Origin of the sequence: Planktotalea sp. (assembly GCF_018607995.1) — a bacterium.
Taxonomy (GTDB): Bacteria; Pseudomonadota; Alphaproteobacteria; order Rhodobacterales; family Rhodobacteraceae; genus Planktotalea.
Genome location: NZ_JABBAL010000020.1, coordinates 1 through 46525 on the forward strand (window position 1 = coordinate 1; position 46525 = coordinate 46525).

Sequence of the window (46525 nt, forward strand, 5' to 3'; positions counted from 1 at the left end):
CTCGTCGGTTTTCAAGACCGGTGCATTCGACCACTCTGCCAAGCCTCCGACGAGCACTGCATACCCTTGCAAATGCGCATCGACAAGGGGCTAAGAGCACGAAAATTCAGACTAAGGCACACAAGTTGTTCGAATTTCCGCGCAAGCACTGTCGTCGGACTTTTAATGTGCACGAAACAAGGCTACATTTCGCCAAAGCAGGACAAAACGTCACGCGCAAATTAGGACCGAAACATCGGCCATTGTGCCTACATTCAAAAAGTCTAATAGTCCTGGCAAGCCATTTTGGCGTGTTCTTGTAGGTCCTGCGCAAACAAGCGCCTAGCGGAGCGCAATTTTGAAAAAGATTAAGACGTCGGACTTTGCGGATGCCTATGCTGTCAGCAACTAAAACACTAACGATAAGGAAGGCACGCTAATGCGCCACCTCATCACGAAGATTGCGGCGCTTGTTGTGCCTTTGATTATGGCGCTGCCTGCTGGCGCATTTGAGGCCCGCGCGACCTCTGCGTTTGTGATTGATCAAACGACAGGCACCGTCTTGCTGAACAAGAACGCCGATCAAATGCTACCGCCTGCATCGATGTCCAAACTGATGACCCTCTACATCACGTTCGAGGCCTTACGCGACGAACGTTTGGCGCTGGATGACAAACTTCCCGTGTCCCAACATGCGATGGCCTACGGTGGGTCCACTATGTTTCTCGACACTACCGATCGCATCAAGGTCGAAGATCTGATCCGCGGCATTATCGTGCTCTCCGGCAACGATGCCTGCGCAGTGATCGCAGAAGCGCTTAGCCCTGATGGCACCGAAGCAGGTTTTGCGCGCTTCATGACACAGCGTGCGCAGCAACTCGGGATGACCAACTCTACCTTCTCCAATTCCAATGGCTGGCCACAGGCAGGGCACCGCATGTCGATGCGCGATCTTGCTTTGCTCGCGAACCGTTTGATCACCGACTTTCCCAGCTTCTATCCCCTCTTTTCGGAACGCGAGTTCAAGTTTGATGGCCGCGCACCGCAAAACACCCGCAACCGCAATCCGCTTTTGTCGCTCGGGATCGGCGCGGATGGCCTGAAAACAGGCCACACCCAAGAAGCAGGCTACGGTCTTGCCGGATCCGCAAAACAGCGTGGCCGTCGCGTGATCTTTGTGATCTCAGGACTTCAAAGTGCACAAGCACGTGCAGAAGAAGCGGAATCGATTGTGAACTGGGCCTTTCGCCAATTCGCAGTGAAGCCAGTCGCGAAGGCCGGAACGTCCGTAGCCACAGCCGATGTCTGGATGGGGCGCGATCAGAAGGTACAGCTCGTGCCCATCGAAGACGTCTCCATTTTGATGCCCGTGACCACAGGCGCAAAAGTCGTCGCGGAGGTGATCTATAACGGGCCCATCACAGCACCAATAGCGAAGGATCAACAGATCGCAGAGTTGGTGATCACACCGCCCGGCTTGCCTGAGACGCGCATTCCTCTTGTCGCGGCTAATGATGTGCCTGCGAGCAGGTTCATGTCCCGTATAGGAACGGTTGCACAAATGTTGATCGCGCAGCTGAACGAACCTCCAGCCGCACCCGCAGATCAAGGATCCTAACGCCATGACTGTGCCCGCGGGGCGTTTCATCAGCTTTGAAGGCATTGATGGCTCTGGCAAATCCACCCAAGCCAAACGGCTTGCCGCAGCGCTAGAGGCCGAGGGGTTAGAAGTTGTTCTTACACGCGAGCCCGGTGGTTCTGCAGGTGCAGAAGAAATTCGCGCACTTGTGTTGCAGGGCGAGCCAGATCGCTGGTCCGCTGAAACGGAAATCCTGTTGTTCACAGCCGCGCGTCGCGATCATATGGAGCGCACGATCTTACCAGCCCTCGCCGCTGGCAAAGTCGTAATCTGTGATCGTTTCGCCGATAGCACACGCATGTATCAGGGCCTTTCTCGCGGCAATCTATGCGCGCTTGTGGATCAACTACACACGCTGATGATAGGGCGCGAACCTGATCTCACATTACTTTTTGATATGGACCCCGATGTCTCGCATGCGCGCGCGATTGAACGCGATAGCATCGACAGTCGCTTTGAAAACTTCGGAGCAGGTTTGCAAAAAGAAATGCGTTCAGGGTTTCTAGAACTGGCCGCTGCAGCGCCCAAGCGCTTTCGCATTATTAATGCCGCGCGTGACATTGATGCGATTGCCGCTGAAACCTTGAGCGTGATCAAGGCGCATCTGGGATGAGCGACGCGCTGCCTGAACCCGACTGCGTTCCAGGCGCGCCGCATCCGCGCGACACCAAACGTTTGATTGGTCAAGACGCGGCAGAAACTAGTTTTCTAGAGGCCTACAATACAGGCCGTCTGCATCATGGCTGGCTGATGATCGGGCCGCGCGGCACGGGCAAAGCCACCCTCGCTTACCGCATCACGCGTTTTTTGTTGAGCCAATCTATGGATGATAGCGGCATGTTTGGAGCGCCTGGAAAACCTACCTCGCTTGAGACGGATCCAGAGCATCCGGTTGCACGTCGCATTGCAGCTGGTGCTGATCCCTCGCTCTTTGTGTTGCGTCGCGGCGGAGCTGGGTCAACAGAGAGCGATCAGAAAAAGAGCCTTGAGGCGGGCAAATTCGCCAAAGACATTCGCGTCGATGATGTGCGTAAGTTGAATGGTTTTTTCAACTTTTCCTCTGCGGAAGGCGGCCGACGTGTCGTGATCGTTGACGCCGCGGATGAAATGAACATGCAAGCCGCCAACGCCTTGCTCAAGCGCCTTGAAGAGCCGCCCGAAAACGCAACACTTCTGCTGATCTCGCACCAACCTTCGCGCCTTTTACCAACCATTCGCTCGCGTTGTCGCGAATTGCGACTTTCCCCCTTAGGCGACAACGATATGGCGAATGCACTCAGCCAAGCCTTGCCCGACACCGATCTCGATCAAGGGGCGCTGACTGCGCTAACATCCGGCTCTGTTGGCGAAGCTATTCGCATGACAAACCTTTCCGGCCCTGCGATTTACGCAGAACTCGTCAGTCTGCTTGCTACGATGCCGCGCATGGATCGCGCCCGCGCGCTGCGTCTTGCCGATGCCGCCGCGCAAAGGGGGGCTGAGGATAAGCTGGATATGCTTGTCGATCTGATCGCGCTGATCTTGGCCCGCCTTGCGCGGGCGGGCACGCTTGGCGTCACCCCGACCCCCGAAGCGACCAAGGGCGAGGGCGACATGATCGCGCGGCTTTCCCCTAGCCCGCATCACGCACGTCGTTGGGCGCAAACCGCGCAAGATGTAGACGCGAAGCTGCGCCATGGGCGCGCTGTGAACCTTGACCCTGCCGCGCTCATCCTAGATACCCTGAGACATATTTCGCAGGCGGCGACCTGAGCCGCGCGGCAAGGACGCATGATGACCACACCGCCCCTGATTACTGACAGCCATTGTCATCTGGATTTCCCTGATTTTGAGGGTGAATTGCCCGATATTCTGGCACGCGCCGCGGAGGCCGGTGTTCACCGTATGGTCACGATTTGTACACGCTTGCGCAATGTACCCAGCGTGCGTGCGCTGGCAGAGGCGAACAGCCAAGTCTTCTACGCTGCAGGCACCCACCCGATGAGTGCGGCAGAAGAGCCGCTTGCGACTGTAGACCAGCTGATCGACCTGACCGCACACCCGAAAATGATTGGCATTGGCGAGACAGGTCTCGATTATCACTACACCGCCGATAGCATGGATATCCAAAAGCAGTCTTTGCGCGTGCATATCGAAGCGGCCCAGCGCACTGGCCTGCCATTAATAATCCACACGCGGGCCGCCGATAACGACATGGCCGATATTCTAAGCGCAGAGCACCGAAATGCGCCCTATTCCTGCGTGATGCATTGCTATTGCTCTGGCCCTGAACTGGCACAAATCTGTGTTGATCTGGGTTTCTATCTGTCTATGTCCGGCATCGCGACATTCCCGAAATCTCAAGAGGTGCGCGACATCTTCGCAGCCGCTCCGATTGAGCAAATCTTGGTGGAAACCGACAGCCCCTACCTCGCCCCTGTTCCACGACGTGGCAAACGCAATGAACCCGCTTATACGGCCTACACCGCAGATGTGGGCGCGGATGTGTTCGGCATGGATATCGCAGATTTTGCAGCGCAGACCGAATCGAATTTTGAGCGTCTCTTTAGCAAAATCACCACCTACAAGACCGCTGTCTGATGGCTGAATTGCGCTTTACCATACTTGGATGCGGCTCCTCTGGCGGGGTTCCACGGCTTGGCGGCAATTGGGGCGATTGCGACCCTGAGAACCCCAAGAACGCACGGCGTCGGTGCTCCCTCTTGATTGAACGCATCGCAGAAGGCGGTGTGACGCGCGTTTTGATCGACACCTCCCCCGATCTGCGCACTCAATTACTGGATGCGGGGATCGGCACACTCGATGCAGTCGCCTACACTCACAGCCATGCGGATCACGTGCATGGCATAGATGATTTGCGCATGATCGTATTCAACATGCGCGCGCGCCTGCCCGTATGGGCCGATGGGGCGACGCAGAACGATTTGCTCTCACGGTTTGGCTACGCATTCGTGCAGCCCAAAGGCTCAGCCTATCCGCCGATCTTGGATCTGTTCACGATTGAGGACGCGTTCACGATTGAGGGCGCGGGCGGTCCGATCACACTACACCCATTCGAAATCGAGCACGGCACGATTGACGCCCTCGGGTTTCGAGTTGGCCCACTGGCCTATCTGCCGGACGTCTCGGAGATGACGGAGGAGGCATGGTCCGCGCTTGAAGGTGCAGATTGCTGGATTTTGGATGCGCTGCGCCGCGCGCCGCATCCCAGCCATTCACATTTGGAAAACTCGCTGGACTGGATCGCCAAGTCGGCCGTGCCTCGCGCGGTGTTGACCAATATGCACATCGATTTGGACTATGAAACCGTCCTTAACGAGACACCCGATCATATCACGCCCGCGTTCGATGGCATGCAAATCAGCTATGATGTGTAGCGCCTGATGCAAGCGCTTATCGACGTTATCCTACCTGTCTTTTTGGTCATTGGGCTTGGCTATGCCTTGGTTTGGTGCAAATTTCTGAATGACAGCGCCATCGACGGGTTGATGAAGTTCGCACAAAACTTGGCCGTGCCGTGCCTGCTTTTCAAAGCCCTTGCAGAAATTGATCTGACAACCGGCTTCGATCCAAAATTGTTAATCAGTTTCTATGTCGGTGCGCTGACGTGTTTTTGCCTTGGCCTGTTCGGGGGGCGCCACGTATTCGGACGCACTTGGGAGGACAGTGTCGCCATCGGCTTTTGCGCATTGTTTTCGAACTCGTTGTTGCTTGGATTGGCAATAACGCAGCAGGCTTATGGCACAGGCGATGCGTTGGCAGGTAACTATGCGATCATCGCGTTACATTCACCTTTTTGCTATGGTGTCGGCATCACGGTAATGGAACTGGTGCGCGCAAGCGGTGCGAGAACCAGCCTTGCGCGCTTGCCGACGACCGTTCTGAAAGCGATGTTCAGCAACATTTTGATCATCGCAATTACCTTGGGGTTCTTATTCAATCTAGCGGACCTCAATCTGCCCGCGAGCTTTCAAAGCACGCTTGATATGATTGTGCGCACCGCTTTACCCGTCGCGCTTTTCGCGCTTGGTGGCATCTTGTATCGCTATCGCCCTGAGGGCGATCTGCGCGTGATCTTCTTTATCTGCGCTCTTGCCCTGATATTGCATCCCGCGATTACGTTTACCTTATCCACGTGGATCGGTGTGTCCGACGCAGGCATGAGGTCCGCCGTTGTGACTTCTGCGATGGCTCCAGGTGTAAACGCCTATATCTTTGCCAGCATGTATCAACGGGCGCAACGCGTCGCGGCCTCAGTTGTCTTAATTGCGACTGGATTAACTTTATTCACAGCGTGGTTCTGGTTGTCGGTCTTGCCTTAAGAAATACGCCGATACGCATGCGTGACGAGGCATGCCTCAAGCAGTCATGTTGGTGCCTCTGGTGGGGATATTATTAGATATGGGAAGCGAAGACTGTTCCGAGTGCCATGGCCACCGCAGCTTGGGTCGGATCAATCACTGGGACGCCTAGTTCAGCTTCTAGAAGGGCGCGGTGTTTTGCCATACCTGCGCAACCAAGAATGAGGCTCTCAGCGCCGTCGGAGATAAGAATGTTGCCAACTGTTATTAACCGTGCGAGTGTATCGGAGCCGCGTGCGGTTTCATCGACACTCATGTTCAGCGCACGGTCTCCTGCGAGGCGATGAAGCACACCCATGCGACGCATATATCTTCGGTGACGCGGGATAGACGCTTCGCCAATCGATATCACACCGAACATATCAGCGCGGCACATGGCTGTTGAGACCCCCGTTTCTTGAATGCCGAACACGGGAACAGGACTAGCCTCTCTGGCGGCTTCCAGACCGGGATCAGAGTAACAAGCGATCACGAAGGCCGATGCGTCTTGCCGCGATTTGATCACTTCGAGCATCGGAAGAATGACGCTGTCGCTGTCTGCCTGACTTTCGATCCCGAAGGGCCCAGACGTCAGCGTTATACACTCGGTCCTCTGGAAGGGTGCGAGCGCGTCGCGCAGGCCTTGCGTGACGGCCTCGTTCGAATTCGGGTTGATGACAATGATGCTCATGGGGCGATATCTGCATCATAGTTGTGCGTCGGATCCAACTCGGGCGCGAGATATCCTCTGCGTCCACCTGCGTCGAACTTGGCGCGCGGCAGGAATTTTCCATGGCACGCGCTCACATGCAAAGCGCCTTTATCAATGACCCTTTGACCCCTCGAGAACGTGGTGACTGGCAGACCTGTCACCTCCCATCCCTCAAACACAGAATAACCCGCGTTGTCCTGTTGGTTCGCAGCGGTAATCGTACCCCGTTTCTCAGGATCCCAGATCGTAATATCCGCATCAGCACCGACCGTGAGCGTACCCTTCTGCGGCAACAACCCGTAAAGCCGCGCCGCGTTTGTGGAGCTGAGCGCGACGAATTCGGGTAAGGTAATCCGCCCTTTTCTAACCCCTTCGCTAAACAGCATGGGCAGGCGCGCGCCGATGCCAGGCATGCCATTGGCGATCACCGTGAACGGCGCGTCCGGGCCATTGGCGAGCTTGCCGCTTTCATCCATGCGGTAAGGCGAATGATCAGAGCTGACCACATCAAACGTGCCTGCTTGAATATGCGCCCAGAGCGCGTCCTGTGTGGGTTTGTCACGCAAAGGCGGCGAGCACATGAAGGCCGCGCCTTGCATATCAGGCTTGTCCATATCTTCGCGGGTCAGGAAAAGGTATTGCGGGCAAGTTTCGCCATATATCTTTGCCCCCACTTGACGCGCATTTTGTACCAACGCCGCGCCCTCAGGCGTGCTAATGTGGACGATAAGCAAGGGTGCATCCACCAGTTTCGCCATGCAAATCGCGCGGTGGATCGCCTCTTCCTCGGCGAGGGCGGGATGAGACAGTGCGTGGTATTTCGGCCCCTTTAACCCTTTTGCTAAAAGACGATCCGTCATCCATTTGATCATGCCTGCGTTTTCCGCATGCACCATAGTCAATGCGCCATGCTCTTTCGCAACGCTCAAAACATCCAAGAATTGCGCGTCGTTTACCAGCATTTTGTCGTAGGTCATGAACAATTTGAAGCTAGTGATCCCGCGTTTGAAGGCGGCTGGCAACTCTTCTGTAAGCACTTTTTTCGTCGGATCAGAGACGATCAAGTGGTAGGAGTAATCTAGAACTGACGCCCCCGCCGCACGGCTATCATAAAGGTCGAGCGTTTCTGTCACACCCATGCCTCGATGCTGGGCTGCGAAAGGAATGATGCAGGTGTTTCCCCCATATGCGGCAGAGATCGATCCCGAGGTGTAGTCATCCGCCGTCATCCCACCCGTCGCAGAATTCTGCGCGATATGTGCGTGCGCCTCGATACCGCCAGGCATAACCAAATGGCCGCTTGCATCGACTACATCCGCACTTTGCAGATCCTCGCCCAAGGCTGCGATTTTGCCACCCGATATGCCGATGTCCGCGACAAATTGTTCGGACGTGGTGACGCATGTACCGTTTTTTATGACAGTGTCGAAGGTCATGTAAGCGCCGCGAGTTTGACCTCTAAACGCATGGTAAGGCGCGTGAGTTCTGCTTTATCAAGATCCGTAAGTGCAGGCCCCGGTGCACGCACCTTTGGGCTGTCGAGCACACCTCGGCGATGCAGCACCTCTTTACGGATCGCAAGGCCTAGACCCAACTGCTGCTCATAGCGAACCATCGGAAGATAGGCATCAAACAGATCTTCCGCCACGTCCACATCCCCTGCCAAATGTCGCGTCACGACCTGCACCATCATCTCTGGATAGGCAAAACCGGTCATCGCCCCATCCGCGCCACGCTGCATTTCTTGTGGCAGGAAGAGTGCGGAGTTGCCCGTCAAAATAGACAACCTGCGATCCCCCTCGCCCGTCGCTTCGCGAATGCACGAAAGTTTGGTCAGACCGGGCCAATCTTCATGCTTAAGCATTACAATTTGATCATGTGCTGCAAAAATATCGAGTAGGGTTTCAATCGAGAAGGTGACACCCGTCGTCTGAGGGTAATCCTGTAAACAAATCGGAACATCAGCGCCCAGCGTCTTGCACACTTGCGCATAGTACCCCTTTTGCTTCGTTTCAGTGTTCAAGCTGGGCATGGGTGCCACCATGACACCTGCGGCACCGGCCGACATCACCTCGTTCGTGAGACGTTTCATGTTATCAAGACCGGGGCCAGAAATACCTACAACGACAGGAACACGCCCGTTCACACGCGCCAAAACGTGGCGCGCGAACGTCAAAGATTCCTCTGAGGTGAGTTTCGGTGCTTCCCCCATGACCCCAAGGATCGTCATGCCCGAAACACCCATCTCAAGGTAAAAATCGACCATGCGATCCGTACTTGTCAGATCAAGCGCGCCATCCTTATCGAAAGGGGTCGCAGCAATAATGAAAACACCGTTGCTTTTGCGATGGATCATGCGAGGTCTCCCAGTTGGCAATCACTGAGAGAGAGGATGTGCGACGCACCCTTGAAGTGCAAGAGCGCGCATCGCTTTAGAAGATCAAGAGCTCTTCTTTTTCCGCGTCTTCCGCTTCCTTATTCGCGATCTCGAACGCTTGCTCGTCAAAGCGCGCAGCAACATCGGTACTGAACAAGGTAGCAACTACATCCGCAGCAGAATAGTCAATTGGCATTGGCTCATCGTCGGTGTCAGGATCCGGCCACGTAACGTTCAGCGCTTGCAGACCGTTCGTATCCAAATACTGAACCTCGACGTTGTGAGTACCTGACGTCAGAAAAATCGAGTTGGATTGCATGGCACCGTCATCATCAGCATCGGTGTTTACAACAGGAAGCCCTTTGATGTTAACCTGCGATTGCTCGTCAGAGGCCAGTCCGATCTCATAAAGACCAGATGTCTCTACGGAGATCTGCGCGGTGAACTGAACAGCGCCTTCGCTTGGACCACCGTCAAGCAACGCGTCTTCGTCAGAAGCAAGCGTTATACCATTGGTGATCTGCGATACGCCCGCGTGGGACGCAAAATCCCGATCATTCAGAGAAGTTGCATTCGTTTCAATAGCCGTTACGGCAAGGGCCATTTGTGGCTCTATTTCTGGTGTGTCCAGCTCAACAGACTCGATCGGAGCTTCAGGCTCAACGTGTGCGGGCGGTTCTACACCCTCTTCGGTGTCGGACGGAATGTCGCCTGCAAGCGCGTCCACAGCGCCACCAATGGACGGCCCCGCCCAGTCCAGACTGAGCGATTGTTCGCCATCTATCTCGATGTATTGCACCCAAATTTCATGCTCGCCTTCTTCGAGCTCGTACCAACGGCTGCTGAGATCTCCAGCGTCCGTATCACTCGTGTCGATGACGACCTCACCATCGATCAACCCCCGGCACCGCGTCATTGATGCCCTCGACATACTCGACGTACCAATCGTAATACTCGCCCGCATTGTAATCGTGAAACTGCTGCAATTGGCTGCCGGAAACGGGAAAACAGAAGTTACTGCCCAGATCGGCCCAGCCTTCGTAAATGTAGAACTGCACATTCGGCTGCTCTGCTATCGTGTCGCGCAAGACGTCAATTGATGCCTCGAGGGGAGAGCGCGATTCGCCCGGGTATGGTTCGTTTGGCGCGAGGCCTTGGGTAAAGTTGCCAGGGGTCAAAATGACGGAGTCAAAGGAGACCTCGTCAAAATCGGCAAAGTCGGAATCCCAAAGGCCCGTAACGCCCTCAAAGCCCCATTCATTGCTTGGCTCTTAACGGTCCGCAAATTGACGTAGAAATCCATAGCCGCCATTCGCCGCATAGGTATTATCCTCGGCTTGCGAGAATTGGTTCATCCAATACGGCACATTGCTTTGATCAGACCCGCCCGCAAAATTAACGAGCTGTTACCATAGATATACTGGTTAATCTCAACAGGCATTCTCAGTGACCCCCCACAGAAAGTGGAATGATTTTTCAAATAGCAAAGCGCGAGCACACAAGCAGGCGAAAAAGGTACCTCGATTGTTCAGGTGTGAAGAGGGCTACTTCTTTTAAGGACCTTATCAGCGAAAACTTGCCAATTTAGCGATATTTTTCCAAGACTTAGGCGAATACAGTTAAAATTTCATCAACGCGGTATTCATACACCTCCCCACCGGATCGGAAGCTCACTGTTTCCTGAGTTGAGGAGCCAAAAAGACACTGACAAGCAAGAGAATTACCCCGATTGTGTAAAATGAAATCGACAAGCCAAAGGATTTTGACAAGCCGCCCATCAAGGGTGGACCGATAAAAAATCCAATGTAGCCAATGACAGAAATGCGCGTGATTATCACTGCCCTTTGCTGATTGTTCACCCGCTTGCCCACTGCCGAATAGGCCATTGGTGCCATCACCGAGACACCCAAACCAAGGATCGCAAAACCGACATATGCTACACTTAAGGACAGTGCACTGGCCGCGATCATTAAGCCGAGCGCAGCAATCACCCCCGCAACCTGCAACACATAGGTCTCGCGTACATGCGTCGAGATAAACTGCCCAGATAACCGCCCAACACCCATCGTTAAACCCAAGATCGCAGGCCCAAGCGCACCCTGCGCCGCACTCCCACCAAGGCCACGCTCCAGATGCAAAGCAGACCACGCTTCCGTCGCTTGCTCCGACATGAACGCGATCAAAATGATCAATCCACCGAGCCAAATCAACGGCCTGCTCAAATGCGAAGACCCAACTGTAACGTCGTTTTCCAGCACAGCCGCATCTTGATACATGACCTTAAGCAACAGAATGTTCAGCATTGATATACAGGCAAAGACCGTAAGCGGCGCGAAACCTGCCTCGCGAAAGAAACCAGCGCTCATGGCGGCACCCGCATAGGCGAACGAAAATAGGGCATGGTTTAGGTTCATCAAAGAGCGTTTTGAGGTCGCCTCTAGCGCGCTCACACGTGTGTTCATGATCACATCGAGGGATCCTGACCCTGCCGACGCGAGCAACATAGCGACTGTAAATGCAATCGGACCCTTTGCTAGTCCAGGCAGTAAAAACGCGCATCCGACTGCAATTGCACAGCCCTGCAAAGCGCGCGCTCCAAGCTTTGCATCAACCCGCGGCGCTAGCCACATGGCGGCCAAAGCACCCAATGCCGCAAAGAACATCGTCGACCCAAATGTGCCGTCGCTTGCCCCAATCGCAGCTTTAAGATCAGGCACCAAACCCGCAAAGCTGCCCCAATACAAACCCACGACAATAAACCCCGCAGCAGGCGCGCGGGACGCGCGAAGATCAGACATAAATGTGTTCAAAAAGCTCATAGGATTCCAGTGAAGCGGGCCTTGAATATTTGCAAGGAAAAATAGGCTTCCCCTAAGTACGATTCCCGTCTATACGCGCGTCTTCACGCGGGGTGACAGCCTTGGAGGCACTTCGCTCTAACACTTGGAGAATATATTATGGCTGGAGAAGTTCCTGACTTCCACGCTGAGGTCCGTACGGGGACAGGCAAGGGCGCCGCTCGTCAAGCACGTCGTGCAGGCATGGTGCCTGGCATCATTTTTGGTGGCGACGCAGATCCTCTTCCTATCAACGTTCCTTTCAATGTTTTACTCAAAGCTCTTAAAGCAGGTCGCTTTAAGTCCACGCTTTTGAACATGAAGGTCGAAGGCCACGACGACGTTCGCGTCATCTGCCGCGATGTACAGCGTCACGTTGTGAAAGACTTGCCGACACATATCGACTTCATGCGCCTCAAGCGTACGACGAAGATCAACCTGTTTATTCCTGTTGAGTTCATCAACGAAGAAGCAGCACCGGGCATCAAGCGCGGTGGCGTTCTGACAACAGTTCGTCCAGAGGTCGAGTTGATTGTTACCGCGGGTGATATCCCTGAGAAGTTGACAGTTGATATGACTGGTTTGGACGTTGGCGACACCATCAACATCTCTGACATCACGCTTCCAGCGGGTGCCAAGCCTACGATTGATCGTGACTTCGTTGTTGCGAACCTCTCCGCGCCATCTGGCCTGAAATCTTCCGACAACGAAGACAATGGCGAAGAAGTGGATGCAGCAGACGTCCCAACAACAGAGCAAGGCGGCGACGACGAATAATCGCTCTTTCGTTCTAATAGCCTTAAACGGGGTCCCTTCAGGCCCCGTTTTTTTGTCAGATGTTGATGACTCCGACCCCAAGTCTTGAACTGTCGTGGCTTTGACTTCAAATCACGCCAACGCTTTTTCAACCGGTTCCTTCGGTGCAAGAAAACCCATAAATATTCATTTCAAAAGTTCCCAAGCCCTGTGAAAACGCTCCCTAGCTTTCACGGCAGACAAATTGCATCAGTGCCGACATCGCCTCATCGGGAATAGACGATGCGTCAAGATAGGTGCGGGGCCATTGCCAGCTAATCGTGGGTTGGCAAGAGACTCCCAAGTTACCGAGAAATTCGCCGAGCGGCCCTTCGCCACGAATATCAACGCCCCAGTTACCATTGTCATTATAAGACCCGTTTTCGACAGACCATGTTTGCCATGTGCCATCTTCGAGCGTTTGATCGTATGATCGTATGATCGGCTGTAAGTTGATGTGTCAATAAACGGATCCGATGAAGTCGCGGCTGCACTTGCTTGGTGAATGCCATCCCAACTCGGCGCAAAGGCGCGCATCGCGGCTTGTGATCCTTTGAGGGAGAAATCTCCGAGCGATTTGCCCTTAGTTGTTGTGACGTTCAGGGTCAGGTCACGACCGATGGCGTCCATAAGGGTTTGCGCTTCGCTACGGTCAAGCACGTCGAAAGAAATATTGTTGGTATAAGCTGGGCCTTCAGCGGCGCGTGAAAACGTCTCTGTCGAGATTGTAAACGCGACAGTGTCCTGACTGATATTCCATCGATTGTCCGCCACAACGACCTGCAATCAGTTCTCTTTATAGCCATAAAGGTTCAATGTTTGAAACGCATTGTTCGTTTCTGCCAAACAGGTATCCCCGGCGGGATCTTCAGGATAGGCAACTTTGTTCACACTCCAATCCCCTGTCGCGAGCAAATTGGTATCAATGCGGTCTTGTGCAAGAAGGTAGGTTGTAGAGGCTGCAAGAACAGCGAAAGCAATAAGAGGTATTTTAAACATCAGTTTTCCTATGTGACGTCGGCCAAAGTAGAGCATCTCCGCACAAGACGTCATGCGTGCCCAGACGAGAATTTTTGAAAAAAAGGCGAAAAACAGCAACTAAAAACTGAGCAGTCTAGAGCTCAAAACGAGCGGCTAGAAATAACGCGCCTCCAAAACATGAAGCGACAGACCTAACTTTTTCGTTTGCAGATACAATCTGCTTGAATAGCAAATCTAAGTCCAGGCAGGCGTTTATGGCCCACTATTCATGGCAACTTTTGATGAGCCAAGGTTGCATCAAAAACAAAACTTTTGTCCAGCCATTTTTACTGAACCAACGGGCGCGTTTTGGACACGCTAGAAAAGGCTGCCTCTCGACAAGCCTTTTAAAACCCGCCACATCACGTCAAACACACTTGATACGCGCCACGTGAGCAACGTCGATGCATATTATTTTTGGAGCGATAAGATGCAGCTTTTTGTAGGCTTGGGTAATCCGGGCGCGAAATACGCCAAGAACCGCCACAACATTGGCTTTATGGTTGTCGATGAAATCGCTGGCGATCATGGCTTCACCCCTTGGAAATCGCAGTTTCAAGGGCAGGTGTGTTCCGGCACGCTCGGCTCTGAGAAGGTGCTGCTGCTCAAGCCCGCGACCTTCATGAACCTCTCCGGTCAATCTGTTGGCGAAACCATGCGTTTTTACAAAATGACCCCAGACGATGTGACGGTCTTTCACGATGAACTCGACCTCGCCCCAAACAAAGTCCGCGTGAAGATGAGTGGCGGACACGCCGGCCACAACGGTCTTCGCTCGATCCACCAACACATCGGCGAGCACTACCAGCGCGTGCGCCTCGGCATCGGTCATCCTGGTCACAAAGATCGGGTTGCAGGCTATGTCCTAAGCGATTTCGCCAAGTCCGAAGCGGATTGGCTCGACGACGTAACGCGCGGCTGCTCCAATGGCGCGAAAGAGCTAGCCTCTGGCGACTCTGGCCGTTTCTTGAACGCAGTGTCTTTGCGCACCGCCCCCGCGCGATCCTCGAAGACTGTGAAGGCTGCGGCTGAGAAAAAGGAAAAGGCAGTACCTCCTGAGCCCGTCAAAGACACGCGCAGCGCGATGCAAAAGCTAGCGGATAAGTTTCGGGGATGAAACAATCGCACAGCCATATCGTTTCTCAGTTTGACGAAGTCGTCGGCACTTTATTGGAAGATATGGGATTTAGACGCGGTGTATTCTCAAGCTCACCAAATGGATCAGATGCGAATGGGCACTCTTGGTCTTTTGTGCGTTGCAATGTCGTCGGTGAGCTTTCTATTTTTCAGATAAAGTATCTAAATCAAAGCTATGAATTCCAGATCGAATGCAATCGCTTTCTTATCGAAGAAAAGCCGACTTCAAAGGATGACTTTTGGGGGCTAGGAGGCTCTATTCCTTTAGTTCCGCCATATAGCTTAACACGCATGCGCCTTCTTATCGAAAGAAGGTTTCTCGGCCTTTTTCTTTCAAAGCCTTTCGCCCTAAAGAAAAAAGACGCTCAGAACAAAGAAGCAATAAAGACTCTGATGATCTCCATCCATGATAGATTGGTAGGTTATCGTGGAATTGTAGATGCTTGGAAACGCAAAAATGAAATGCTCTCTAGATCGACTAAGGGACTAAGTTGGCATGACCCACATCGCAGCAAACCTCTACCTTCTCATCATCGCAGCAACGATCCTCTTCCAGCTTTGCTTGATCGCAGGTGCGCCGTGGGGGCGTTAAACGCAAGGCGGTCAGCATGAATCCAAACTCCCAACGCAGAACCGCATAAGCGCTGCCGTGTCGATCTCCATCGTTCTCGCGATGGCCGCCGCCGTCACCTCGGCCGCTGGGCTTTGGCCCCATTGGCCCCGTTGGACAGCATGGGCCGTGCTCGCCCTGCAAATGCTCTCAACGGGGATGAACTGGATCGCGCAAAGAGCGCTGGGTTTAGGGACCAATCACAACAGGGATGCTCGTGCTCGTCCTGATCGTCCTCTTCAACTAACCTAATTTGCCTCTCACCACGCAACGTGCTTGTGTAATCCAAAGGGAGCCACGGTCATGCGCCACATTTTCAAGTATTTCACACAAGCCATCTTGATCCTCGCCATCGTTGCCATCGCAATCGGCATCTGGAAACGGGAAGAGCTGAAACGCCTGATCGCCGTGCGCACGCTCTTCACGGAAGATAAGATCGTCACCAATTTCTCAGGCATGAACGCCGCCTTCCTGTCCGTCGATGTGCCGCGCGGCGACGGCCCTGTGACTGCAATAACTGTGGGCGACGCAATGGCCCTCGACAGCGAAATGAAGCAATGGATCAAGGATCGCACCGTTACCTCGCTCGTCGTGTTGAAAGACGGTGCGATGGTGCATGAAAGCTATTACCAAGGCACAGACCCTGACGATCTGCGCATCTCTTGGTCGATCGCTAAAAGCTATCTCTCTGCTCTGCTCGGCGTTCTGCTTGAGGAAGGCGCAATTGCTTCAATCGATGATCCCGTCACCCAATACGCGTCGTCCCTCAAGGGAGGGGCTTACGATGGGGCGAGCATCCGCAACGTGCTGAACATGGCGAGCGGCGTAACTTTTGATGAGGACTATCTCGATCAAAGCAGTGACATCAACAAAATGGGCCGCGTACTGGCGCTGGGAGGGTCTATGGATGGTTTCGCCGTTAATCTGAGCAAAACTTTCGCAGAGCCCGGCACCGACTGGCAGTATGTGTCTATCGACACGCATATCATCTCCATGGTCATTCGCGGCGCGACGGGTCGCGAGATTGCGCCGCTGCTTTCCGAGAAAATCATCAAACCGATGGGGCTGGAGGCCAGCCCTTACTACCTAACCGACGGCAATGGCGTGGCCTTTGTGCTGGGTGGCTTGAACCTGCGCACGCGCGATTACGCCCGTATGGGGCAGATGTTCTTGCAAAATGGCGCATACAACTTCCAGCAAATTGTCCCCGCAGATTGGGTTGCTGTTTCCACCGTCTCTTCCGCTCCAACAAGCGCGGGTGAATATGGATACGGCTATCAATGGTGGATGCCCAGCGATGGCCGCGAGGGAGAATTCCTCGCGCGTGGGGTCTACGGTCAATACATCTACATCAATCGCCCCTTGGGTGTTGTGATCGCAAGCAATGCAGCAGACCGCAAATTCCGCGAGGCAGGTGTGAGCGATTACAACGTCGAAATTTTCCGCAAGATCGCAGAAGGACTCTAATGCATGCAAAAAGACCCCAGCCTCAATGTCCTTGGTGAAGAGCTAAGCCTATGCAGCACCGATCCCCTTACAGGGTTCTTTCGCGACGGGTTCTGCAATACATGTGATGCGGATCAAGGGTCTCACACGGTCGCGGCCCTTCTCACGAAAGAGTTTCTGGCCTTTTCCAAATATGTGGGCAACGATCTAAGCACGCCGCGCCCAGAGTTCGGCTTTGCAGGTTTGAAAGACGGCGATCAATGGTGCCTCTGCGCAGGTCGTTTCTTGCAAGCGCATGACGAGGGCTGCGCGCCTTTGGTGAACCTGGCCGCGACCCATCAAAGTGCCACTGAAATCGTACCTTTGGAGGTGCTTAAGCTTTATGACCACACAGCCCAATCCTAATGCGGCCGCCCTCATGGGCGCGCTTGTCGCGGATGCTGCCACGCTTGGCACGCATTGGATCTACGATCCCGCTCGCATCGCAAGTATCTCCGGCAACAGCCCCGTTTTTGTGCCAATCAATGCGCAGAACTATGACGGCGTGCCCGCCTATTTCGCCCACGCCACGCGCAAGGATGGCGATCAAAGCCAATATGGCGAAGTGCTCGCCCTCGCGATCCGCTGCATAGGGACGAGCGACGGGTTTGATGTGACGGCCTATCAAGATGCGTTTGTGGCACATTTTGGTGCGGGTGGCGCATATCAAGGTTACATAGACCGCCCCACGCGCGGCGCGCTCGACAATATCGCAGCGGATCAACGTGCGCCGTCTGGCACAGACGATGACCAACACCCAGCCATCGCGACGCTGCCTGCGGTGGTTGCGTGCTATCGCGGTAGCGATGGTTTTGCAGATCGCATCACAGCGGCTGTGCACATTACCAACGTCAATGAAGCAGCAGATCATTATGCGGGCATTTTCGCTGATCTCCTCGCTGATGTCCTAAGCGGCACAGACCTGCAACACGCGCTAAAAACTGCGGCAAAGCGCGAACCGCTTTTGCAAGCCGCTCTCGATACCAGCGAGATCGACAGCATCGCTTACGGCGAAATCACGGGCCGACCCTGTCATCTCCACCAAGGCATGCCACTGGCGTTCCACATCCTCGCCAATACAGATTGCTACCAAACGGCGGTCGAGGCCAATATCCTCGCAGGTGGCGACAATTGCGGCCGCTCTTTGATGGTCGGCAGCCTTGCAGGTGCGGCCTAAGGCATTGCAGAAATCCCCCTAGACTGGATCCTTGCCACCAATTGTTCGCGCGACATTTGGCCTTTGGTGAAAAAAATCTAAATCATAGCGAAGAAAGTTGAAAGTTGACCAGTTATCCTATCACAACGCCCAAAATAGCGCGCTTCCAAGTCGCGCTGATCTCGGCTCAACAAAGGAATAAAAACATGTCTAAGGTCACAGTCTTCTCCTCCGCCCTCATTGCTGCCGGCGTGATGCTTGGCACCCCTGCCGCCCTGTTTGCTGCGGGCGATGAAACACCGCCTACGAAAACCAACACTACAAAGAAATGTAAAAAGGGCATGGTCTATGACAAGGACACCAAGAAATGCCTGAAGGTCGAAAGCCATAATTTCTCAGACGACCAACTCTACCTTGCAGCCCGCGAAATGGCTTATGAAGGTCAGTACCTGAACGCGCTAGCAGTGCTCGACGCCGCTGAAAACCAGAACGATCCGCGCATTCTGAACTACCGTGGCTTCACAAACCGTAAACTCGGCAATCACGCTGTCGCGATGGAGTTCTATGAGGCGGCGCTGAGCATCGATCCCAACTACATTCTCGCGCGCTCTTACATGGGTCAGGGCCTGCTGGCTTACGGCGACGAAGACGGTGCGCGTGTTCAGCTTGCAGAAATACGTGAACGCGGGGGCCGCAACACATGGTCTTATACAGCGCTACAAATGGCGCTGCGCGGCACGCCGTCGAAATACTAAAACGGTTGCCAGCTTGGGCACACACAGCCTAAGCTGGCATATGATCCAACGCAGGACCCTTTTGTGACTTCGCTGTCTGACGGCCTTGTGCCATTGCTGCCGCGCTTGCGGCGCTTTGCGTGGTCATTAACCCGTGATTGGCCCGATGCGGATGACCTGGTGCAAACTTCTTGCACGCGCGCCTTGTCGAAAGCAGATCAATAGCAAGCGGGTACGCGGCTCGATGCGTGGATGTATCGTCTGATGCGTAATATCTGGATCGATGAGACTCGCAAACGCAGTGTTCGCATCGGACAAGGTCAAGAAGATGCCGCAGAAAGCGGTGAATTACAAACCTCAAGCGATAGCGAAACATCCGCTTATGCCGGACAAGTTCTACAGCAGATTGCGCTTTTACCAGAAGGGTTAAGCACGGTTCTTTTACTCGTCGCAATTGAAGGGCACAGCTGCGCCGAAACCGCCAACATCTTAGAAAGATCTATCGGCACAGTCATGTCCCGTCTATCCTCCGCACGCGTCAAATTACGCACGGCATTGGCCGACCAGAAAGGAAGCCACAGATGAGCGATCACGCTCCCTTCAGTGAAGATCTGAAGATCATACTTGGTGCCTATGTGGACGGTGCCCTCACAGCTGACGAATGCCAAACGGTGGACGAGATGGCCGCGAATGACCCCAGCATCGCAGCGGAGCTTGAGAGCTTGTTCTTACTTAACATCGACCTTAATAGCGCGATGGACAGCCTGCTGGATATGCCCATCCCACCCGAAACGGCCCAGTTCGCCGCCCCTGCACCGACGCCTGCGAACACGAACGCCGCACCCTTGCGCGCGCTTGCCGCGTCTTTGGTGATTGGTGCGGCACTCGGCGCGGCTGGGATGTGGTTCTCGCAATCGGCAAGCGCACCAGCCAGCAAGTAGCAAGCGCGCGCAGTTGGCTGGCAGAGGTTGCGGAATACCATCAGGTCTACGCGAAACAGACGCGCCACTTGTTTGAGGTTCCCGCAAGCGAGCAAGCCCATATCGAGAGTTGGCTGAGCAAAGAGATTGGTGTGGATTTCAAAGTCCCCGATCTCGGCGATGCCGGTTGGACCTTCCAGGGCGCGCGGCTTTTGGTGGCCGCCGGAAAACCTGTGGCGCAAATGATGTACACAAACGCTGAGGGCGCAGTCATCGCACTGTTTGGTTTGCAAAACGGATCTGGCACCGCGGCAGAGCCTGCGCTACGCGCCTTCGGAGATGTGCACATGGCAACGTGGAAAAATCACGGCCGGAAGTTTTGCGATTGTGGGTGACGCCCCTGACACACTCGAAGCACTGGCAAAGACAGCCGCACCTTTGATCTAATCGCTTCCCTTAGAACCAAAAAGGCACCCAATAAAGGTGCCTCTCTATGTCTAAATGCAAGCGTGCTTATTCAAACACGCGTCCCTCAGGGCCGCTCATGTCAAAGCCAAGGTGCCTCGCAACTGAGAAGATGTCTTTGTCACCGCGACCACACATGTTCATCACCAACAAATGATCTGACGGTAAATCACCCGCAATCTTCGTCACATGCGCGAGCGCGTGCGATGGCTCTAGCGCGGGAATGATCCCCTCAAGCGAACAGGACAATTGGAACGCCTCAAGTGCTTCTTTGTCAGTGATCGAGACATATTTCGCGCGACCAATTTCGTGCAACCACGCGTGCTCTGGCCCGATGCCCGGATAATCAAGGCCAGCTGAGATCGAATAGCCCTCTAGGATTTGGCCATCGTCATCTTGCAGCAGGTAGGTGCGGTTGCCATGTAAAACACCGGGGCGACCGCCTGTGAGCGATGCACAGTGCTCCATCTTCATGTTGACGCCTTTGCCACCCGCCTCGACACCGATGATGTTCACAGATTTATCGTCAAGGAAGGGGAAAAACAGACCCATCGCGTTAGACCCGCCACCAATCGCGGCGATCACCGTGTCGGGCAAACGCCCTTCCGCCTCATGTAATTGCTCGCGGACTTCCTTGCCGATGATGCTTTGGAAATCGCGGACCATCGCAGGATACGGATGCGGACCAGCGACAGTGCCGATACAATAGAACGTATCACGCACGTTGGTCACCCAATCGCGCAGCGCGTCGTTCATCGCGTCTTTCAATGTGCCCCGACCAGAAGTAACAGGGATCACTTCCGCCCCTAAAAGGCGCATACGGAACACGTTCGGCGCTTGGCGTTCTACGTCATGCGCACCCATGTAAACGATGCATTTGAGCCCAAACTTCGCACAGACCGTAGCAGTCGCAACACCGTGCTGACCCGCGCCAGTTTCCGCGATGATCCGCGTTTTGCCCATGCGACGCGCCAAAATGATCTGGCCTAGCACATTGTTAATCTTATGCGCGCCTGTGTGGTTTAGCTCGTCACGTTTAAGATAAATTTTCGCGCCGCCAAGATGCTCAGTCAGACGCTCTGCGTAATACAGCGGTGACGGACGGCCCACATAATGCGTCCAAAGGTCGTGCATTTCAGCCCAGAAACTCTCGTCCTCTTTGGCCTTTTCATACTCTTCCTCAAGGGACAGGATCAGCGGCATCAAAGTCTCGGACACAAAGCGCCCACCGAAATCACCAAACCGTCCGTTTTCATCAGGACCGTTCATGAATGAATTGAAAAGATCGTCCGCCATAGTCTTATCTCCCTACGCTTGCCGCTTGGTATCGCCTGCGTTCACGCTCGTAAAGCGCTCTTAGCCATTCGGAGGCGACCAATGGGCGACACTATCGAAAAAGCGCCAAATTTCACCACTGGAATAGTATCGATCATCAAATCCTATGGGCCAATCATGACCAGCTTCAGAGAGCGCTGCCAGCTTGGCAACCAATTTGCCGTCCCAATCGAAATAGTGCATCAAATATCCATTGGAATAGGAATTCGCACTTTCATTTCGTACGACACCGTTCCAGTCAGCTCAACGACCTAACAAGGCAGGCATACTTGGAACCCCGGTCACGGGATCGCCTGTCATCCCGACCACATCATCGTCGTGCCGTGAATATTTAAAACTGGCACGCGATGCTCTGGATCACACGTTTGCCAATCCCGCACGCTTATATTTCCAGCGACCGCAACGATTGCCGCAAAAGCATCCGCGCGCGTACGCAAGCTGCTAAGCCCATGCTCCCCCCATTTGCATATCCGACAAGAAACACGCGTTTAGGATCAATGTTATGCGTTTCTGTGATGTCTACAATCGTGAACATCAGGGTGCCAAAATTATCCTGATCCGCCGTCCGCTTGCCCACAATTCACGCCGCTTTCCCAATAGTATCAGGCGACGTTTACGGGAACAAAACAGCCACACCCGCAAGATCCGCGCTCGCTTCAAGCTGCGTTGACTCGCGAAATTACGCGAATGTGTCATCATAGCCATGAAGCGCCACAACCAGGGCCGTCAGTCCCGCGGCCGGCTCGGGCAGCGCTAAGAAATAGTCGCACCGAACGCCCCCAAAGACAAAACGACCAGCCGTGTCAGCGTGAAGGCTATGCGGACTCAAGCTGCCAATAAGTGAAAGCAAAACAGTCGCGATCAAGCCGCACGTCAAATGCGCGCGCCTTTGACAAAGGCTGTGATCAACGCCGCATCTTTTTGACCGGGGGTTGCTTCTACACCTGAACTCACATCGACCTGCCGTGTCCCTGTCATGCGCACCGCCTCAGCGACATTGTCTGGATTCAAACCACCTGCAAGCATCCACGGCACGCCAATCTCACGCCCTGCTAGCAAACGCCAATCAAAAGCCAGCCCATTGCCCCCAGGCAGCGCCCCATTTTTCGGCGGCTTCGCATCAATCAATAGCTGATCCGCGACCGCCGCATACTGATCAATTGCAGGCAGATCACTGGCATCCGCAACACCGATAGCTTTCATCACAGGCAGGCCATAGCGCGCCTTCACCTCGGTGACACGTTCAGGCGTTTCGTGACCATGTAGCTGTAACATATCAAGCGGCACAGATGCGGTAATCGCATCCAGCGCCTCATCGCTGGCATCCACCACCAAGGCCACTTTGGCAATACCCATCGGAACCTCGATCGCAAGCGCTTGCGCGTCTTTTACATTCAGATTTCGTGGAGATTTCTCGAAGAAAACGAAGCCGACATAGTTCGCGCCAGCGTCACTCGCCGCTTTGACGTCGGTCAATGTAGTCAGGCCGCAAATTTTTACGGACGTATCGCTGCTCCGCTCAAAGCCATCACCCGGAGCCACTAAGACAGGCATCGGCGCTTAGCTCGTTTCGTCCAAAATCGCGAGGACGTCATCTTTGCCCTCGAGCTTGTCTGCCCTCAAACGCTTGATTTCGCGATTCATGCGATCCATTTCACGGCGCTGCGCTGCAGCTTCTGCGCGTTGTTTGTGCTCGCGGATCCACTCCCAGAGAAAGCCAACCATAAGTCCAACGCCCACACCACCAAAAATAATAACGAACAGCGGCAAGTTGATCGAATACTCCATACCCATCAGTCCTGCCAAATCCGCAGGCAACAATTCCAACATTACCATCTCGCGATTTGCGAGTGAAACACACACAAGCACCACCGCAATTGCAGCGAGCAAGAGGTACTTAAAATAACGCATGAATTACTTTCCGTTCAGCCGATCACGCAGCAATTTTCCAGTCTTGAAGAAAGGCACATGCTTTTCCTCAACAGGCACAGACTCACCTGTCCGCGGGTTACGACCGACGCGCGCATCACGCTTTTTAACAGAGAAAGCACCAAAGCCGCGCAGCTCTACCCGATCGCCGCGCACCATCGTTTCGGTGATTTCCTCAAAGACGGTATTTACGATACGCTCGACGTCGCGTTGATAAAGATGAGGATTTTCGTCAGCCAGTTTTTGGATCAACTCGGATCGTATCATTTAATAGTGCCCCCAGATTGCTGCGTCCCGCGTAGCAGCAAGAACGAATGTAACAATTATATGCACTTTCGCGATTTGGAAAAGGGCCAAGCGTGAGATGAGTACAATTTGCCCTTGAGAAAAGCTATTTTTGCAACCAACTTCCGTTTTCAATGGCATGTTTCTTGGATTTCAGCCGCACAATCCGCGAAAACCGATTCGCAAACGACAGCAAGCAGGCTCCTTAAACCTCGCTAAGATGGATCGGCGAGGCGTTCCACTTCCACAGCTTCGTTCAAAAAGAGCTGGGGCGCGCAGGCTTCATTCACATCAATCGAGGATTTGACATATTGGTTTTCCAAATCTGCTTCGGTTCCGATCCAAGTGAACCTTCCTTCACAGGTCTCGCCATTGATGCGCGCGATTGTGACCGCTGCTCCGACTTCGATGCCCGTCTCTACGCGCGAGACAAGCTGCGTCACATTAACAAACACTTCGACCGCTTTCTCATGCGGCGCATAGATCTGCGCAGCGGACGCGCCTGCACTCACGCAATCACCAACCTTGGGATCAAACCCAAGCAATACACCATCGTATGGTGCGCGCAGGGTCAGCGCATCCAAACTAACCTGCTGTGATTGCACATCCAGCTTGCCAATCTCCAAGGCAATTTGCGCCCGTTTCTTCGCAGAAACCGCATTGGCTTGCGTTTCGCTGGCCTGATCCGCTGCAAAAGTCGCATTCATCAAGCGGCTTTCCACAGCCTCCATCGCGGTTTCATTAAGCAATCCTCTGCGAAAGATCTTTTCATTGCGCGCGAATTCTTTACCCACCAGCTCTAGCTCTTGCGCACGCCGCTCAACGCTCGCTTGCGCCGCATCTATGGCCAGTTGACGTTCAAAAACCGCCGCTTCCAAATCTAGAACACGCGCCTCTGCAGTCTTCTGTTTAAGCCCCGCTTCGCTGGCATCCAATTCCACAAGAATTTGCCCAGCCTTGGCCACACCAGAGCGACGAACAGGTTCTGCAACAGCAACGATACAGCCCCCCTTCTCATAAGAAATCCCGGTGATCTCATCCGCAAAAACGGTGCCCGCTAAACGGATCGGATCAACAGCAGTGGTCTGTGCGGCCAGCGGCGTAGCACTCAATAGGCTGACAACCACTGCACGTTTGATCAGCACAACTCTAGCAACAAGACAATTCACCATGACTTCACCTCGCATCAGCTTCCGATATTTAATCGAATGATGAGCATGCTCGCTGCTTATAGCAAGAGCTTTAAGATCTTGGCGATCAACTCGGTCGGAAATGGATCTAGGCGACGTCATACGCTAGTGGGTAAAGCGCGCAAGTGCGTCGGCATTTTTGGGTGCCCCGAAAATAGTCACGCATGCCGCGACGCTCGTCTTTTGCTAGACTGTCCCAGTCGGACCAAACAAGCCTACACTTTAAAACCTCTGCAAACCGCTCCATCGCGCCGACGCTCGGGGTATCGACTAAGGTTTCGTTCTGATCCTCAATTATTCCAGTCGCGTTCAAGACATTGTCAGTGCTTTCACACATTATCTGGATCATCGGATTGGGTTTAGACATAAATTCACAGTCTATAATTATCACTTCAGGATTCAGCAGCTTAACCGGCGCGAGCAGCTCATAGTGATCCATGACGTGGTACAAAATCCCAAACAAAGCAACGACGTCAAACTGTGCGTTCTGCGCGATAAGCCTGTCGAGCTCTGCGTAAAGATCACCATGAGTGAACGTTGCGCGTTGTTTGAAATCAGTTTAAGGAGAATCGTCTTTTGCTCGATCAACGCGCTGCGCGCTTCGACAGCATGTACCTCCGCAGCACCGGCCCCTGCAAAAGCATAACTCCAACGATCATCATGCGACGCGATATCAAGCACTTTTGCATGCGCAATAAGGGGCGCAAACGGTTCAATAATAAAGCCATACCGCGCGTTCACCCGCGCCACGTCAGCTGCGCGGTAGCCATCCCATCCCTGCATAAAATCGAAAAGCCAACTAATCTTACTGCTCCACTGCTTTCATTCTTTCTGCGACTTACTCAGGTTTTCGACCCTCTAACCCGCTCTCTCACCGCCCGCTTTTGCGGCAATGCTAGCTTACTATTACGCAAAGAAGTTCGAACACAACTGAGGCTCCCAAAAAGGTTGTCTCACTACTCGGATCGAAGAGGGGCGACACTTCGACCAAGTCTGCGTCAATAATGTTCACTTTGTCCAAGGACGGAACGACCTGATTCGCCTGATAAGAATTCGGCCCGCCAATCTCAGGCGCAAAGGCTGGGTCAATAAAATCGATATCGCACAAAATATAAGTTTCTGTCGCTCCAACTATTACGCAGACCTCAGTTCATCAAATCATCCACATCACGGGCGTGAAATTCCTCTATTGGAATGATGTGGATCCCGACAGCATCAGCAAATCACGATCCTCGTTGTCGTAGGCGGTTCCGCGAATACCAATTTGAACGACGCTTTTGAGATCAAGTAATCACTCTTCAGCTGCACGTCGGAAAGGGGTGCCGTAGGTATATTTCGTACCACCAAAGTAGCTGTTAAAAAGGTCTGTGTGGCTGTCAAAATGGATCATCGATAAGGGTCGATTTTTGGCAAACGCCCGCAGAACAGGCAAAGACGTTAAGTGATCTCCGCCTGTAGTCAGCGGTCGAATACCTGCGTCCTTGACATCATCATAGAACACAGTAACCCACGCCATAGTGTCAATCAGGTCCGCAGGTTTTGGCGCGATATCGCCAAGATCTGCACAATTAGCAGCCTCAAACGGACGCACACCCGTCGCACCGCTTTGAGCACGCATCATGGTCGACATATCACGCAATTGGTGCAGCCCGTGACGTGGGCCAGATCGGTTGGTTGTGCCGCCATCCCAAGGCACGCCAATTAGGCCATGTCTACATCTTTGATTTTTAGATCCCTCAGCGCGATGTACGGCAAACGCATGAAGGTGGGAACACCTGCCGCGTTTTATTAAAATCACGAAAACAAAATACTGCACGAATCAATCGTGTCAGCGAGCTTTTACTGAATGAAATTAGTATTTCTCAAGCAGCTAACCCATCAAAACAACACATTGGCACTCTAAGGTTAGAAATGATCGCACAATCGCTCAGTGTTGATGCTCATCATCCAATGAGCCGTGGATCGCAAATTGCTCTATCCCTGCATCTTGCGGTTCAACAATACGGTAACTTTCTTTAACGCCTGCTTCTGTCAAATCACGCGATACCAAAAGCAATGTGTTGGGCGCTTGGCCGTCACAAATATCGACCATCTGCATCACTTCGTCATGGGCCACACCGCGCGCGGCGTCCAGCGAGGGTGCACCGTAAATATCCACGAAATGCTGGGCAAGCGCGTCAACCAATGCGTCTATTTCCGCAGGTTCGACTTGGGTGACTGCAACCACAGACACGCGACCGAAGGTCTCTCCACCCAACCAACCATTGGCAAACGCTTGTCTTGCTTTGCCGGTCAGATCGCCTTCACTCCAGTTGGAGAACTCAAAGCCGCCAGAGATGCACCACTCGCCAGTGCGAGCAGGTGAGTGAAAGATATTCATATCGCTCTCATCAAAATGGATCGCGCGTGCTAACATCATATCAATTGCCTTCAAGCAGGTGTGTGAGTGGGATCAAGTGGGTGGTTTCATCGTCGCGTAGCAACATGCCAAAGCGTTCATCAACACCGAGATATGTCCCTTTGAGGCCATTCAGCACCGCCTCTTCGCCAATGCCACACCCCAAGCCACGCCAGTCATTATGCAAAGGGCCAGCGCCGCTTTCGAGCCAGGTATTGATCCCAACAAGCGTGTGTTTCACCCAAGACTCCAGCAGATCAATCGCATTCACATCTGCGCAGCCTTCCGCATAAAGCGCGGTTTGATCTGGCGTATCGCCAGTCTCGTCATTTTCGGGCCAAAGCGGAATTTCTAAACCAACAACCAGCCAATCAGGTTGCGCTTTGGGATCGTCCGAAGACGCAGATACGCGCATCTGCCCGCAGGCCGCCCCATTCACCCTTATCCCGCCATTCCAATCAAGGTGAACAGCCACTTCGGGTGGAGCGAGTGCGCCGAGAGCATTCTGGAACCCAACACCACACAGGGGCAGCATCGCCATCGCGTCCTCAAGCACTACGTCAGGGGCAAAAATAAGCGCAGCCTTAAGGGTCGAGGCACCAAGATTATATACAACCAACCCAGCATCACAGCCGCGCGCAGCTTCTACACAGGCTTTGTCAAAGGGGTCAATTTGCCCTTCAACGCCAAGCCCACTGAAAAGCGGTGGAAAGCTGGGGGTGCTCATGCTTTGTTGTCCGCTATCAAGGCTTTCGCAACATCGCGAAAGGCTTTAGCCTGCGTGCTGTCAGGTTTTGAGACTACAATAGGTGCACCACCATCAGCAGCGACGCGAATGTCCAAATGCAGAGGGATTTCCGCAAGTAAAGGCACGCCAAGTTTCTCCGCCTCTGCTTTTACGCCACCATGGCCAAAGACATGCTCTTCATGCCCACAGCTTGAACAAATATGCGTGCTCATATTTTCGATCATCCCAATCACAGGCGTGCCCATTTGGTTGAACATATCAATGCCTTTGCGCGCATCGAGCAAAGCTACGTCTTGCGGGGTCGAAACAATTACAGCCCCATCCAGATGCGCCTTTTGGGCCAGAGTCATCTGAACATCACCTGTGCCCGGCGGAAGATCTACGATCAAAACATCAAGCGCGCCCCATTGCACTTGATTAAGCATCTGTTGCAAAGCGCCCATCAACATCGGACCGCGCCAAACCACAGCTTGATCCTCATTGGTCATCAAGCCAATCGACATCATCGTGACGCCATAATTTCGCAGCGGTAAAATGATTTTGCCATCGGGGCTTTGCGGGCGGCCAGATACGCCAAGCATGCGCGGTTGCGAGGGTCCGTAAACATCCGCATCCAAGATACCAACGCGTCGTCCTTCTGCGGCCAAAGCGCAAGCAAGGTTCGACGCAACGGTCGATTTTCCAACGCCGCCTTTGCCAGAGGCGACCGCGATAATGCGCTCGATCCCTGCGATTTTTTCAGGGCCTGTTGGCTCGGATGTACGGTTCGCTTTTAAGTCAGGCGGCGGCGCAGGTTGTTTGCTGTGTGCCGTCATCACGATGGAGACTGCGACGGCACCAAGCGCTTTCAACTTCGCTTCTGCCTCGTCCTTGGCCGCCATGAATGGATCAGGTTTGTCCACTTCCATAACGAAGCGGACTTTATCAGCCTCAACGGTTAAGGCACGGACCAAGCCAGCTTCGACCAAATCAACGCCGGAAGGGGCTTTGATTCCTTTCAAGCACGCCAAAGCGTCTTCGCGTGAAAGTGCCATTATGCGCCTTCAATCTTGCCTGTGACGACATGCTCAAGTTCGATACCGTCAATTGCTAACACCATCTTTGCTTCAAAACTTTTACCGGTTGTACCAACCGCTTCGCGCATCGCATTTTCGATGGCTTGCTGGGACGTCACGCCAACTTGTTTGAGAAATTTACGCATCGACATGTTAAACTCTTCGCTCATGTTCGCTTCCTTTGAAATTTGCAAATGTTGACGGATGCACCCTAGCGCCCCTAGGCTTGGCCGCAACCAAACTAATCTGGATGGACGCGGTGCAATGTTTCGAAACCTTGGTCTCATAGCTTTTTTGTTCGCCACACCACTCTCGGCGCAACAAAAAGCGTTTACTTTGCAAGCCCCTGAAATCTTGGTTGAAACGGACTTTTTGAAACACTTGCTGCCAAGGTTTTCGTTGAAGACAGGCGTGCGCATTACGCTGGGTGATGACACCGTGGATGCGGTTTTTGGCAGCACTGGTACGCCCGTCTTTGCGCACGGCGATACTGTCTGGTACCTGTCTAAAACCGATGGGCCGTACACTGACGCGTTTCAAAAGTGGCTGCTCTCGGACGTTGGCAAGCGCACTATCGAAGCCTTTGAGCCTGATGGCGAGGCGCTGTTCAGCGCGGATGTGACCAAAGCAGTCGTGGAAGAAAAATTCGTGCTGACAGGCGATGCCACACTGGGGGAAAAGGTTAGTCTGACGCAATGTGGTCGCTGTCATGTTGTGAACGACAGTAACCGTATGAACGCGATTGGCTCGACGCCGTCTTTCGCACTGATGCGCACCTTCCCGGATTGGCGAGAACGCTTTGAGACATTCTTCATGCTCCGCCCGCATCCAGCTTTCACCCAAGTTACCAACATAACAGAGCCTTTCGCGGCCCACTTGCCATCTCCGATTGCGCCAATTGAAGTCACTTGGGGCGAAATCGAAGCTATAACCGCTTACGTAGGCTCGATCACACCTGCTGATCTGGGCGCGCCTTTGCAAAGTCAATGATCCTTGCGCTTTGAAAAGTAGTCCTCAGACGTGCGTACCCGAGGCCGTTCGCCACCTTGAAATGGATTATCGGCCGAGTGATATTGCGCTTGAATTCGGCAGTTTTCGCACATCTGGATCATCTTTGCCGCGTCTGATGTGGCAAACATCGAATGCTTGCCCACCAGCTTTTCTGTGATCTTCGCAATCGTGGATTTGGACCCAAAGAGACTGCCGCACTCTATGCAGGCAAACGGCTCTTCCTCATTCAAAATGCGCTGATTAAAGGCTCCTTCTGTCAGATCCATTTGCGGCTTCAGCGTGATCGCCTTTTCAGGGCAGATGTTGCTACAAAGTCCGCATTGCAAGCAAGCATCTTCTTGAAAGCGCAATTGTGGGAGGTCCGAATTATCGCCCAACGCACCAGAGGGGCAAAGCGACACGCAAGACAGGCACAGAGTGCAAGCGTCTTCATCCACCACAACTGCACCGTAGGGTGCGTTTTGCGGAAGGTTGATCACTTCAGCGTCTGGTTGAAGGGTTTTTGCGGCAAGACGCGCCACTTGCCTACGCGATCCCATTGGCAGGATTGGTGCACAACTGATCGTGTTTTCGATATCTTGGTACAGCACATCACAGAGCGTGTCTGGATCCGCAGTGTGTAACAAACGTACCGCTTGCGTGCCTGCCATCGCAGACGCCAAATCGGCTTGAGCTTCGATCACATCCAACTCTGTCTTTGGCGACATGAGGAGGTCTACGTGTTCAAACCCGCAGGCAAGTGCCGCAAGCATTTCAGCGTGGCCGAAGCCGGACAAAGCATCCACCTCTAAAGGGATGACATTCGCTGGCAAACCTCGTCCAAAGCGTGCAGCGAGCGAGATCATTTCCAAACCATGTGTCGCGTCATGAACCAACAAACGCGCAGATGTGCCGCCTGCGCTGCGATAAGTCGATGAAAGCGCGTTTAAGCGCGAAAAAATCGCATCTATTGGTGGCGCATCATAGCTGATTGCGCCTGACGGGCACACAGCTGAACACGACCCACAGCCCGCGCAGACCATCGGATCAATTGCCACATGCTCGCCAGCCGATGTAATTGCACTGGTTGGGCAGACGCTTAGGCAATTTGAACATGCTATTTGTTCTGCACGACTGTGCGCGCACAGGCTTGGCTCTAGGCGCACGAAGAGCGGCTTTTCGAACGTGCCAATCAGTTGCGAAGCTTCAAAAACAGCCTTGGCGATGGCAGGCGCATGGCTTGGGTCAGCGCGCAAGTAGCCTTCGCGTTTCTCGGGGGCTGGGACCAGTGCCGTTGTCCCGCTGAGATCAAGGATAATATCGCAAGATGACGCGGCACCTTCGAGCGGGTCGCTGAGCGTAAACGCGCCGCGACCTCCCGGTGTAACCTGCTGCAATGAGTCGATTTTAACATTGAACCCACCTAAAGCTCCAGCGACATTGCGCACGTTGCCAACGACACAATCGAACCTGCGATCAAGCGGTACAAGATCGGCGTTGGGCACCACGGCTGTGACGGCCAAAGTTTCGCATAAATCCGTCGCTGCGGTGATCGCCGCTTCTGCGCCGATGATCAAACATGTACCCTCTGAAATCACATCGACGGATTTGCCAAGCGGCAACGCTAACGTCGCCTCCAAGGCCAATGCTGCCATCTTGGGTGCAGTTTTGCCTTCACCCCAGCCAGCACGGTCGCGCAGATCCACAAATCCGGGGGCATCCAAGCCTAGCTCGTCTGCGAGTTCCTCGAAGGTCTGGCGCTCCTGTTGGCATGCGATGATTACATCGCCTTTTGAGATCTCTTTCGCGGCCAAATCAATCTGACTTGTACAGAGGCTGCTATAGACCTTGGAGCAATCCAATCCGCATCCAGCTGCAATGGCATCTGCATCCAGCGTTTGCGAACCCAAGCAATCGCACAGTACTAGTGTCTTTGACATTCTCAGCCCCTGTAGCCGTCGCCGAAACAGCAACCCGCAGCGTAGGCTAGCCGCGATTCCCTGTCGTGGTAAACCTTATTTCTGAAGTTTCGGCACAAAAGAATAATTGCTGCATCTGCGAAGAAAATAAATTTGAAACCGACAAGTTCGAACAATTTTGCGCCATATCCCATCCCAGTTGAGCGCTACCAAATATAATTTTACGCTGCGTCGCAGCATTTTGAGAATATAAGGACGGCTTAGCTTAAATACTTCTTTAAAAAAGCGGGAAGTCTTGCAATCATAAACCACTAGTAGCCGACTTTGGGGACACTTTGCACGAAATTGACCAAAAATCCGTCTCTATGCCACTTGGCGTTGTCATCCGCAGGGTCCCTGGGGTGACACGTTGGGCGCGCCATGTTTGGAAAGCCGTTGCGGTTTTGCCCGGCGCCGGAAAGGCGTCATGGAAAGAACTGCGCCGCGACGCTGACGCGATTGAATATCACGCCGCAACCTTGCCGCTAGAGCTGTTTCGCACAGATACGGAAGCTTATCTTCATGGCCTATCTGCGAAGGTGCCAGCGATCTACGTCGTGATGCGCACGAGCGAGGATGAACACCCGCTTGAAGTCACGCTCGCAACCGCGTCACCCTATGAGGCGCAGGATTATGCGGACACAGGTGAAGAGCTGGTCGAAAAGGTGCCGATGCCAGAAGGTCTGATTGCTTGGATCAGGGATTTCATAGAGTTGCACCACGAGGATGAAGTTTTCGTCAAACGTCGTCGCAATAAGACCCGCGTTGATCTAAAAGAGGACGGCATTGGCGATGCGCGCATTCGTCAAGTTTCGGATGTGTACCGCGCTCCTGCGCCCAAGGAGACAGTCCATTGAATGGTGAACTAGATTTCTGGGCACGCCGGCGCGCAGGTGTCGCGGCCGAAGCCAAGGCAGAGCAAGACGTGCTCGAGGCTCAAGCACTGGCAGAAGAACACGCAGCACTTGAAGAGATGAGCGAGGCAGAGATGCTTGCTGAGCTTGACTTGCCCGATCCAGATACGATGACACAGGGCGACGATTTTTCTGTTTTCATGGCGAAAGCGGTCCCTGATCAAATTCGCCGCCGCGCACTGCGCACTTTATGGCGCTCTAATCCTGTGCTCGCAAATGTCGATATGCTGGTCGATTACGGCGAGGATTTTACCGATGCCAAGATGGCTGTGGAAAATATCCAGACGGCTTATCAAGTTGGCAAAGGCATGTTGAAGCATGTCGAGGAAATGGCGCGCCAAGCTGAAGAGCGTGAGAACCCGACGGTTGTGGAAGAACCTGAGTTGGAAGACCTCGAAGAAGACGAGGTTCTGAGCGCTAAGGCCGAAGAGACCGAGCAAGAACCTGATGAGGCACCAGAGCAGATCGTCGCTTTTGACGAGGAGGAGGCGTATAGTGCTCCTACGCCACGCCGCATGAAATTTAGAGTAGAGGAACCCGCGTGAACGCAGCTGAAGACATTTCAATCGCAACAGAAGATCGCCTGCGCGCTGATCTCTATAATTTTATGGGCCTGATGCTCTCAGGACCACCCGATCAGCTGTTGCTTGATCAATGCGCTGGATTGTCTGGAGATGAGAGTGAATTGGGCAAGGCGATTTCGGGCTTGGCACGCGTCGCCAAGGCGAGCAAACCGAGCAAGGTCGAGAGCGAGTTTAACGCGCTGTTCGTCGGGCTCGGACGCGGTGAATTGCTGCCCTATGCGAGCTATTATCTCACGGGTTTCCTAAACGAAAAGCCGCTGGCGACACTGCGCTCTGATATGGCGGTGCGCACAATGACACGTGCGCTTAATGTTTATGAGCCCGAAGACAACATTGCCTCGCTTATGGAAATGATGGCAGGCATGATCGTAGGTCGCTTTGGCACACCTGCGACGTTGGATGATCAAAAGACATTCTTTAACAAGCACATCGCGCCGTGGGCCGGACATTTTTATTCCGATTTGGAAGCGGCGAAAAACTCGATTCTTTACGCTTCTGTCGGAAATGTTGGTCGCGAGTTTATGGAGATCGAACGTGAAGCATTTCGAATGACCGCCACTTAGCGGTCCTGACATCACCGGCGAGGATGCTCGCCATAACGAGGGAAGGAGACATCCCAATGACCAAAAAAACAGACGGCACAAACCGCCGTGATTTTCTCAAACTGGCTGGCACCACTGCGCCGGCTGCTGCTGTGGCACTCGCCGTTGGCACAACGACGGCTGAAGCACAGCCAGTCGATTTCGCATCTGAGACGATGCAAGACACCGCGCACACGCGCGCTTATCTCGACAGCGTCCGGTTCTAAGACTTCGGACGCTTTTCTAACGAATACCTGACGACTGGTTGCGTGACGCCCGACTGTCAGGATTATGGGAGGAAGACACATGCTAAAGAAAAAGACCAACGGGGTTGCGCGACGCCCCCAGCGGACTGGCATACTATCTGATATCGCAGAGAAATCTGTTGATCGCCGCTCATTTTTGCGCGGTTCTGGTTTGGCCATTGGTGGCCTTGCTGCAATTTCCGCAACGGGCGGTACAGTCACCCAAGCATCGGCCCAAACAGCGGCCAATGGCGCTGTTAAAACCATCAAATCCGTTTGTACGCACTGCTCAGTCGGCTGCACAGTTGTGGCTGAGGTCAGCAATGGCGTTTGGACTGGGCAAGAGCCTGGCTGGGACAGCCCGTTCAATCTAGGTGCGCATTGCGCCAAAGGCGCTGCGGTGCGTGAACATGCCCACGGCGAGCGCCGGCTGAAGTACCCCATGAAAAAAGAGGGCGGTGAGTGGAAGCGCATCTCATGGGAGCAAGCGATCGACGAGATCGGCGATGGCATGATGAACATCCGCAAAGAAAGTGGACCGGATTCAGTCTATTGGCTCGGCTCAGCCAAGCATAACAACGAGCAGGCCTATCTGTTCCGCAAGTTTGCAGCCTATTGGGGCACAAACAACGTTGACCATCAGGCGCGTATTTGTCACTCAACTACTGTTGCAGGCGTAGCCAACACATGGGGCTATGGCGCCATGACCAACAGCTACAATGACATCCACAACTCCAAAGCGATCTTCATCATCGGTGGTAACCCTGCCGAAGCGCACCCTGTATCTTTGCTTCACTTGTTGAAAGCAAAAGAGCAGAACAACGCCCCTGTAATCGTTTGCGATCCGCGTTTCACACGCACGGCCGCACATGCTGATGAGTATGTACGCTTCCGTCCCGGTACAGACGTTGCTCTCGTTTGGGGCATCCTGTGGCACATCTTTGACAACGGTTGGGAGGACAAAGAGTTCATCCGCACCCGTGTTTGGGGCATGGACCAGATTCAGGAAGAAGTGGCTAAGTGGACACCTGAAGAAGTCGAGCGCGTCACTGGCGCACCCGGTTCTCAGCTCAAGCGCGTTGCGCGCACGATGGCAAACAACCGTCCGGGCACAGTGATTTGGTGCATGGGTGGTACGCAGCACACCAACGGCAACAACAATACGCGCGCTTATTGTGTGCTTCAGCTTGCTCTTGGCAACATGGGCACATCGGGTGGTGGTACAAATATTTTCCGTGGCCACGACAACGTGCAAGGTGCAACTGACCTCGGCGTTCTTAGCCACACGCTGCCAGGCTACTATGGCCTGTCTGCTGGTGCTTGGGCGCATTGGGGACGTGTTTGGAAAGAGGATGCAGATTGGTTAAAAGGCCAGTTCGCGATGACCAAAGACGCAGATGGCAAGGACAAATCGCTTCAAAACCTCACAGGTATTCCTGTGTCGCGCTGGATCGACGGTGTTCTTGAAGACCCAGACAACATGGACAACCCTGACAAGGTCCGCGCCATGGTTCTTTGGGGTCACGCACCCAACTCGCAGACCCGCCAGAAGGAAATGAAGACCGCGATGGAAAAGCTGGATATGCTTGTCGTTGTCGATCCGTATCCTACTGTTTCCGCAGTGCTACATGATCGCACCGACGGTGTTTATCTTCTGCCAGCCTGTACACAGTTTGAAACTCGTGGCTCTGTCACCGCTTCAAACCGTAGCTTCCAGTGGCGTGATAAGGTCGTTGATCCTTTGTTCGAATCTCTGCCGGATGAGGTCATCATGGCCAAATTTGTCAACAAGTTCGGCTGGGGGGATCGCTTCTTCCGCAATATCGAAATGGAAGATGCAGAAACGCCAAACGTTGAAAGTGTCACGCGCGAGTTCAACAGCGGCATGTGGACCATTGGCTACACAGGTCAAAGCCCTGAGCGCATCAAAATGCACATGGCGAACCAGCACACGTTTGATCGCACAACGCTTCAAGCGGTGGGGGGGCCAGCGGATGGCGATTACTACGGTTTACCATGGCCAAGCTGGGGCACTGCCGAGATGAACCATCCCGGTACGCCAAACCTTTATGACATGTCCAAACGTGTCTCCGAAGGTGGCCTAACGTTCCGCGCCCGTTTCGGCGTTGAACGTGATGGTGACAATCTTCTGGCCGAAGGCGTCTACAGCAAGGATTCAGATATCCAAGACGGTTATCCCGAGTTCACGATGCAGATGCTGATGGACCTTGGTTGGGACAGCGAATTGACGGACGACGAACGTGCCGCCATTGATGCTGTTGCAGGGCCAAAGACCAACTGGAAAACCGACCTATCCGGCGGCATCCAGCGAGTTGCGATTGCGCATGAATGTGCGCCATTTGGCAACGCTAAGGCGCGTGCGGTCGTATGGACTTTCCCTGATCCGGTTCCGGTTCACCGTGAGCCGCTCTACACCAACCGCCGTGATCTGGTTGAGGACTATCCAACATATGAGGACCGCAAGTTCTACCGCTTGCCAACCATGTATGCCTCGATCCAAAAGAACGACTTTAGCAAGGATTATCCAATGATCCTAACCTCTGGTCGTTTGGTCGAATACGAAGGGGGTGGTGACGAGAGCCGCTCTAACCCATGGCTGGCCGAACTTCAGCAAGACATGTTCGTTGAGATCAACACGCGCGACGCCAACAACCTTGGTGTGCGTGATGGCGAACAAGTTTGGGTCGAAGGTCCAGAGGGTGCCAAGGTCAAAGTGATGGCCATGGTGACAGAGCGGGTTGGCGAAGGCGTTGCCTTTATGCCGTTCCACTTTGGCGGTCATCTGGAAGGCGAAGACCTCAGGGGCAAATACCCTGATGGTGCAGACCCTTATGTGCTTGGTGAAAGTTCGAACACAGCGCAGACCTACGGCTATGATTCAGTCACTCAGATGCAAGAGACCAAAGCAACTCTTTGCAAAATTTCAGCAGCATAAGGAGGAAAACCAATGGCAAGAGCAAAGTTTCTCGTCGACGCCGAACGCTGCATTGAATGCAACGCTTGTGTCACTGCCTGTAAGAACGAGCACGAAGTGCCGTGGGGCATCAACCGCCGGAAAGTCGTTACGATCAATGACGGCTCCCCGGGTGAACGGTCGATCTCTGTGGCGTGTATGCACTGCTCCGATGCACCTTGTATGGCGGTCTGCCCAGTAGATTGCTTCTACCAGAACGAGGAAGGGGTGGTTCTCCACTCCAAAGACCTCTGCATCGGATGTGGATATTGCTTCTATGCGTGCCCTTTTGGCGCGCCGCAATTCCCACAGGCTGGCAACTTCGGTTCACGTGGTAAGATGGACAAATGTACATTCTGCGCAGGCGGTCCAGAGGAAAACCACTCAACAGCGGAGTTTGCCAAATATGGCCGCAACCGCATCGCAGAAGGCAAACTGCCAATCTGTGCTGAGATGTGCGCGACCAAAGCGCTTCTCGCAGGTGACGGTGACGTTGTTTCAGGCATCTACCGCGAACGCGTGGTTGCCCGTGGCTTCGGCTCTGGCGCTTGGGGCTGGGGTTCAGCCTATGGCCAACGCGACGGCTAAGTCGCCCTGACTGAAGCGACTAACAGATCAGGGCGACCCTTCAACTGGGTCGCCCTTTTCAGATAATCGGAAACTAGAGGAAGCCCCATGTTTCACACACTGCTAATTTTGCTACTTGCCCTCACATTCGCCTCGCCAAACTTGGCGCAGGCACAAGATGCCAGTGCGCCAGACCGCGCGGCGACTGGCGGTGCGCAAACATTGGCAGACATCCAAGCGCGTCAGCGCGGTGAGGACGTGGATAACAGTTTTCGATCCAGCGCGACGGGCAATCCTGATGCTGCCTCCGCTTTGATGAACCAACTCGGAACGCGCGGTGGTTCCTCTGATCCTGAGTTATGGCGTGCGCTGCGCTTTGGCTCTGCTGATATCACCGCCTCGAACAACGGCCCCGCGGCGACCACCCTCGTGCAAGACGGCGGTATGAAATGGCTCATGTTTCGCCAAGGTCCACTGGCGACTTACGGGGCTTACTTGCTTGGCGGCACGTTGCTGTTGCTCGCCCTATTTTACCTGATTCGTGGCCGAATTCGTATCGACGGCGAGGTGACAGGCCGCAAGATTGAACGTTTTAAAGCTGTTGAACGCTTTGGCCATTGGCTGCTTGCGGGGTCCTTCATTTTGCTTGGCTTTACAGGTCTTATTTCACTGTTTGGGCGTAAAGCTCTGATCCCTGCCTTTGGGCATGACGCCTTTTCCACCATCGCTGTTGGATCAAAATGGATTCACAACAACGTTTCTTGGGCATTCATGATTGCGCTCGTGATGATTTTCGTGATGTGGGTAATTCAAAATCTGCCGGATCGATCGGACATCAATTGGTTGTTGAAAGGTGGCGGTATTTTCTCGAAAGGACATCCACCTGCAAAAAAATTCAATGCAGGTCAGAAGCTGATCTTTTGGTCCGTGATCGTCCTTGGAACGTCGATTTCCATCTCTGGCCTCGCACTACTGTTCCCCTTCGAGATCAACATGTTCGCGGCAACCTTTAGCAAGCTGAACTCGCTTGGAATTTCAGGTGCTTTGGGCCTTGGTGAGTTACGCACGACACTCGCGCCGCATGAGGAAATGCAATACGCGCAGCTTTGGCACGCGATTGTTAGCTTTGTGCTAATGGCGATTATCTTCGCCCATATCTACATCGGAACTGTTGGGATGGAAGGTGCCGCAGATGCCATGACTTCGGGCGAAGTTGAAGAGCAATGGGCGCGCGAGCATCACTCAATCTGGGTCGAAGAAGTCGAAGCCGAGCAAAAGGAAGCCCCTAAGGCGGCAACCCCTGCTGAATAGATGTGGGGCGCGCTAGTCATAGCGTGCTTTGCTGCGACGCCTTTGGCTGCGCAAGATTTCTTCACGCTAAAAGGTCACGGCGGGCCGATCATGGACATCGCCGTATCACCAAGTGGACAAGTAGCAACGGCGAGTTTTGACAACTCGGTAGGTCTTTGGGAGGCGCGGCGTGCAAAGTGGCTTGAAGGACATCGCGCGGCGGTTAACACAGTGCAGTTCTTATCAAAAGATTGGTTAGCCTCAGCAGGGGATGACAATACTCTCTGGCTTTGGTCGCTGATATCTGGTGAAGGGACTAAGATCGCGACACATACAGCGAAGATCGTGGATATTGCGCGCGCGCCAGGCGGCAAGGTGATCGCCACAGCGTCTTGGGACGCGACGATTGGTCTAACCGAAATATCCGATCATGCCCCCCCCTCTAATGAGAAACGGCTCACCGGGCATAAGGCAGGCGTAAATGCTGTCGCTTTCTCGCATGACGCCGAAACGCTTTATTCTGCCTCTGTAGACGGCACCATCCGCGCGTGGCGTTACAAGGACGCTAGGCCGATCTCCACTGTTATTGTTAAACATGGTTTTGGCGTAAACGAATTGGTCATCAACGACGCAGAAGGATGGCTCGCATATGGCGCAACCGATGGCGGCACACGGATCATCGATCTCAAAACACGCACGCAAATCGCGGACTTCACACTAGAGCGCCGCCCAATCTTAGCAATGGCGTACGATCCAAACGCTGGTCATCTCGCAGCGGGCGATGGGCAAGGCTATATCATGGTAATCGACACGAACCGCATGCGCATCACCCATGATTTCCAAGCCTCTCGCACGGGGCCAATTTGGGCGCTGACTTTTTCACAAAACGGTCAAAGCCTTCTCGCGGGAGGTATTGAAGATATCGCTTATTCTTGGCCCCTTACGACAATGCACGAGCACGAACCGATGGCGGGCACACAACGTAGTTTTCTTGAAAAACCCGAGACGCTTGCAAATGGTGAGCGACAGTTCAAACGCAAATGCTCCATCTGTCACACGCTGACGCAAGGCAGTGCGCGCAAAGCTGGGCCAAGCTTGTACGGGCTGTTTGGGCGCCGCGCTGGCAAGATCACCGATTACACCTATTCCAACACACTTGACGGGGCTGAAATTGTCTGGTCAGCCGAGACAATAGATGCTTTGTTCGACCTTGGACCAGACCACTACATTCCGGGCACCAAGATGCCGATGCAACGGATCGTAAAACAAAAAGATCGCGACGATCTGATAGACTATTTACGCGCCCAAACGGCGCAGAAAGAGGACTGATATGAAAGCAATGCTTGTCTCCTTTGGTGCGATTGTTGTGATTGCGATCGGTTCGAACCTGATCCTCGGTGCGTCTGGTTTTTCCAGTCAAGAACGCGCGGCTGGTTCTGCGGTTCGCCTCGATAACTAACGCATCCGCCAAAGCAGGACAGATTTTACAATGAACGAGATCTGGGCTGGAATACTTGCCGCTTTTCATTTGATCGTGACGCTTGATGGCGATCTGGTGGAGATTACCCTGCGCTCACTCCAAGTCAGCCTAAGCGCACTTGTTATTGCCTCGGTTCTTGCATTGCCCTTTGGGACGTGGCTCGCCATTCGTAGATTTAGGTTTCGACGTGCAACGATTGCAACTCTGAATGCGTTGATGGGTCTACCTCCTGTTGTCGTTGGCTTGATTGTCTATCTTCTTTTGTCGCGCTCTGGTCCTTTTGGTGTGCTCGGATTGTTGTTCACGCCCACCGCGATGATCATCGCACAGGTCATCATCATCACGCCTTTGATCGCTTCGATCACCCAGCAAGCCATGCGCGAACTTTGGGCTGAATATCATGACTTGCTGATATCGCTGAACACCAGCAATCGCCAACGCGTGATGACGCTGATCTGGGACGGGCGGCGCGCGCTTTTGACAGGTGCTCTTGCTGGCTTTGGGCGCGCGATTGGCGAAGTAGGTGCTATCATGATTGTTGGCGGTAATATCGATAACACAACGCGTGTTTTGACGACGGCAATCGCGCTGGAAACAGGTAAAGGTGACTTTGCGCTGGCCCTTGGACTAGGCTTTGTTTTGATCGCTTTGGCGCTGTTGGTGAACTTCGCCATTCATGCCCTTTCACGTACGGAGAGGCATGGCACATGGTAAAACTGGCCCCAATTGCGTCATTGAACGACGTAAGCGTTAAACGCCGTGGCAAAACTATTCTGGGGCCTATCACGCATAGTTTGGAAAGCGGGGGCTTTACCATCGTACTTGGACCTAATGGCGCGGGCAAAACCACGCTGTTGAATGTTCTGCATGGGGTGGAACGGCTCTCAAGTGGCACGGTCACGTGGACGTCGCGTGATCACACAGCACATCAGGAGCAGGCATTCGTTTTTCAAAAACCAATCATGCTACGCCGTACTGTACGTCAGAACCTTGCCTATCCTCTTGAGCTTCTTGCTTGTAAAAAGCACGAAACAGAATTGAAAGTCGTCGAATGGGCGCATCGCCTGGGCCTAATGAGTGTACTGGATCATCCGGCACCACGCTTATCTGGTGGCGAAAAGCAAAAGCTCGCCCTTGCGCGCGCCTTAATCCGCAAGCCGAAAGTGCTGTTCTTGGATGAGCCTTGTGCCAATCTTGATGGACGCTCCACGCGCGAGATTGAAACCGTGCTACGAGAGGTAAGCGCAGCAGGTACGAGTGTGATCATGACCACCCATAACCTCGGCCAAGCGCGCCGCCTTGCGAGCGATATTGTATTTTTGTTGAATGGCCAGATACACGAGACGGACTTAGCGCAAGACATATTCAACGCGCCTAAAAGCCCAGAAGCAAAAGCCTTTTTCAAAGGAGACATAGTCGAATGATCCGCACCCTTGCTTTTTTTCTCTGTCTTATCAGCACCTCTGCCCACAGCGAGAGCATGAAACTTGCTGTCACAACCAGCTTTCACAATTCTGGGCTGTCTGACGTTCTTTTGCCAGCTTTATTGGAAGAAACTGGGCTTGAGGTGCAGTTGCTCGTTGTGGGCACAGGCCAAGCGTTGCGGCTTGGTCGTGCAGGTGATGTCGATGCAATTCTTGTCCATTCGCGCGCTGACGAAGATACATTCGTTGCTGAAGGTTTTGCCCCCTATCGACGTGAGATCATGTACAACGATTTTGTCTTTATTGGCCCAAGGTCCGATCCTGCGGGCATTACCAAAGCGGCAGGCATCCCGGAGGTCTTAAGTCATATCTTCACCTCGCAAGCCCTATTCGTCAGTCGCGGCGATGACAGTGGCACTCACAAGAAAGAACGTGAGCTTTGGCAATTAGCGGCGCTAGATACAGAGGCTTTTGGTGCGTGGTATAAGGCGGTAGGTTCAGGCATGGGAGCGAGCCTGAATATCGCATCTGCCCTGAATGCTTACATCCTAACAGATCGAGCGAGCTGGCTAAACTTCGGCAACAAGTCAGATTTGAAACTACTTTTTTCGGGTGATGCAGAGCTTTTCAATCAATATGCCTACCTACCGATTAACCCTGATCAACACCCCCATGTGAACGCAGACGCCTCTGATATATTGGAGAAATGGTTAACCAGCGCACGCGCCGCGAATTTGATTAACGCGTATAAGATAAATGGTGAAGCCTTGTTTGTGTTTAATGCTTCAAAGTAGTGCCAAAGCACATACGAGTTTTAAAGCAGTCAAAGCATCCCGCATTGCGTAGAGAACAGACTTTACTTAGGTCAGAAGGCTTTTAGAAAAATTCATGAAAGACGAGAAGTGCGACATGACGCATTCGCGCAAATCTTCGAAAATTTCTAGGGGGATAGCAAAGCTCGGAAAGCTACTTGCGCCGACTTATAAACAAAACTTCCCAAAGGATCACAATACGGGCCCTGAGCCAATTTGCTCAAGACGCAGATCCTAAGTCAGCGATTGCACCGAGCCTGAACTCTGGCGCGCATCTCGTGCGTGAGTGAAACGGGCGGACCTATCAGGTGCATGTGGCTGAAGGCGGGTTTGAACTTGATGGTAAAGTTTGGAAGTCTTTGTCTGCCATCACAAAGCACATCACGGGTGCGTCCTGGTCAGGTCTTCGCAATGAAGAAGCTACGCTGCGCAATCTACACCCGTAAATCTTCAAAAGACGGGCTGAAGCAAGAGTTCAATTCGCTGGATGCGCAGCGCGAGGTCTGCGCCGCTTACATCGCCAGCCAAAAGCATGAAGGCTGGGTGCTACTGCCTGAGGACTATGACGATGGTGCTTGTCAGGTGGATCCTTAGAGCGCCCTACCCTTCGGCGCTTGCTGCAAGACATCGCAGCTGGGCGTGTTGATCAGATTGTTGTGTCAAGATTGACCGAATTACGCATTCTTTGGCTGACTACTCAAAAATCGTGGATACGCTTGATGAAGCGGAAGTTTTGGCTCTCACTGCTTTGTTTCAATCTCTAAGGGTATCAACGATGAACACTGTACCATAGCACCTTCGGAATATTGTTGATATGGGGCCATGGCTGCCTGCGCAGCCCCAAATAGCACAGTGGATGGTATTAGCCGCGCCTCAGATCCCTATCCAAACAGCTCTTTAAACATCTGAATGCATTGTCGAAATCCAGCCTCAAAATCTCCGTCTCCGGAATGATAAACGCTCTCAAACGAAATCACCTCTTCATATTTATCCGCTCTCAAAGCCTCAGCCATAGGCTTGAACAGCGATCCCAGCTGTCCCTCTCCCATCTGCTTAATTGTCAAAAAAGCCCGCGGCGTGTCGACCAGCACGTCCTTGATGTGGATGTGTCCGAGATAACCATCCTTGACCTGATTATACCCATCTGGATACGCGAGTTCATGGCACCAACAATTATTCGCAGGGTCCCATAAAACTTTCAAAATGTCCTTTGCATCCAACTCGTCAATCAAGCGTCGCGCAGAATAATTCGAATTCACCATTGTCCCATTGCCAGTCTCAACAACTAACATCACCCCAGCATCCCGTGCGACATCAATCGCCGGTGCGATCAATGGCAACATCGCGTCCCAAGCCCCATGTGCCACGTTCCATCTTTCCGCCCCATGAGAGCCCCACAAAATCTGTTCCTTTTTCGGCGTCATGATCCGCACCAGCGGTGACCCTACAACATGTGCCATCTCAATTACCCGCCGAAGCGCGTCCATGTGCATGATGTGTAGCACATCTCCCGGAACATTCGCCGATGTCATCCCCGCGAAGATATGGCGTGACAGGCAAGACACTGGCTTGCCGCGATCTCGTAATAGCCGGTTGATTTCCCCTACCTCGGTCGCCGTATGATCACCAACCTCTGCGTCGCCAACAAACTGCAGTTCCGCATATTCCAGATCAAATTCATCCATGACATCAATTGCATGGCTCAGGTCACGACTAATGCCATCACAGATCACTCCAAGTTTCATGACTTGCCTTTGCGGTGTAGTTCTGCACCGACGATTTTCTCGATAACACGGGTACAGACCCAGTTGTCTCCATTGGGATATTTAGTTCGCCCGGCGTGAAATATCTGCATCGCCGAGGCAGCGGTATGAAGCGGCACGCCCAGCTCTTCGCCCAACCCCATCGAGATCGTAAGATCCTTGTGCATGGTGTTGATATGGCTACCCGTGCCTTCAAATTGGCGGTCGATGATCTTTTCCAGAGCATTGTTGACCACCCCGCATCCCGCAGATGAAGTTGAGAAAACATCTAGCAAAACCTGCCCTGAAACCCCGGCCTTGGCCGCGAGTGCGGCTGCTTCGAAGGTTGCTGAGAACTGAGCACCGATGAGAGATTGAAGGCAGGCCTTGACTGTTTGTCCATCGCCCGGACTAGTGCCGACACGGTGAATGTTGCTCGAAACAGCCTCCATCACAGGACAGAAAGCGTCTAATACCTCATTAGATGCTGCGGCCATCATTGTTAGGCTGCCATCCTGTGCACCTGGATAACCGCCCGAAACCGGCGTATCGATTAGGTGAATGCCTGAGCCCTGCATAGCCGCTCCGATTTCGCGTGCTTCGCGGGGCTTAATTGTTGCACTCAAGATCACCGCAGCGCCCATAGGCAAATGCGATACCAATCCGTCTTGGCCAAGGATGATTTCTTTCGCCTCGTCTCCTGTCATGACCATAACAAAAACGGCTGTTGTTGCCCTGCCAACCTCCGCAGGATTGGACGCAGCCAATCCACCCATGTCAACGAACGACTGCATGCGATCCGGCTGAAGGTCGACGCCGGTGACGAGATACCCATTCTTGATTAGGTTCTTGGCCAACCCGCTACCCATATCTCCGATTCCAATGACGCCTATGTTTTTCATCTGAAAAGTCCCTTTTTAAGCTGCAGCGCGCGACCTACATTTTTCGAAATAACCACTATGATTGGTGGCCGGTTTCGCGGGGATTTCACGCGTCACTGTACGACGTCGGGCGGGTCCCAGAGACACCCCGCTGCCCGGTTAGGTAATTAAGGCTAACATCGCGCTTTTGGGTTTGACAAGCGAGCGCACTGCTTTGTGCTAAGTGACGCAAGCTGGCAACGCACTCGGCCCAAACCGAACTTCCAGCATTTTTTGCCATGTCGCAGTACGGTCTGTCTAACTAGAGTTTCGTTGCAACCACAATATTCGATGATGGGCGTATTCAAACACGGTCGAAATTGCCGCTAACAAAATTTTGATTTCAGCCAAGCGATGCAACTGAATTTTCGACAACGATTTCACTTGCGAGCTCTTGCGAACGTCCCACTTCACCGCTTTCAACCATTCGTACAAGTTCTTCCGCAGCAAGACCGCCCATTTCAGAATGTGGCACACGCACGGTCGTCAATTTCGGCCTGACAACACGCGCCAGCTCGATCCCGTCAAAGCCAGTAATCGAAATATCGATAGGTACCTCAATTCCCATTTCTTGAGCACGTTGCATCGCGCCAACAGCAAGCACGTCGTTGCCACACATCACTAGACTTGGACGATCTGACAATTTCATAAGACGCTCAAAAGCATCGGCACCGTTGTCAATGCCATAGGGCGTTTCAATGATCGGCACTGAAGCCAGATCAATCCCCTCAACTTTGAGCCGCTCAGTAATGCCTTTCAATCTGTTTGTTGCTCGATCGTTGCCTTCGGTGATGCCAGAAATCACAGCGACTTTTCGATGGCCCATCGCAAGCACGCGATCACAGAGCTGGTACATCGACGCACGATTATCAAAACCAATCGCCGGCAAGGCGTTATT

At 53.4% G+C, this 46525-nt stretch carries 55 protein-coding genes and 3 pseudogenes; 33 read left to right on the plus strand and 25 right to left on the minus strand.

Translation table 11 applies throughout. The annotated features are described in order from the left end of the window. Positions 1–418 precede the first annotated feature (418 nt). Genes QZ280_RS08245 through QZ280_RS08270 form a run of 6 tightly spaced genes read left to right on the plus strand, consistent with a single transcriptional unit; the run spans position 419 to position 5940 of the window. Positions 419–1597 (plus strand): D-alanyl-D-alanine carboxypeptidase family protein, encoded by a 1179-nt coding sequence (locus QZ280_RS08245; protein WP_293442484.1) that lies wholly within the window; start codon positions 419–421, stop codon positions 1595–1597. A gap of 4 nt (positions 1598–1601) precedes the next feature. Further along, the gene (gene tmk, locus QZ280_RS08250) at positions 1602–2231 is read left to right on the plus strand and encodes a dTMP kinase (protein ID WP_293442487.1); all 630 of its coding nucleotides are present in this window, start codon (positions 1602–1604) and stop codon (positions 2229–2231) included. Then, complete coding sequence (locus QZ280_RS08255; RefSeq protein ID WP_293442490.1) at positions 2228–3370, plus strand: DNA polymerase III subunit delta'; 1143 nt, start codon at positions 2228–2230, stop codon at positions 3368–3370. Before tmk ends, QZ280_RS08255 begins: the two co-directional genes overlap by 4 nt. A gap of 21 nt (positions 3371–3391) precedes the next feature. Further along, positions 3392–4198 carry a TatD family hydrolase gene (locus QZ280_RS08260; RefSeq protein ID WP_293442493.1) on the plus strand — a complete coding sequence of 269 codons (807 nt, stop codon included), beginning with the start codon at positions 3392–3394 and terminating at the stop codon, positions 4196–4198. Then, positions 4198–4995, plus strand: coding sequence for an MBL fold metallo-hydrolase (locus QZ280_RS08265; protein ID WP_293442495.1), 798 nt, complete (start codon positions 4198–4200; stop codon positions 4993–4995). Before QZ280_RS08260 ends, QZ280_RS08265 begins: the two co-directional genes overlap by 1 nt. Positions 4996–5001: 6 nt before the next feature. After that, positions 5002–5940: an AEC family transporter gene (locus QZ280_RS08270; RefSeq protein WP_293442498.1), complete on the plus strand. Its 939-nt coding sequence runs from the start codon at positions 5002–5004 to the stop codon at positions 5938–5940. Positions 5941–6013: 73 nt separating this feature from the next. On the opposite strand, the gene QZ280_RS08275 is transcribed toward QZ280_RS08270, so the two are convergent. The 6 genes from QZ280_RS08275 to QZ280_RS08300 all read right to left on the minus strand — a co-directional run bounded on the left by QZ280_RS08275 (position 6014) and on the right by QZ280_RS08300 (position 11845). Further along, positions 6014–6649, minus strand: coding sequence for an aspartate/glutamate racemase family protein (locus QZ280_RS08275; RefSeq protein ID WP_293442501.1), 636 nt, complete (start codon positions 6647–6649; stop codon positions 6014–6016). After that, positions 6646–8106: a dihydropyrimidinase gene (gene hydA, locus QZ280_RS08280; RefSeq protein ID WP_293442504.1), complete on the minus strand. Its 1461-nt coding sequence runs from the start codon at positions 8104–8106 to the stop codon at positions 6646–6648. Before hydA ends, QZ280_RS08275 begins: the two co-directional genes overlap by 4 nt. After that, the gene (locus tag QZ280_RS08285; protein ID WP_293442507.1) at positions 8103–9026 is read right to left on the minus strand and encodes a dihydrodipicolinate synthase family protein; all 924 of its coding nucleotides are present in this window, start codon (positions 9024–9026) and stop codon (positions 8103–8105) included. Before QZ280_RS08285 ends, hydA begins: the two co-directional genes overlap by 4 nt. A 76-nt stretch (positions 9027–9102) precedes the next feature. Then, the gene (locus QZ280_RS08290; protein ID WP_293442509.1) at positions 9103–9945 is read right to left on the minus strand and encodes a PA14 domain-containing protein; all 843 of its coding nucleotides are present in this window, start codon (positions 9943–9945) and stop codon (positions 9103–9105) included. After that, entirely contained in the window at positions 9932–10135 is a 204-nt protein-coding gene (locus QZ280_RS08295; RefSeq protein WP_293442511.1) for a hypothetical protein, read from the minus strand. Before QZ280_RS08295 ends, QZ280_RS08290 begins: the two co-directional genes overlap by 14 nt. Positions 10136–10717: 582 nt before the next feature. Then, complete coding sequence (locus QZ280_RS08300) at positions 10718–11845, minus strand: MFS transporter (protein WP_293442513.1); 1128 nt, start codon at positions 11843–11845, stop codon at positions 10718–10720. A 159-nt stretch (positions 11846–12004) separates the two neighbouring features. Between QZ280_RS08300 and QZ280_RS08305 the strand changes: the two genes are divergently transcribed. Then, positions 12005–12661, plus strand: coding sequence for a 50S ribosomal protein L25/general stress protein Ctc (locus QZ280_RS08305; protein WP_293442515.1), 657 nt, complete (start codon positions 12005–12007; stop codon positions 12659–12661). 228 nt (positions 12662–12889) lie between these two features. On the opposite strand, the gene QZ280_RS08310 is transcribed toward QZ280_RS08305, so the two are convergent. Both QZ280_RS08310 and QZ280_RS08315 read right to left on the minus strand, forming a co-directional pair. Then, positions 12890–13465: a hypothetical protein gene (locus QZ280_RS08310; protein ID WP_293442517.1), complete on the minus strand. Its 576-nt coding sequence runs from the start codon at positions 13463–13465 to the stop codon at positions 12890–12892. Next, complete coding sequence (locus tag QZ280_RS08315; protein ID WP_293442519.1) at positions 13466–13678, minus strand: hypothetical protein; 213 nt, start codon at positions 13676–13678, stop codon at positions 13466–13468. A 451-nt stretch (positions 13679–14129) separates the two neighbouring features. On the opposite strand from QZ280_RS08315, the gene pth reads away from it, so the two are divergent. From pth to QZ280_RS08365, 11 genes are all read left to right on the plus strand, one after another. Then, positions 14130–14816: an aminoacyl-tRNA hydrolase gene (gene pth / locus QZ280_RS08320; RefSeq protein WP_293442521.1), complete on the plus strand. Its 687-nt coding sequence runs from the start codon at positions 14130–14132 to the stop codon at positions 14814–14816. Further along, positions 14813–15448: a hypothetical protein gene (locus QZ280_RS08325; RefSeq protein ID WP_293442523.1), complete on the plus strand. Its 636-nt coding sequence runs from the start codon at positions 14813–14815 to the stop codon at positions 15446–15448. Before pth ends, QZ280_RS08325 begins: the two co-directional genes overlap by 4 nt. Before the next feature lie 37 nt (positions 15449–15485). Next, on the plus strand, positions 15486–15698 hold the full coding sequence (locus QZ280_RS08330; RefSeq protein ID WP_293442525.1) for a hypothetical protein: 213 nt from the start codon (positions 15486–15488) through the stop codon (positions 15696–15698). A 51-nt stretch (positions 15699–15749) separates the two neighbouring features. After that, a complete protein-coding gene (locus QZ280_RS08335; protein WP_293442527.1) occupies positions 15750–16913 on the plus strand; it encodes a serine hydrolase in 1164 nt (387 codons plus the stop codon). Between the two features lie 3 nt (positions 16914–16916). Next, the gene (locus QZ280_RS08340) at positions 16917–17297 is read left to right on the plus strand and encodes a DUF2237 domain-containing protein (protein ID WP_293442529.1); all 381 of its coding nucleotides are present in this window, start codon (positions 16917–16919) and stop codon (positions 17295–17297) included. Then, complete coding sequence (locus QZ280_RS08345) at positions 17275–18108, plus strand: ADP-ribosylglycohydrolase family protein (RefSeq protein ID WP_293442531.1); 834 nt, start codon at positions 17275–17277, stop codon at positions 18106–18108. The genes QZ280_RS08340 and QZ280_RS08345 overlap by 23 nt, the downstream gene beginning before the upstream one ends. Positions 18109–18293: 185 nt before the next feature. Continuing rightward, the gene (locus QZ280_RS08350) at positions 18294–18842 is read left to right on the plus strand and encodes a tetratricopeptide repeat protein (protein ID WP_293442533.1); all 549 of its coding nucleotides are present in this window, start codon (positions 18294–18296) and stop codon (positions 18840–18842) included. A gap of 87 nt (positions 18843–18929) precedes the next feature. Beyond that, positions 18930–19046, plus strand: a complete 117-nt coding sequence (locus tag QZ280_RS16310; RefSeq protein WP_365734423.1) for a sigma factor — start codon at positions 18930–18932, stop codon at positions 19044–19046. A 39-nt stretch (positions 19047–19085) separates the two neighbouring features. After that, positions 19086–19406, plus strand: a complete 321-nt coding sequence (locus QZ280_RS08355) for an RNA polymerase sigma factor (protein ID WP_293442536.1) — start codon at positions 19086–19088, stop codon at positions 19404–19406. Then, complete coding sequence (locus QZ280_RS08360) at positions 19403–19762, plus strand: hypothetical protein (protein ID WP_293442539.1); 360 nt, start codon at positions 19403–19405, stop codon at positions 19760–19762. The genes QZ280_RS08355 and QZ280_RS08360 overlap by 4 nt, the downstream gene beginning before the upstream one ends. Next, positions 19723–20136, plus strand: coding sequence for a hypothetical protein (locus tag QZ280_RS08365; RefSeq protein ID WP_293442542.1), 414 nt, complete (start codon positions 19723–19725; stop codon positions 20134–20136). The genes QZ280_RS08360 and QZ280_RS08365 overlap by 40 nt, the downstream gene beginning before the upstream one ends. A 118-nt stretch (positions 20137–20254) precedes the next feature. On the opposite strand, the gene trpB is transcribed toward QZ280_RS08365, so the two are convergent. The 13 genes and pseudogenes from trpB to QZ280_RS08430 all read right to left on the minus strand — a co-directional run bounded on the left by trpB (position 20255) and on the right by QZ280_RS08430 (position 29316). Continuing rightward, positions 20255–21502 (minus strand): tryptophan synthase subunit beta, encoded by a 1248-nt coding sequence (trpB, locus tag QZ280_RS08370; protein WP_293442545.1) that lies wholly within the window; start codon positions 21500–21502, stop codon positions 20255–20257. Between the two features lie 60 nt (positions 21503–21562). Further along, a complete protein-coding gene (locus tag QZ280_RS08375) occupies positions 21563–21724 on the minus strand; it encodes a hypothetical protein (protein ID WP_293442548.1) in 162 nt (53 codons plus the stop codon). A gap of 690 nt (positions 21725–22414) precedes the next feature. Next, entirely contained in the window at positions 22415–23095 is a 681-nt protein-coding gene (locus tag QZ280_RS08380) for a phosphoribosylanthranilate isomerase (protein ID WP_293442551.1), read from the minus strand. Between the two features lie 6 nt (positions 23096–23101). Next, complete coding sequence (locus tag QZ280_RS08385; RefSeq protein WP_293442554.1) at positions 23102–23452, minus strand: lipopolysaccharide assembly protein LapA domain-containing protein; 351 nt, start codon at positions 23450–23452, stop codon at positions 23102–23104. A 3-nt stretch (positions 23453–23455) separates the two neighbouring features. Then, positions 23456–23737, minus strand: coding sequence for an integration host factor subunit beta (ihfB, locus tag QZ280_RS08390; protein WP_293442557.1), 282 nt, complete (start codon positions 23735–23737; stop codon positions 23456–23458). Positions 23738–23970: 233 nt separating this feature from the next. Beyond that, entirely contained in the window at positions 23971–24927 is a 957-nt protein-coding gene (locus tag QZ280_RS08395; RefSeq protein ID WP_293442560.1) for an HlyD family efflux transporter periplasmic adaptor subunit, read from the minus strand. A 106-nt stretch (positions 24928–25033) separates the two neighbouring features. Continuing rightward, the gene (locus QZ280_RS08400) at positions 25034–25312 is read right to left on the minus strand and encodes a hypothetical protein (protein ID WP_293442563.1); all 279 of its coding nucleotides are present in this window, start codon (positions 25310–25312) and stop codon (positions 25034–25036) included. A gap of 32 nt (positions 25313–25344) precedes the next feature. Beyond that, entirely contained in the window at positions 25345–25728 is a 384-nt protein-coding gene (locus tag QZ280_RS08405) for a hypothetical protein (RefSeq protein ID WP_293442565.1), read from the minus strand. A 112-nt stretch (positions 25729–25840) separates the two neighbouring features. Then, positions 25841–26724 (minus strand): annotated as a pseudogene (locus tag QZ280_RS08410) (arginase family protein); the annotation flags it as partial. A gap of 148 nt (positions 26725–26872) precedes the next feature. Next, positions 26873–27364 (minus strand): DUF6505 family protein, encoded by a 492-nt coding sequence (locus QZ280_RS08415; RefSeq protein ID WP_293442568.1) that lies wholly within the window; start codon positions 27362–27364, stop codon positions 26873–26875. Between the two features lies 1 nt (position 27365). Then, positions 27366–28070 carry a biotin/lipoate--protein ligase family protein gene (locus QZ280_RS08420; protein ID WP_293442571.1) on the minus strand — a complete coding sequence of 235 codons (705 nt, stop codon included), beginning with the start codon at positions 28068–28070 and terminating at the stop codon, positions 27366–27368. Next, a complete protein-coding gene (locus QZ280_RS08425) occupies positions 28067–29125 on the minus strand; it encodes an Mrp/NBP35 family ATP-binding protein (protein WP_293442574.1) in 1059 nt (352 codons plus the stop codon). The genes QZ280_RS08420 and QZ280_RS08425 overlap by 4 nt, the downstream gene beginning before the upstream one ends. Next, positions 29125–29316 (minus strand): DUF6494 family protein, encoded by a 192-nt coding sequence (locus QZ280_RS08430; protein ID WP_293442577.1) that lies wholly within the window; start codon positions 29314–29316, stop codon positions 29125–29127. Before QZ280_RS08430 ends, QZ280_RS08425 begins: the two co-directional genes overlap by 1 nt. Before the next feature lie 94 nt (positions 29317–29410). On the opposite strand from QZ280_RS08430, the gene QZ280_RS08435 reads away from it, so the two are divergent. Next, complete coding sequence (locus tag QZ280_RS08435; protein WP_293442580.1) at positions 29411–30136, plus strand: hypothetical protein; 726 nt, start codon at positions 29411–29413, stop codon at positions 30134–30136. Here QZ280_RS08435 and QZ280_RS08440 read toward each other — a convergent pair. Next, complete coding sequence (locus QZ280_RS08440) at positions 30130–32076, minus strand: 4Fe-4S binding protein (protein ID WP_293442583.1); 1947 nt, start codon at positions 32074–32076, stop codon at positions 30130–30132. The genes QZ280_RS08435 and QZ280_RS08440 overlap by 7 nt on opposite strands. Before the next feature lie 344 nt (positions 32077–32420). On the opposite strand from QZ280_RS08440, the gene QZ280_RS08445 reads away from it, so the two are divergent. The 14 genes and pseudogenes from QZ280_RS08445 to QZ280_RS08510 all read left to right on the plus strand — a co-directional run. Continuing rightward, positions 32421–32951 (plus strand): DUF3305 domain-containing protein, encoded by a 531-nt coding sequence (locus QZ280_RS08445; protein ID WP_293442626.1) that lies wholly within the window; start codon positions 32421–32423, stop codon positions 32949–32951. Further along, complete coding sequence (locus QZ280_RS08450; RefSeq protein WP_293442586.1) at positions 32948–33553, plus strand: DUF3306 domain-containing protein; 606 nt, start codon at positions 32948–32950, stop codon at positions 33551–33553. The genes QZ280_RS08445 and QZ280_RS08450 overlap by 4 nt, the downstream gene beginning before the upstream one ends. Then, on the plus strand, positions 33550–34155 hold the full coding sequence (locus QZ280_RS08455) for a molecular chaperone TorD family protein (protein WP_293442589.1): 606 nt from the start codon (positions 33550–33552) through the stop codon (positions 34153–34155). The genes QZ280_RS08450 and QZ280_RS08455 overlap by 4 nt, the downstream gene beginning before the upstream one ends. A gap of 56 nt (positions 34156–34211) precedes the next feature. Further along, complete coding sequence (locus QZ280_RS08460) at positions 34212–34400, plus strand: twin-arginine translocation signal domain-containing protein (RefSeq protein ID WP_293442592.1); 189 nt, start codon at positions 34212–34214, stop codon at positions 34398–34400. Between the two features lie 79 nt (positions 34401–34479). Next, on the plus strand, positions 34480–37374 hold the full coding sequence (locus QZ280_RS08465; protein WP_293442595.1) for a formate dehydrogenase subunit alpha: 2895 nt from the start codon (positions 34480–34482) through the stop codon (positions 37372–37374). Between the two features lie 12 nt (positions 37375–37386). After that, positions 37387–37980, plus strand: coding sequence for a formate dehydrogenase FDH3 subunit beta (gene fdh3B / locus QZ280_RS08470; RefSeq protein ID WP_040778004.1), 594 nt, complete (start codon positions 37387–37389; stop codon positions 37978–37980). 87 nt (positions 37981–38067) lie between these two features. Continuing rightward, positions 38068–39270, plus strand: coding sequence for a formate dehydrogenase subunit gamma (locus tag QZ280_RS08475; RefSeq protein WP_293442601.1), 1203 nt, complete (start codon positions 38068–38070; stop codon positions 39268–39270). Then, positions 39271–40578, plus strand: coding sequence for a c-type cytochrome (locus QZ280_RS08480; protein WP_293442604.1), 1308 nt, complete (start codon positions 39271–39273; stop codon positions 40576–40578). It abuts the gene before it with no gap. A 1-nt stretch (position 40579) separates the two neighbouring features. Continuing rightward, a complete protein-coding gene (locus QZ280_RS08485; RefSeq protein ID WP_293442607.1) occupies positions 40580–40708 on the plus strand; it encodes a hypothetical protein in 129 nt (42 codons plus the stop codon). Between the two features lie 30 nt (positions 40709–40738). After that, on the plus strand, positions 40739–41443 hold the full coding sequence (locus QZ280_RS08490) for an ABC transporter permease (RefSeq protein WP_293442610.1): 705 nt from the start codon (positions 40739–40741) through the stop codon (positions 41441–41443). Continuing rightward, positions 41437–42153 (plus strand): ATP-binding cassette domain-containing protein, encoded by a 717-nt coding sequence (locus QZ280_RS08495; RefSeq protein ID WP_293442612.1) that lies wholly within the window; start codon positions 41437–41439, stop codon positions 42151–42153. The genes QZ280_RS08490 and QZ280_RS08495 overlap by 7 nt, the downstream gene beginning before the upstream one ends. Beyond that, positions 42150–42947, plus strand: a complete 798-nt coding sequence (locus tag QZ280_RS08500; protein ID WP_293442615.1) for a substrate-binding domain-containing protein — start codon at positions 42150–42152, stop codon at positions 42945–42947. Before QZ280_RS08495 ends, QZ280_RS08500 begins: the two co-directional genes overlap by 4 nt. Before the next feature lie 320 nt (positions 42948–43267). Next, a pseudogene (locus tag QZ280_RS08505) lies at positions 43268–43411 on the plus strand (DUF2924 domain-containing protein); the annotation flags it as partial. Continuing rightward, positions 43377–43692: pseudogene (locus QZ280_RS08510) on the plus strand (recombinase family protein); the annotation flags it as partial. The pseudogenes QZ280_RS08505 and QZ280_RS08510, both read left to right, overlap by 35 nt. 154 nt (positions 43693–43846) lie before the next feature. On the opposite strand, the gene QZ280_RS08515 reads toward QZ280_RS08510, so the two are convergent. From QZ280_RS08515 to QZ280_RS08525, 3 genes are all read right to left on the minus strand, one after another. Continuing rightward, positions 43847–44710, minus strand: coding sequence for a sugar phosphate isomerase/epimerase family protein (locus QZ280_RS08515; protein ID WP_293442618.1), 864 nt, complete (start codon positions 44708–44710; stop codon positions 43847–43849). Further along, entirely contained in the window at positions 44707–45609 is a 903-nt protein-coding gene (locus tag QZ280_RS08520) for an NAD(P)-dependent oxidoreductase (RefSeq protein ID WP_293442621.1), read from the minus strand. The genes QZ280_RS08515 and QZ280_RS08520 overlap by 4 nt, the downstream gene beginning before the upstream one ends. 361 nt (positions 45610–45970) lie before the next feature. Beyond that, on the minus strand, positions 45971–46525 hold a 555-nt coding region (locus tag QZ280_RS08525; protein ID WP_293442623.1), incomplete at its 5' end, for a substrate-binding domain-containing protein.

Excerpts from the sequence above, each read along its gene's own strand:
- QZ280_RS08315 (WP_293442519.1), bottom strand. The coding sequence starts at position 13,678 with ATGTTTAAAATACCTCTTATTGCTTTCGCTGTTCTTGCAGCCTCTACA.
- QZ280_RS08520 (WP_293442621.1), bottom strand. The coding sequence starts at position 45,609 with ATGAAAAACATAGGCGTCATTGGAATCGGAGATATGGGTAGCGGGTTG.
- QZ280_RS08440 (WP_293442583.1), bottom strand. The coding sequence starts at position 32,076 with ATGTCAAAGACACTAGTACTGTGCGATTGCTTGGGTTCGCAAACGCTG.
- QZ280_RS08355 (WP_293442536.1), top strand. The coding sequence starts at position 19,086 with ATGCGTAATATCTGGATCGATGAGACTCGCAAACGCAGTGTTCGCATC.
- QZ280_RS08275 (WP_293442501.1), bottom strand. The coding sequence starts at position 6,649 with ATGAGCATCATTGTCATCAACCCGAATTCGAACGAGGCCGTCACGCAA.
- QZ280_RS08270 (WP_293442498.1), top strand. The coding sequence starts at position 5,002 with ATGCAAGCGCTTATCGACGTTATCCTACCTGTCTTTTTGGTCATTGGG.
- QZ280_RS08425 (WP_293442574.1), bottom strand. The coding sequence starts at position 29,125 with ATGGCACTTTCACGCGAAGACGCTTTGGCGTGCTTGAAAGGAATCAAA.
- QZ280_RS08245 (WP_293442484.1), top strand. The coding sequence starts at position 419 with ATGCGCCACCTCATCACGAAGATTGCGGCGCTTGTTGTGCCTTTGATT.
- QZ280_RS08385 (WP_293442554.1), bottom strand. The coding sequence starts at position 23,452 with ATGCGTTATTTTAAGTACCTCTTGCTCGCTGCAATTGCGGTGGTGCTT.
- QZ280_RS08400 (WP_293442563.1), bottom strand. The coding sequence starts at position 25,312 with ATGTCTAAACCCAATCCGATGATCCAGATAATGTGTGAAAGCACTGAC.
- QZ280_RS08500 (WP_293442615.1), top strand. The coding sequence starts at position 42,150 with ATGATCCGCACCCTTGCTTTTTTTCTCTGTCTTATCAGCACCTCTGCC.
- QZ280_RS08380 (WP_293442551.1), bottom strand. The coding sequence starts at position 23,095 with ATGCCTGTCTTAGTGGCTCCGGGTGATGGCTTTGAGCGGAGCAGCGAT.
- QZ280_RS08445 (WP_293442626.1), top strand. The coding sequence starts at position 32,421 with ATGCCACTTGGCGTTGTCATCCGCAGGGTCCCTGGGGTGACACGTTGG.
- QZ280_RS08465 (WP_293442595.1), top strand. The coding sequence starts at position 34,480 with ATGCTAAAGAAAAAGACCAACGGGGTTGCGCGACGCCCCCAGCGGACT.
- QZ280_RS08435 (WP_293442580.1), top strand. The coding sequence starts at position 29,411 with ATGTTTCGAAACCTTGGTCTCATAGCTTTTTTGTTCGCCACACCACTC.
- QZ280_RS08475 (WP_293442601.1), top strand. The coding sequence starts at position 38,068 with ATGTTTCACACACTGCTAATTTTGCTACTTGCCCTCACATTCGCCTCG.
- QZ280_RS08340 (WP_293442529.1), top strand. The coding sequence starts at position 16,917 with ATGCAAAAAGACCCCAGCCTCAATGTCCTTGGTGAAGAGCTAAGCCTA.
- QZ280_RS08460 (WP_293442592.1), top strand. The coding sequence starts at position 34,212 with ATGACCAAAAAAACAGACGGCACAAACCGCCGTGATTTTCTCAAACTG.
- QZ280_RS08285 (WP_293442507.1), bottom strand. The coding sequence starts at position 9,026 with ATGATCCATCGCAAAAGCAACGGTGTTTTCATTATTGCTGCGACCCCT.
- QZ280_RS08490 (WP_293442610.1), top strand. The coding sequence starts at position 40,739 with ATGAACGAGATCTGGGCTGGAATACTTGCCGCTTTTCATTTGATCGTG.
- hydA (WP_293442504.1), bottom strand. The coding sequence starts at position 8,106 with ATGACCTTCGACACTGTCATAAAAAACGGTACATGCGTCACCACGTCC.
- QZ280_RS08375 (WP_293442548.1), bottom strand. The coding sequence starts at position 21,724 with ATGCACTATTTCGATTGGGACGGCAAATTGGTTGCCAAGCTGGCAGCG.
- QZ280_RS08300 (WP_293442513.1), bottom strand. The coding sequence starts at position 11,845 with ATGTCTGATCTTCGCGCGTCCCGCGCGCCTGCTGCGGGGTTTATTGTC.
- ihfB (WP_293442557.1), bottom strand. The coding sequence starts at position 23,737 with ATGATACGATCCGAGTTGATCCAAAAACTGGCTGACGAAAATCCTCAT.
- QZ280_RS08350 (WP_293442533.1), top strand. The coding sequence starts at position 18,294 with ATGTCTAAGGTCACAGTCTTCTCCTCCGCCCTCATTGCTGCCGGCGTG.
- tmk (WP_293442487.1), top strand. The coding sequence starts at position 1,602 with ATGACTGTGCCCGCGGGGCGTTTCATCAGCTTTGAAGGCATTGATGGC.
- QZ280_RS08305 (WP_293442515.1), top strand. The coding sequence starts at position 12,005 with ATGGCTGGAGAAGTTCCTGACTTCCACGCTGAGGTCCGTACGGGGACA.
- QZ280_RS08265 (WP_293442495.1), top strand. The coding sequence starts at position 4,198 with ATGGCTGAATTGCGCTTTACCATACTTGGATGCGGCTCCTCTGGCGGG.
- QZ280_RS08495 (WP_293442612.1), top strand. The coding sequence starts at position 41,437 with ATGGTAAAACTGGCCCCAATTGCGTCATTGAACGACGTAAGCGTTAAA.
- QZ280_RS08485 (WP_293442607.1), top strand. The coding sequence starts at position 40,580 with ATGAAAGCAATGCTTGTCTCCTTTGGTGCGATTGTTGTGATTGCGATC.
- QZ280_RS08480 (WP_293442604.1), top strand. The coding sequence starts at position 39,271 with ATGTGGGGCGCGCTAGTCATAGCGTGCTTTGCTGCGACGCCTTTGGCT.
- QZ280_RS08360 (WP_293442539.1), top strand. The coding sequence starts at position 19,403 with ATGAGCGATCACGCTCCCTTCAGTGAAGATCTGAAGATCATACTTGGT.
- QZ280_RS08415 (WP_293442568.1), bottom strand. The coding sequence starts at position 27,364 with ATGATGTTAGCACGCGCGATCCATTTTGATGAGAGCGATATGAATATC.
- QZ280_RS08405 (WP_293442565.1), bottom strand. The coding sequence starts at position 25,728 with ATGCAGGGATGGGATGGCTACCGCGCAGCTGACGTGGCGCGGGTGAAC.
- pth (WP_293442521.1), top strand. The coding sequence starts at position 14,130 with ATGCAGCTTTTTGTAGGCTTGGGTAATCCGGGCGCGAAATACGCCAAG.
- QZ280_RS08325 (WP_293442523.1), top strand. The coding sequence starts at position 14,813 with ATGAAACAATCGCACAGCCATATCGTTTCTCAGTTTGACGAAGTCGTC.
- QZ280_RS08260 (WP_293442493.1), top strand. The coding sequence starts at position 3,392 with ATGACCACACCGCCCCTGATTACTGACAGCCATTGTCATCTGGATTTC.
- QZ280_RS08395 (WP_293442560.1), bottom strand. The coding sequence starts at position 24,927 with ATGGTGAATTGTCTTGTTGCTAGAGTTGTGCTGATCAAACGTGCAGTG.
- QZ280_RS08515 (WP_293442618.1), bottom strand. The coding sequence starts at position 44,710 with ATGAAACTTGGAGTGATCTGTGATGGCATTAGTCGTGACCTGAGCCAT.
- QZ280_RS08420 (WP_293442571.1), bottom strand. The coding sequence starts at position 28,070 with ATGAGCACCCCCAGCTTTCCACCGCTTTTCAGTGGGCTTGGCGTTGAA.
- trpB (WP_293442545.1), bottom strand. The coding sequence starts at position 21,502 with ATGGCGGACGATCTTTTCAATTCATTCATGAACGGTCCTGATGAAAAC.
- QZ280_RS08430 (WP_293442577.1), bottom strand. The coding sequence starts at position 29,316 with ATGAGCGAAGAGTTTAACATGTCGATGCGTAAATTTCTCAAACAAGTT.
- QZ280_RS08335 (WP_293442527.1), top strand. The coding sequence starts at position 15,750 with ATGCGCCACATTTTCAAGTATTTCACACAAGCCATCTTGATCCTCGCC.
- QZ280_RS08255 (WP_293442490.1), top strand. The coding sequence starts at position 2,228 with ATGAGCGACGCGCTGCCTGAACCCGACTGCGTTCCAGGCGCGCCGCAT.
- QZ280_RS08345 (WP_293442531.1), top strand. The coding sequence starts at position 17,275 with ATGACCACACAGCCCAATCCTAATGCGGCCGCCCTCATGGGCGCGCTT.
- fdh3B (WP_040778004.1), top strand. The coding sequence starts at position 37,387 with ATGGCAAGAGCAAAGTTTCTCGTCGACGCCGAACGCTGCATTGAATGC.